General features: G+C 34.3%; 52 protein-coding genes (2 of these 52 only partly in view). 37 read left to right on the top strand and 15 right to left on the bottom strand.

What is annotated here, in order from left to right; genetic code table 11:
* From ACNRYB_RS10770 to uvrB, 9 genes are all read left to right on the top strand, one after another.
* Positions 1 to 1091: the final stretch of a TonB-dependent receptor gene (locus ACNRYB_RS10770; protein ID WP_473730047.1), read on the top strand. 1294 nt of this gene lie to the left of the window's left edge; 1091 of the gene's 2385 nt are visible here — the last part of the coding sequence; its start codon lies beyond the left edge, outside the window; the stop codon is at positions 1089 to 1091.
* Positions 1092 to 1125: 34 nt separating this feature from the next.
* Positions 1126 to 1947, top strand: a complete 822-nt coding sequence (locus ACNRYB_RS10765) for a DUF4249 domain-containing protein (RefSeq protein ID WP_129747248.1) — start codon at positions 1126 to 1128, stop codon at positions 1945 to 1947.
* 2 nt (positions 1948 to 1949) lie between these two features.
* Complete coding sequence (locus tag ACNRYB_RS10760) at positions 1950 to 2432, top strand: GyrI-like domain-containing protein (protein WP_473730046.1); 483 nt, start codon at positions 1950 to 1952, stop codon at positions 2430 to 2432.
* Positions 2433 to 2434: 2 nt separating this feature from the next.
* Entirely contained in the window at positions 2435 to 2881 is a 447-nt protein-coding gene (locus ACNRYB_RS10755) for a DinB family protein (RefSeq protein ID WP_473730045.1), read from the top strand.
* 123 nt (positions 2882 to 3004) lie between these two features.
* A complete protein-coding gene (locus tag ACNRYB_RS10750; RefSeq protein WP_129747245.1) occupies positions 3005 to 3664 on the top strand; it encodes a thiamine diphosphokinase in 660 nt (219 codons plus the stop codon).
* Positions 3665 to 3812: 148 nt separating this feature from the next.
* On the top strand, positions 3813 to 4763 hold the full coding sequence (gene rlmF, locus ACNRYB_RS10745) for a 23S rRNA (adenine(1618)-N(6))-methyltransferase RlmF (RefSeq protein ID WP_473730044.1): 951 nt from the start codon (positions 3813 to 3815) through the stop codon (positions 4761 to 4763).
* An 81-nt stretch (positions 4764 to 4844) separates the two neighbouring features.
* A complete protein-coding gene (locus ACNRYB_RS10740; protein ID WP_119789661.1) occupies positions 4845 to 5081 on the top strand; it encodes a uroporphyrinogen decarboxylase in 237 nt (78 codons plus the stop codon).
* An 85-nt stretch (positions 5082 to 5166) separates the two neighbouring features.
* Positions 5167 to 6105, top strand: coding sequence for an alpha/beta fold hydrolase (locus ACNRYB_RS10735; RefSeq protein WP_473730043.1), 939 nt, complete (start codon positions 5167 to 5169; stop codon positions 6103 to 6105).
* Between the two features lie 158 nt (positions 6106 to 6263).
* Positions 6264 to 8255 carry an excinuclease ABC subunit UvrB gene (gene uvrB / locus ACNRYB_RS10730; protein WP_473730042.1) on the top strand — a complete coding sequence of 664 codons (1992 nt, stop codon included), beginning with the start codon at positions 6264 to 6266 and terminating at the stop codon, positions 8253 to 8255.
* Here the strand turns inward: uvrB and ACNRYB_RS10725 are convergent.
* Positions 8252 to 8653 carry a TerB family tellurite resistance protein gene (locus ACNRYB_RS10725; RefSeq protein WP_343707808.1) on the bottom strand — a complete coding sequence of 134 codons (402 nt, stop codon included), beginning with the start codon at positions 8651 to 8653 and terminating at the stop codon, positions 8252 to 8254. The genes uvrB and ACNRYB_RS10725 overlap by 4 nt on opposite strands.
* A 57-nt stretch (positions 8654 to 8710) precedes the next feature.
* On the opposite strand from ACNRYB_RS10725, the gene ACNRYB_RS10720 reads away from it, so the two are divergent.
* The 4 genes from ACNRYB_RS10720 to ACNRYB_RS10705 all read left to right on the top strand — a co-directional run bounded on the left by ACNRYB_RS10720 (position 8711) and on the right by ACNRYB_RS10705 (position 12150).
* Positions 8711 to 9508, top strand: coding sequence for an alpha/beta hydrolase (locus tag ACNRYB_RS10720; RefSeq protein ID WP_473730041.1), 798 nt, complete (start codon positions 8711 to 8713; stop codon positions 9506 to 9508).
* A gap of 29 nt (positions 9509 to 9537) precedes the next feature.
* Positions 9538 to 10548 carry a dipeptide epimerase gene (locus ACNRYB_RS10715; protein WP_473730040.1) on the top strand — a complete coding sequence of 337 codons (1011 nt, stop codon included), beginning with the start codon at positions 9538 to 9540 and terminating at the stop codon, positions 10546 to 10548.
* 2 nt (positions 10549 to 10550) lie between these two features.
* Positions 10551 to 11585 carry an aminotransferase class I/II-fold pyridoxal phosphate-dependent enzyme gene (locus tag ACNRYB_RS10710; RefSeq protein WP_473730039.1) on the top strand — a complete coding sequence of 345 codons (1035 nt, stop codon included), beginning with the start codon at positions 10551 to 10553 and terminating at the stop codon, positions 11583 to 11585.
* Positions 11586 to 11682: 97 nt separating this feature from the next.
* Positions 11683 to 12150 (top strand): DUF1456 family protein, encoded by a 468-nt coding sequence (locus ACNRYB_RS10705; RefSeq protein ID WP_066032462.1) that lies wholly within the window; start codon positions 11683 to 11685, stop codon positions 12148 to 12150.
* A 317-nt stretch (positions 12151 to 12467) separates the two neighbouring features.
* Here the strand turns inward: ACNRYB_RS10705 and ACNRYB_RS10700 are convergent, their stop codons facing one another.
* Both ACNRYB_RS10700 and ACNRYB_RS10695 read right to left on the bottom strand, forming a co-directional pair.
* On the bottom strand, positions 12468 to 13175 hold the full coding sequence (locus tag ACNRYB_RS10700; protein WP_473730038.1) for a LytR/AlgR family response regulator transcription factor: 708 nt from the start codon (positions 13173 to 13175) through the stop codon (positions 12468 to 12470).
* Between the two features lie 3 nt (positions 13176 to 13178).
* Positions 13179 to 14219 carry a sensor histidine kinase gene (locus ACNRYB_RS10695; RefSeq protein WP_473730037.1) on the bottom strand — a complete coding sequence of 347 codons (1041 nt, stop codon included), beginning with the start codon at positions 14217 to 14219 and terminating at the stop codon, positions 13179 to 13181.
* A 31-nt stretch (positions 14220 to 14250) separates the two neighbouring features.
* On the opposite strand from ACNRYB_RS10695, the gene ACNRYB_RS10690 reads away from it, so the two are divergent.
* A complete protein-coding gene (locus tag ACNRYB_RS10690) occupies positions 14251 to 14385 on the top strand; it encodes a hypothetical protein (protein WP_473730036.1) in 135 nt (44 codons plus the stop codon).
* A 56-nt stretch (positions 14386 to 14441) separates the two neighbouring features.
* Complete coding sequence (locus tag ACNRYB_RS10685) at positions 14442 to 15239, top strand: DUF5694 domain-containing protein (RefSeq protein WP_473730035.1); 798 nt, start codon at positions 14442 to 14444, stop codon at positions 15237 to 15239.
* Positions 15240 to 15447: 208 nt separating this feature from the next.
* Here ACNRYB_RS10685 and sucC read toward each other — a convergent pair whose 3' ends face one another.
* Positions 15448 to 16641 carry an ADP-forming succinate--CoA ligase subunit beta gene (gene sucC / locus ACNRYB_RS10680; RefSeq protein WP_073416988.1) on the bottom strand — a complete coding sequence of 398 codons (1194 nt, stop codon included), beginning with the start codon at positions 16639 to 16641 and terminating at the stop codon, positions 15448 to 15450.
* Between the two features lie 417 nt (positions 16642 to 17058).
* Between sucC and gltB the strand changes: the two genes are divergently transcribed.
* The 17 genes from gltB (at position 17059) to ACNRYB_RS10595 (ending at position 34264) form a co-directional block, all read left to right on the top strand.
* Positions 17059 to 21576, top strand: a complete 4518-nt coding sequence (gene gltB / locus ACNRYB_RS10675) for a glutamate synthase large subunit (RefSeq protein WP_473730034.1) — start codon at positions 17059 to 17061, stop codon at positions 21574 to 21576.
* 171 nt (positions 21577 to 21747) lie between these two features.
* Positions 21748 to 23202: a glutamate synthase subunit beta gene (locus ACNRYB_RS10670; RefSeq protein WP_129747232.1), complete on the top strand. Its 1455-nt coding sequence runs from the start codon at positions 21748 to 21750 to the stop codon at positions 23200 to 23202.
* A gap of 620 nt (positions 23203 to 23822) precedes the next feature.
* Complete coding sequence (lysA, locus tag ACNRYB_RS10665; protein ID WP_008462116.1) at positions 23823 to 25046, top strand: diaminopimelate decarboxylase; 1224 nt, start codon at positions 23823 to 23825, stop codon at positions 25044 to 25046.
* Positions 25047 to 25412: 366 nt separating this feature from the next.
* Positions 25413 to 25727, top strand: coding sequence for a GIY-YIG nuclease family protein (locus ACNRYB_RS10660; RefSeq protein WP_473730243.1), 315 nt, complete (start codon positions 25413 to 25415; stop codon positions 25725 to 25727).
* Positions 25728 to 26030: 303 nt separating this feature from the next.
* Positions 26031 to 26552 carry a hypothetical protein gene (locus tag ACNRYB_RS10655; protein ID WP_129749126.1) on the top strand — a complete coding sequence of 174 codons (522 nt, stop codon included), beginning with the start codon at positions 26031 to 26033 and terminating at the stop codon, positions 26550 to 26552.
* 36 nt (positions 26553 to 26588) lie between these two features.
* Positions 26589 to 27041: a hypothetical protein gene (locus ACNRYB_RS10650; protein WP_066032471.1), complete on the top strand. Its 453-nt coding sequence runs from the start codon at positions 26589 to 26591 to the stop codon at positions 27039 to 27041.
* Between the two features lie 52 nt (positions 27042 to 27093).
* Positions 27094 to 27624, top strand: a complete 531-nt coding sequence (locus ACNRYB_RS10645; RefSeq protein ID WP_129749128.1) for a hypothetical protein — start codon at positions 27094 to 27096, stop codon at positions 27622 to 27624.
* Between the two features lie 81 nt (positions 27625 to 27705).
* Positions 27706 to 28071 (top strand): hypothetical protein, encoded by a 366-nt coding sequence (locus ACNRYB_RS10640; protein WP_473730033.1) that lies wholly within the window; start codon positions 27706 to 27708, stop codon positions 28069 to 28071.
* A gap of 236 nt (positions 28072 to 28307) precedes the next feature.
* Positions 28308 to 28865: a hypothetical protein gene (locus ACNRYB_RS10635; protein ID WP_473730032.1), complete on the top strand. Its 558-nt coding sequence runs from the start codon at positions 28308 to 28310 to the stop codon at positions 28863 to 28865.
* A gap of 31 nt (positions 28866 to 28896) precedes the next feature.
* The gene (locus ACNRYB_RS10630; RefSeq protein WP_473730031.1) at positions 28897 to 29361 is read left to right on the top strand and encodes a DUF1572 domain-containing protein; all 465 of its coding nucleotides are present in this window, start codon (positions 28897 to 28899) and stop codon (positions 29359 to 29361) included.
* A gap of 35 nt (positions 29362 to 29396) precedes the next feature.
* Positions 29397 to 30092 (top strand): M949_RS01915 family surface polysaccharide biosynthesis protein, encoded by a 696-nt coding sequence (locus ACNRYB_RS10625; protein ID WP_473730242.1) that lies wholly within the window; start codon positions 29397 to 29399, stop codon positions 30090 to 30092.
* Between the two features lie 106 nt (positions 30093 to 30198).
* A complete protein-coding gene (locus ACNRYB_RS10620; RefSeq protein WP_473730030.1) occupies positions 30199 to 31386 on the top strand; it encodes a hypothetical protein in 1188 nt (395 codons plus the stop codon).
* Between the two features lie 153 nt (positions 31387 to 31539).
* Positions 31540 to 31866, top strand: a complete 327-nt coding sequence (locus tag ACNRYB_RS10615) for an ArsR/SmtB family transcription factor (protein ID WP_008462100.1) — start codon at positions 31540 to 31542, stop codon at positions 31864 to 31866.
* Positions 31856 to 32353 (top strand): SRPBCC family protein, encoded by a 498-nt coding sequence (locus tag ACNRYB_RS10610; protein ID WP_473730029.1) that lies wholly within the window; start codon positions 31856 to 31858, stop codon positions 32351 to 32353. The genes ACNRYB_RS10615 and ACNRYB_RS10610 overlap by 11 nt, the downstream gene beginning before the upstream one ends.
* Positions 32354 to 32400: 47 nt before the next feature.
* Complete coding sequence (locus ACNRYB_RS10605) at positions 32401 to 32901, top strand: SRPBCC family protein (RefSeq protein ID WP_129749135.1); 501 nt, start codon at positions 32401 to 32403, stop codon at positions 32899 to 32901.
* 107 nt (positions 32902 to 33008) lie between these two features.
* Positions 33009 to 33395: a hypothetical protein gene (locus tag ACNRYB_RS10600; protein WP_129749136.1), complete on the top strand. Its 387-nt coding sequence runs from the start codon at positions 33009 to 33011 to the stop codon at positions 33393 to 33395.
* A complete protein-coding gene (locus tag ACNRYB_RS10595) occupies positions 33395 to 34264 on the top strand; it encodes an alpha/beta hydrolase (protein WP_473730028.1) in 870 nt (289 codons plus the stop codon). The genes ACNRYB_RS10600 and ACNRYB_RS10595 overlap by 1 nt, the downstream gene beginning before the upstream one ends.
* Before the next feature lie 49 nt (positions 34265 to 34313).
* On the opposite strand, the gene ACNRYB_RS10590 is transcribed toward ACNRYB_RS10595, so the two are convergent.
* Together ACNRYB_RS10590 and ACNRYB_RS10585 are read right to left on the bottom strand one after the other, a co-directional pair.
* Positions 34314 to 35849 (bottom strand): YifB family Mg chelatase-like AAA ATPase, encoded by a 1536-nt coding sequence (locus tag ACNRYB_RS10590; RefSeq protein WP_473730027.1) that lies wholly within the window; start codon positions 35847 to 35849, stop codon positions 34314 to 34316.
* A 79-nt stretch (positions 35850 to 35928) separates the two neighbouring features.
* The gene (locus tag ACNRYB_RS10585; RefSeq protein ID WP_473730026.1) at positions 35929 to 36903 is read right to left on the bottom strand and encodes a Gfo/Idh/MocA family protein; all 975 of its coding nucleotides are present in this window, start codon (positions 36901 to 36903) and stop codon (positions 35929 to 35931) included.
* Between the two features lie 318 nt (positions 36904 to 37221).
* Here ACNRYB_RS10585 and ACNRYB_RS10580 point away from each other — a divergent pair, with 318 nt between their 5' ends.
* The gene (locus tag ACNRYB_RS10580; RefSeq protein ID WP_119789633.1) at positions 37222 to 38538 is read left to right on the top strand and encodes an ammonium transporter; all 1317 of its coding nucleotides are present in this window, start codon (positions 37222 to 37224) and stop codon (positions 38536 to 38538) included.
* 206 nt (positions 38539 to 38744) lie between these two features.
* On the opposite strand, the gene ACNRYB_RS10575 is transcribed toward ACNRYB_RS10580, so the two are convergent.
* The 3 genes from ACNRYB_RS10575 to ACNRYB_RS10565 form a co-directional block, all read right to left on the bottom strand.
* Entirely contained in the window at positions 38745 to 40826 is a 2082-nt protein-coding gene (locus ACNRYB_RS10575; protein ID WP_473730025.1) for a protein-disulfide reductase DsbD family protein, read from the bottom strand.
* Positions 40826 to 42136: a tRNA lysidine(34) synthetase TilS gene (tilS, locus tag ACNRYB_RS10570; protein WP_473730024.1), complete on the bottom strand. Its 1311-nt coding sequence runs from the start codon at positions 42134 to 42136 to the stop codon at positions 40826 to 40828. Before tilS ends, ACNRYB_RS10575 begins: the two co-directional genes overlap by 1 nt.
* Before the next feature lie 220 nt (positions 42137 to 42356).
* Positions 42357 to 43643: an anthranilate synthase component I family protein gene (locus ACNRYB_RS10565; RefSeq protein WP_473730023.1), complete on the bottom strand. Its 1287-nt coding sequence runs from the start codon at positions 43641 to 43643 to the stop codon at positions 42357 to 42359.
* Between the two features lie 298 nt (positions 43644 to 43941).
* Between ACNRYB_RS10565 and ACNRYB_RS10560 the strand changes: the two genes are divergently transcribed.
* Positions 43942 to 44316: a DoxX family membrane protein gene (locus tag ACNRYB_RS10560; protein ID WP_129749145.1), complete on the top strand. Its 375-nt coding sequence runs from the start codon at positions 43942 to 43944 to the stop codon at positions 44314 to 44316.
* A gap of 53 nt (positions 44317 to 44369) precedes the next feature.
* Here the strand turns inward: ACNRYB_RS10560 and ACNRYB_RS10555 are convergent, their stop codons facing one another.
* From ACNRYB_RS10555 to ACNRYB_RS10545, 3 genes are all read right to left on the bottom strand, one after another.
* Entirely contained in the window at positions 44370 to 44912 is a 543-nt protein-coding gene (locus ACNRYB_RS10555; protein ID WP_473730022.1) for a lipocalin family protein, read from the bottom strand.
* A 148-nt stretch (positions 44913 to 45060) separates the two neighbouring features.
* Positions 45061 to 46464 carry a dihydrolipoyl dehydrogenase gene (gene lpdA, locus ACNRYB_RS10550; protein WP_111365430.1) on the bottom strand — a complete coding sequence of 468 codons (1404 nt, stop codon included), beginning with the start codon at positions 46462 to 46464 and terminating at the stop codon, positions 45061 to 45063.
* Positions 46465 to 46826: 362 nt separating this feature from the next.
* Positions 46827 to 47285 (bottom strand): Lrp/AsnC family transcriptional regulator, encoded by a 459-nt coding sequence (locus ACNRYB_RS10545; protein ID WP_473730021.1) that lies wholly within the window; start codon positions 47283 to 47285, stop codon positions 46827 to 46829.
* 381 nt (positions 47286 to 47666) lie between these two features.
* Between ACNRYB_RS10545 and ACNRYB_RS10540 the strand changes: the two genes are divergently transcribed.
* Entirely contained in the window at positions 47667 to 48917 is a 1251-nt protein-coding gene (locus tag ACNRYB_RS10540; RefSeq protein ID WP_473730020.1) for an aminotransferase class I/II-fold pyridoxal phosphate-dependent enzyme, read from the top strand.
* A 158-nt stretch (positions 48918 to 49075) separates the two neighbouring features.
* Here the strand turns inward: ACNRYB_RS10540 and ACNRYB_RS10535 are convergent, their stop codons facing one another.
* Positions 49076 to 50170: a DUF695 domain-containing protein gene (locus ACNRYB_RS10535; RefSeq protein WP_473730019.1), complete on the bottom strand. Its 1095-nt coding sequence runs from the start codon at positions 50168 to 50170 to the stop codon at positions 49076 to 49078.
* A 149-nt stretch (positions 50171 to 50319) separates the two neighbouring features.
* Entirely contained in the window at positions 50320 to 52254 is a 1935-nt protein-coding gene (locus ACNRYB_RS10530; protein WP_473730018.1) for an amino acid permease, read from the bottom strand.
* A gap of 293 nt (positions 52255 to 52547) precedes the next feature.
* On the opposite strand from ACNRYB_RS10530, the gene ACNRYB_RS10525 reads away from it, so the two are divergent.
* A complete protein-coding gene (locus tag ACNRYB_RS10525; protein WP_473730017.1) occupies positions 52548 to 53705 on the top strand; it encodes a Gfo/Idh/MocA family protein in 1158 nt (385 codons plus the stop codon).
* A 193-nt stretch (positions 53706 to 53898) separates the two neighbouring features.
* On the opposite strand, the gene ACNRYB_RS10520 is transcribed toward ACNRYB_RS10525, so the two are convergent.
* Positions 53899 to 56808 carry an FAD-binding and (Fe-S)-binding domain-containing protein gene (locus ACNRYB_RS10520; RefSeq protein ID WP_473730016.1) on the bottom strand — a complete coding sequence of 970 codons (2910 nt, stop codon included), beginning with the start codon at positions 56806 to 56808 and terminating at the stop codon, positions 53899 to 53901.
* Between the two features lie 199 nt (positions 56809 to 57007).
* Between ACNRYB_RS10520 and ACNRYB_RS10515 the strand changes: the two genes are divergently transcribed.
* Positions 57008 to 57671, top strand: partial view of a mechanosensitive ion channel family protein gene (locus ACNRYB_RS10515; protein WP_473730015.1) — the 5' portion only. It continues 149 nt past the right edge of the window; the window shows 664 of its 813 coding nt (coding positions 1-664); it begins with the start codon at positions 57008 to 57010; its stop codon lies off the right edge, out of view.

Below are 57671 nucleotides of genomic sequence, written 5' to 3'. Positions count from 1 at the left end.
CTGTTTATCTGGATGCCGAAAGTCAGCTTTCTAAAAAAATTACCGTTGCTTACGGATTGCGCTACAGCTTATTTTACAGATTAGGCTCTTCAACTATTAATTACTATGATAATAATGAAGCTGTAGTTTTTAATAGCGATATGGAGATTTACGAAAAAGGCACGCCAACTTCAACTCAATATTTTGGCAAAAACAAAGTCATTCAGAGTTATGACAATTTTGAACCGCGTTTTTCTCTTTCTTATCAATTAAATGAAGATCAATCCATTAAAGCAAGTTACAACAGAATGGCGCAATATCTTCAATTAATTTCTAACACCTCTTCTCCTACTCCGCTTGATGTCTGGATGCCAAGCGACAATTACATTAAACCTCAGCTTGCAGATCAAGTAGCTTTAGGCTATTTTAGAAATATCTATAATGACGCCTATTCTTTAGAAGTAGAAACCTATTACAAGAAAATACAAAACCGATTAGATTATATAGACGGAGCCGATTTAATTGCCAACAACGCTATCGAGCAAGTCATATTAAACGGCCATATGCGTTCATATGGTTTAGAATTGATGGTAAAGAAAAACAAAGGCCGATTTAATGGCTGGATTTCGTATACCATATCAAGATCTGAACAGCAGACTCCCGGAAGAACACCAGAAGAAACAGGCATCAATAATGGAAAATGGTACGCTTCGGCTTATGATAAAACACATAATCTTGCCATTACATCAGTTTACAACTTAAACGAAAAATGGTCTTTTGGCGCTAACTTTGCTTTGCAGTCAGGACAGCCAGTTACGTATCCGACTGGCCAGTATGAATATTTAGGAATTACGGTGCCAAGCTACGGTTTGCGAAATGAAAATAGACTTCCTGCTTATCATCATTTGGATATTTCTGCAACACTAACACCAAGAAAAAACAAAGATAGAAACTGGAAAAGCGAATGGGTTTTTAGCATCTATAATCTTTACAATCGTATGAATGCCGCTTCAATTAATTTTCGCCAAAATACAGATACAGGTATGAATGAAGCAATTAAAACTTCTATTTTCGGGATTGTCCCTGCGGTGAGTTATAATTTCAAATTCTAAAAAAAAATCAGTTTAAAAACTAAAAAATATATCTATGAAAAAATTAGTTTTTGTAATCATGTTTTTAACATCTCTAATCTTTGCAAGTTGCGAAGAGGTCGTTGATGTTGATTTGGATACAGCGCCTCCAAAATTGGTGATTGAAGCTGCTATTACCTGGGAGAAAGGAACAACAGGAAATGATCAAACTATAAAACTGACCACAACAACCGGTTATTTTGAAAATAAAATTCCAACTGTTTCTGGCGCGATCATCTACATAGAAAATAGCTATAAAGAAAGATTTAATTTTATCGAAATTAAAAAGACCGGCCAATATGTATGCACTAATTTTAAGCCTGTTATTGACGAACAATATACGTTAACCGTAATTAGTAGAGGAAATAGGTATATTGGAACAGAAACTCTAAAATCTGTAGCTCCCATTACACGTGTAGAACAAAATAATCAAGGTGGTTTTACTGGCCAAGACATTGAGATAAAAGCATTTTATAATGATCCTGCCGATGCCGATAATTTTTATTTATACAAATATGTATATTCCAATAAAATCAAATCAACATTTTATGTAGATGAGGATAAATTTTTTAATGGTAATGAGTTTTTTAGTCTTTCAGACGATGAAGATTTGCAAACTGGAAATGAAATTGAAATAACACACTATGGAATTTCAAAACAATATTATAATTATATGAATATTTTGGTTAGCATTGCGGGAAGCAGCGTTGGAGGACCTTTTCAGTCCCCGCCAGCAACTGTAAAAGGAAATATGATCAATGTAACTAATAAAGATAATTATCCGCTGGGTTACTTTTCACTAAGTGAAACCAGTACAAAAAAACGCAAAATCGAGTAAGTATGCAACCTATAATCAAAAACTTAACCGAGAAAAAACTCGTAGGACATTTTATAGAAATGTCATTTATTGAAAACAAAACTTTTCAATTATGGAATGGTTTTATGCCAAATCGAAAAGAAATTAGAAATGCAATTAGTTCCAATCTGTATTCTTTGGAAGTTTATGCAAAAAATCATTTTGATAATTTTGATCCTAATGACAGTTTCAGAAAATGGGCTGCCGTAGAAGTCGCAGATTATTCAAATATTCCAGAAGGAATGGAAACTCTAATCGTTCCTGACGGCCTTTACGCTGTTTTTCTTCATATAGGTCCAGCTTCAGAAGGACATAAAACGTATCATTATATTTTTACAGAATGGCTCCCAAATTCTGAATACACGGTAGACGACAGACCGCATTTTGCCGTAATGAATGAAAAATATAAAAAGGACGATCCAGCTTCTGAAGAAGAAATCTGGATTCCGATAAAAAACAGAAATTAAGTATGATACTAGAAACGCTAAAAACTCTTTTCAATCGAGATTTAAACAAACTAAAAAGCGAAATTGAATCTTATCAAAATGAAAATTCAATTTGGACAATTGATAAAAACATCTCCAATTCTGCTGGAAATCTCTGTCTTCATTTAATTGGAAATATAAATGCCTTTATTGGCGCTGAAATTGGCAAAACAGGTTACGTACGAAATCGTCCTTTGGAGTTTTCTTTAAAAGATATTCCAAAAGCAGAATTAATTCAGAAAATTGAAGATACGATTTCAGTTGTAAACAACGCTCTCGACAATTTAACAGAAGCTGATTTAGAAGCGATTTATCCCCAGATTGTTTTCGAAAAAGAAATGACAACCGGATTTTTCTTAATTCATCTTTCTACTCATCTTGCCTACCATTTAGGACAGATTAACTATCACAGAAGATTACTTGATTTTTAGTTTTTTTCTGCCACAGATTAAAGGATTTAAAATGATTAATCCCATTAATCCGTGAAATCTGTGGCAAAAAAATAGAAATCTAAAATTGTAGCTGTAACTTAGCGCCACATTAAAAAAACTCTCATGTCATCACATCATATCGTTCGCGACGATCAAGAACCAGCTTTAATCATTGCCAATGGCGCAGCCTGCGATCCTGAATTGCTAGGACAATTGCTAGAGTGGTCGCCATTAGTTATTGTTTTAGATTCGGCTATCGAAAGAGTGATTGAATTAGGCATAAAAGTCGATGTTCTTTTGGGCGATTTTGATCGCGGATTTGATCCAGAAATTTACAAATCACAATTCCCAATCGAAATCGTTTATACGCCAGATCAGGATAAAACCGATTTAGAGAAAGCTTTTGATTATCTTATAGAAAGAAAAATTCCCGCCGTAAATGTCGTTTGGGCAACTGGAAGACGCGCCGATCATACCATTACAAATTTAACACAAATTGTTCGTTACCGAGATTTGCTCAAAATTGTAATTCTTGATGACCATTCTAAAATATTCCTACTGCCAACAAAATTCGAAAAATGGTATACCGCAAATACGCCTATTTCGTTAATTCCTATTGGAATTGTAAACGGAATTTCTTCAGCCAATTTAAAGTACGAATTAAACAACGATACACTTACAATGGGTTACAGAACCGGAAGCAGTAATTCTGTCGAAAAAGATGGTATTGTAACCATAACGCATCGTGAAGGCGATTTGCTTTTAATGGAATGTTTTGATTAGGAGCTGTTTCCTGCTGTCCGCTATATCTTTTCCTGGCTAAAGAAGCCAGAAAAAGGATGCCGCTCCCATCAGGGCTAGGGCACTCATTTTCAAAACAAGCCCTTCTTCAAAAAAGGAATACCTATCTTTGCAATCGAAATCAATGAAAATGAAAGCAGAAAACAATTCACAAAAAGGCAATTTACATCCAAGAAATCTTCATAGAAACCGATATGATTTCGAAAAACTGATTTCAAATTGTCCAGAATTAAAAGCTTTTATTTCCATAAACAAACACGGAATTGAAACCATTGATTTTAGTAATCCGCTCGCGGTAAAAACTTTAAACAAGGCTTTACTCCAAACCTATTACAATATTCAAAACTGGGATATTCCTAAAAACTATCTTTGCCCGCCAATTCCAGGACGTGCCGATTATATTCATTACATAGCCGATTTATTGGCTGAAAGTAACAATAATCAAATTCCAGAAACCAGTACCGTTTTAGGATTAGATATCGGAACAGGTTCAAATTTAATCTATCCGATATTAGGGAATTCAATATACAATTGGAGTTTCGTAGGAACAGATATTGACAAAAAATCAATTGAAAATTGTACCAAAATTATTGAAGCCAATCCAGAATTAATCGATTCTATCAGCTTGCAGCAACAAACCGAACCTCGATTTATTTTTAAAAACATTATCACGCCAGAAGATCGTTTTACATTCACGATGTGTAATCCGCCTTTTCATGCATCTGTAGAAGAAGCAAATAAAAGCACTTCTAGAAAAACTTCTAATTTAAATCCGAAAGAAAAAAGAAATGCAAACCCTATCTTAAACTTTGGAGGACAAAATGCCGAATTATGGTGCAACGGCGGCGAAATCGGATTCATCACACAAATGATTTACGAAAGTGCCAAATACCCTTCTCAGGTTTTATGGTTTACCACTTTAGTTTCTAAAAAAGAAAATCTTACTTCGATTTATAAAATCCTGAAAAAAGTAAATGCTGTTTCTGTAAAAACAATCGAAATGTCGCAAGGGCAAAAAACAAGTCGTATTGTGGCTTGGAGTTTTTTTGAAAACCCAAACTCGCAGAAACATTTCTTTTAACACATTCATTTCCAATACCAAAATCTTGATTTTATAATTTACTTTAAGTACATTTATTGTAAACTATTTAAAATCAAGATCATGGCAGAATATATTGGTTATCTCGCATCCGTATTTATTGTTGGCGGTTTCTTGCTTAAAAATCTTCGAACAATACGATTCATTAATATGTTTGGCTGTATCTGCTTCGTCATTTACGGCATCTTTTTAAACGATTACAGAGATTTCAACCAATGGCTTTGGCCTGTAATTATTCCGAATGCCATTTTAGCGTTTGTACAGATTTATTATCTGGCTTCCAAAAACGATAAATCTTAAAATTATGATAGTTTAAACTAAAATTCTGATACACTTTTCGCCTACTCTACTCGTAACTTTAAGCTGAAAATTGAATTTTATTGCCATGCTAAAACTATATTCCCGATTAGCCATTGTACTTTTTTTAGTGACAAGCTGTGCTTCAAAAAAGCCAAAATTTGACGATTACGTTTTTAAAACCAAAAGTGAAGAAGTAAGTTATCAAACCGCTTATGATAAAGCTTTAAAACTTTGGAACATTCCGTACACCGAAGAAGATGTAAAAACAAGTTTTGGAACAGCGCACGTTGTAATGGCCGGACCAAAAAACGGAAAAGATCTGGTTTTGCTTCACGGAATGGATGCCAGTTCTACCATGTGGTATCCTAATATTAAGGCTTTAGCCAAAAATCACCGCATTTACGCGATTGATTTCATTATGGAACCCAACAAATCCAATTTAACTTCAAAACCGCTTTCATCAGATGAGATTGTTGCTTTTTACAACGAAGTTTTTGCTTACTATAAATTAAAGAAATTTGATATTATTGGCGCTTCACGAGGCGGTTGGATTGCGACATTATTAGCTGTTCAAAAACCAAATTCAATTGATAAAATTGTTTTATTAAGTCCTGCACAAACTTTCAAGTTCATTGATAAACCCAGAAAAACGACTTCAGCTTTAATGCTTAAACTTTTTCCGAGCGAAAAGAAATTCAGTAAAACCTTAAATACTTTTTCAACTCATCCAGAAAACATAAGTCGCATTTACAAAAGGCAATTTTATTTGGCCAATAAATATGCAAAATCCAATTCCAGCATGCTTAAAATGATGCCTTTTTCAGATAAAGAATTAGAATCAATCAATAATCCTGTTTTGGTTTTAATTGGAGATAAAGATGTCATTAATTCAGAAGAAAGTTTAGAAAGAGCTAACAAATATCTTAACAATTGCAAAACAAAAGCGGTAAAAGATGCAGGGCATTTTTTGACCATCGATCAGCCAAAAATTGTAAATGATGCTGTTATTGATTTTTTAGAATAAAAGTTTTCTTGCCACGAATTGCTCGAATTTACTTTTGCATTTTTTTTCAGAAAATATAAAATTCGTGGGAATTCGTGAAATTCGTGGCAAACATTTTAAGCCCTTCACTTAAAAGCAAACTTCGTATCTTTACAAAACCAAATTTTCAGTATACGCAAATGAAATTTCAAGTTTCCTCAGAATATAGTCCAAAAGGAGATCAGCCTCAAGCCATACAAAAACTGGCGCAAGGTGTAATCGACGGAGATAAATATCAAACTTTATTGGGAGTTACAGGCTCGGGAAAAACTTTTACCGTTGCCAATGTAATTCAAGAAGTGCAAAGACCTACTTTGGTTTTGGCGCACAATAAAACTTTGGCAGCGCAATTGTATTCAGAATTCAAACAGTTTTTTCCAAATAATGCTGTTGAATATTTCGTTTCGTACTACGACTATTATCAGCCAGAAGCTTTTATGCCTGTAACGGGAGTTTTCATTGAAAAAGATTTATCTATCAACGAAGAATTGGAGAAAATGCGTTTAAGCACTACTTCTTCTCTGCTTTCTGGCCGTCGTGACGTTTTGGTCGTGGCATCAGTTTCTTGTTTGTATGGTATTGGAAATCCAGTTGAATTTCAGAAAAACGTAATTGAAATTAAACGAGATCAGGTTATTTCGAGAACTAAACTATTACACAGTTTGGTTCAAAGTTTATACGCCAGAACTGAGGCCGATTTTAACCCTGGAACTTTCAGGATTAAAGGAGATACGGTTGAAGTTTATCCTAGTTATGCAGATGATGCGTATCGAATTCATTTCTTTGGAGATGAAATCGAAGAAATCGAATCATTTGACGCAAAAACTTCTCATGTAATAGAGAAATTTCAAAGATTAACTATTTATCCAGCCAACATGTTTGTGACTTCTCCCGAAGTTCTACAAGGTGCAATTTGGCAGATTCAGCAGGATTTGGTCAAACAAGTCGATTATTTTAAAGAAATAGGAAAACATCTGGAAGCCAAACGTCTGGAAGAAAGAACCAATTTTGATTTAGAAATGATTCGAGAATTGGGTTATTGTTCTGGAATTGAAAATTACTCTCGTTACCTTGACGGACGTGAAGCCGGAACAAGACCTTTCTGTTTGTTAGATTATTTTCCAAGCGACTATTTGATGGTTGTAGACGAAAGTCACGTAACCGTTTCTCAAGTTCACGCCATGTACGGAGGCGATCGCAGCCGTAAAGAAAACTTGGTTGAATATGGTTTTAGATTACCTGCCGCAATGGACAACCGTCCATTAAAATTTGAAGAATTTGAAGCATTGCAAAATCAGGTAATTTACGTTTCAGCAACTCCTGCTGATTATGAATTGCAGAAATCTGACGGAATTTATGTTGAACAAATTATTCGTCCAACGGGATTATTAGATCCAGAAATTGAAGTTCGTCCAAGTTTAAATCAGATTGATGATTTGATTGAGGAAATTCAGGTTCGATGTGAATTGGATGAAAGAGTTTTAGTAACTACTTTAACCAAAAGAATGGCCGAAGAATTGGCCAAATATTTAACGAAAGTAAATATTAGATGCCGTTACATCCATTCTGAAGTTGATACTTTAGAACGTATCGAAATCATGCAAGATTTACGAAAAGGTCTTTTTGATGTTTTAATTGGAGTAAACTTGCTTCGTGAAGGCTTAGATTTACCTGAAGTTTCGCTTGTGGCTATTTTAGATGCCGACAAAGAAGGTTTCTTGAGAAATCACAGATCTTTGACGCAGACAATTGGTCGTGCGGCGAGAAACTTAAATGGTAAAGCCATTATGTATGCTGATAAAATTACGGCGAGCATGCAGCGAACAATTGATGAAACCAATTACAGAAGAACGAAACAGATTAATTTCAACGTTGAAAATAATATAATTCCTCAAGCTTTAAACAAAAAAATCGAAAGCGCGTTTACCAAAAATCCGTTGGTTGAATATGAATTAGGACATCCGATTCCTGTCGCAGCTGAACCAGAAACAGCTTATTTATCTAAAACAGAGTTGGAGAAAATGATTCGCGAAAAGCGTAAAACAATGGAAAAAGCAGCTAAAGAATTAGACTTCTTGCAAGCTGCCAAACTTCGTGACGAAATTAAAAAACTACAGGAACAGCTGGCTTAGTTATGCTGTTCCTTAAAAATTTCCAGCAAAACTATTGGATTAATTACGGTATTGGGAGATTTTTTCATCATTTCCAAAACACGTTTTACAGCAGAAAGATTCAATCCCATTTGTAAAGCAATCTGCTGAATGGCTTGAAATTCTCTTTCGTGTAAAACACCATCGCAATGCATTAGCAAAGCCAATCTGTAAAACTGATTGATACGCTGCATTTCAGAAGGAATAGGAAGCGCTTTTGTTTCCTGATGAAATAAATCCTGAAATTCTTCTTCGCTAATATTCAATTCTACAGCTACAAGTCTTAAAAATTCAAGCTCACGTTTATGCAAATGTCCGTCTACAGTGGCGAGGGTAATCATTTCTAAAAGTAAACTTCTTTTTTCTGCTTCTGTATTCATCAATTTATTATTTTTAGCTAAAATATTGCTTTTAAATAAAAATACAAAACACGGATAATGAAGAGGATTTTCTTGGCAATTTTACTTCTGTTTACTCTTATCGGAAAAACACAAAGCACCGCTTCAAAAAACGTATCGACTTTTACGATTGAGGCGCCTCAGCTGGATACCTCAAAAAAAATCTGGATTTATCTTCCAGAAAATTATTCCAAAAACATTCAGAAAAAATACAGCGTTATTTACATGCACGATGCTCAAAATCTGTTTGATGCTAAAACTTCGTATTCTGGCGAATGGAATGTCGATGAAAAATTAGACAGTTTAAAAGCTCAAGTAATTGTCGTAGGAATCGAACACGGAAATGAAAAGCGCATTGATGAACTGACGCCATTTAAAAATGAAAAATACGGCGGAGGAAATGCCGATAATTATCTTGAATTTATCGTAAAAACATTAAAACCGTATATTGATAAAAATTACAGAACCAAAACAAAAGCCAAAAACACCATTCTTTTTGGAAGCTCTCTCGGCGGATTGGTTTCGTATTACGGAGCTTTAAAATATCCCGAAGTTTTTGGTAAAGCAGGAGTTTTTTCGCCTTCATTTTGGTTTTCTCCAGACATTTATACTTTCACCGAAAAACAATCCAAAATCAAAACTAAAATCTATTTTTTGTGTGGTGATAAAGAAAGTGACGATATGGTAAACGATTTAACTAAAATGAAACGTTTACTAGATACAAAACGCTGTTATTGCCTTCATCTTGACAAAACTAAAATTGTAAAAGGCGGAGAACACAATGAAAAACTTTGGCGGGATCATTTCGCAGAAGCAATACTTTGGCTGGGCTATTAATTGAAAAAAAACAAAAACATCGCATAACAATGAAACTAATTTTAAGAGAATACAATCTCAAGCTAAAACACACTTTTACCATTTCGAGAGAGTCTATTGATTTTCAGCCTTCGTTAATTGTCGAATTGCAAAGCGATGGTTTTTCGGGTTTTGGAGAAGCTACTTCAAATCCTTATTACAATATCACGGTTCCAATGATGATGCAGGATTTGGAAAAAATCAGATCTATTATTGAAAATACTGAGAATGAAACTCCAGATATATTCTGGGCAAAAATCCATCCGTATTTAAAAGACGATATGTTTGCCTTGTGCGCATTGGATTTGGCTTATAATGACTTGTATGCTCGCAAAAAAGGTAAAAAACTTTACGAATTATGGAACTATGCGACCGAAAGAAATCCGATGACGGATTATACAATCGGAATTGCTTCTATTGACAAAATGGTGGCTAAAATGCAAGAACTTACGTGGCCTATTTACAAAATTAAGTTAGGAACCAAAGAGGATATCGAAATCGTAAAAGCGTTGCGTAAACACACCAACGCCGTTTTCAGAATTGATGCCAACTGCGGATGGACGGTTGAAGAAACTATCAACAATGCAGTCGAATTAAAAAAATTGGGTGTAGAATTTCTAGAACAGCCTATGAAAGCGGATAATTGGGAAGGACATAAAGAAGTTTTCAAACATTCTGTTCTTCCTGTAATTGCAGACGAAAGCTGCATTATTGAAGAAGATGTAGCGAAATGTCATAATCATTTTCATGGCGTAAATGTAAAACTGGTAAAATGCGGTGGACTAACTCCTGGAAAACGTATGATTGAAGAAGCTAAAAAGCTAGGTTTAAGAACTATGGTTGGCTGCATGACGGAATCTACTGTTGGAATTTCTGCCATTGCGCATTTATTGCCACAATTGGATTATGTAGATATGGACGGAGCACTTCTTTTAGCAGAAGATATTGCAACGGGAGTAACTATAAAAGACGGTGTTGTAAGTTATTCTGATCTTAACGGAACTGGAGTTACACTTTTATAAAAATGATAGTCGATAAATTTCCAGATCGAGTTATTGAAATTGACCAAGAGCAGTATTTGTATTTTGGCGGAACTGCTTATTTGGGACTTCCAACAAACAAAGAGTTTCAAGAATTAGTAATTCAAAACATTTTGAATTGGGGAACTACATACGGAAGCTCCAGAACGGCCAATATTCAGTTAAAAGCGTATGACGAAGGCGAAAGTTTTTTGGCTTCTCATATTGGCTCAGAAAAGACTGTTACAGTTTCTTCAGGAATGCTGGCTGGAAAACTGGTTTTAGAAAAATTAAAAAAAGAAACTGATTGCTTTTATCATTTAAATGAAATTCATTCGGCTATTCAGATTGAAAATAGTCTTCCAATATTGTTAAACGGAAAATTAAACGATCGTCTGTTAGATTCAAAACCTGAGAAAATAACGATTTTAACTGATGGCGTTCCGTCTTTCGAAACAAAACCTGCCGATTTATCGTTTTTAGAAAAAATTTCAAAAAGCAAAGCAATTACTTTAGTAGTTGACGAATCGCATTCGCTAGGAATTACAGGCAAAAATGGCAGTGGAATTTATTCTTCAATTGAATTTCCCGTTAAAAGAAAAATCATGGTTTCGTCTCTAGGAAAAGCCTTTGGATTAACTGGCGGCGTAATTGCTTCGGATTCTGAATTTATCAATCAAATCAAAGAATTGGAAACTTTTACAAGCGCAGCAGGAATGAATCCCGCTTTTGTGCAGACACTTTCTGATGCCAAAGAAATTTATAAAATACAGCATCAAAAACTGAAAGACAATTTACGCTATATTGATTCGATTTTAATCAAAAACAACAATATCTTATTTGATAAAAACTATCCTTTAATTTATCTTTTATCGAATGAATTAGTTGAAAAATTAAAACAAGAAAAAATTGTCATTGCCAGTTTCAGATACACCAAAGAAGCTGAACCTTTAAATCGAATTGTAATTACAGCAAATCATCTTAAAGAAGATTTAGACAAACTTGTAAACGTTTTAAATGATTTTAATTCTCGTTTTTAATCATTTTAAAAAACTACCTTTGCAAAAAGTAAATAATGAGTTTTAGGATCAAGTAAAGATTTGAAAAACTTGAAACTTTAAACATGAAACAATAATTATGACAAATAACGATATACTTAAAAAACTTCGCGTGGCTTTGATGCTCCGTGATGACCAAATAGTTGAAATTTTAGAATTAGTAGATTTCAGAATTTCTAAATCAGAATTGGGCGCTTTTTTTAGAGCAGAGGATCATCCGAATTACATGGAATGTGGCGATCAGGTTTTACGCAATTTCTTAAACGGATTGGTGATTCATTTAAGAGGAACGAAAGAAAACCCTAAAAATCCAAACGAGGTTTTAGCAAAGCATAAAGCTGAAATTCCGAAAAGAGAAACCTCTAAAGAAAGACCAGAATTTAAAGCTGCTCCAAAAGATTCTGAAAAATACAGAGGCGATAAAAGTCCATCAAAGTCAGGTTCAGCAGCCGGAAAGCCTAAAAAGAAATCATTCCCAAAAGGAAATGGAAAACCGGTTGTTGTAGAAAAAGTGGTTTACAAAAACGGCAATAAGAAAAAATCATAATTGAGGATTTAACCGCAAAGAACGCAAGTTTTTTTACTTAAAAGACTAAATACAAACGCAAAGTTCGCAAAGCTTTTCCATATAGCTTTGCGAACTTTATGTTTTAAAAAGATTCTAATTACGGTGTACTTTCAAATATAGCCCGCGGTTTCAACCGCAGGGACGCATTACGTGACATACATTGTGTCCCCGTGGTTGAAACCACAGGCTATATTGGAATAAAAATCGAAAAATTTTATTGTTTTAGCTTTGCGAACTTTGCGTTTGTATTCACAATACTTGGTCAAAAATCCTTGCGCCCTTTGCGGTAAAAAAATCTATATCTTATTCTCCTCTATTTTATCAAAAAAAGCATCTTTAAAAGTCGCTCCTATCGGCAGTTCTTTTCCATTGATAAATACCGAAAAATTATCTGTCGATTCAACGTGCTTTAAAGAGACAACATACGATTTATGAATCTGTATAAACTCATTTTCCGGTAACGATTCAATTACATTTTTTAAAGAAGAATGTGTTATAATCTGTTGTTTTTCTGTGTGAATGCAAACATAATTCTGAAGACTTTCTATATATAAAATGTCTCTCAAAAACACTTTCTGAAATTTATTCTTCCCATCTGTTTTAACAAAAAGAAAATCAGGCAGATTGCTCTGATTTGAGATTTCTATTTTAGGTTCTGAATTCAGCTTTGAAACCGCTTGATAAAAACGTTCAAACGAAATCGGTTTCAATAAATAATCGACTGCATTCAATTCAAAACCTTCTAAAGCAAAATCTGGATAAGCTGTTGTAAAAATGACTTTTATATTTTTCGAAATGATTCTAGAAAGCTGCAATCCCGTTAACTGCGGCATTTGAATATCCAAGAAAATCACATCAACAGATTGTGTGTTTAAAAATTCCAATACTTTTAATGAATCATTAAAAACTCCAACTTTTTCAAGAAAATTTACTTTTCCTATATAGTTTTCCAATATTCTCGTTGCAGGCGGTTCATCATCTACAATAATGCATTTAAAAGCCATAGATTATATTTTTAGCGGTATTTTTAAGTACGTTTTAAAGGTATTATTTTCTTCTGTTTTTTCAAGAATAAATTGATCTTTGTACATATAATCAAGTCTTTTAGTAAGGTTTTCAAAACCAATTCCAGTAGAGGAATAATTTTCTCCGCTTGCATTATAATTGAAAGTTGAAATCTCTAAAAAACCGTTTGTTATTTTGATAGAAATGAGAGCTTTTTCCTTTTCATCATTCAGTTTCCCGTGTTTAAAAACATTCTCCACAAAATGTACCAAAGCCGAAGAAATGAGTTTTTCGTTTGAATAATTCCCTTCAATTGTAAAATCTAAAAACAGCTGATCTTCAAAACGTTTTTTCTGCAAATGAATATAGTTTTGAATAAACTGAATTTCTTTTGAAAGTATGGCTTCATCTTTATCTGTTTCGGTAATAACGTATCGAAGCAAGTCGGAAAGCACCAAAATATCATCAGCCATTTCGTCTTCTTTCAAAACCAACTGACTATAAAAAGAATTCAACGTATTAAACAAAAAATGTGGGCTAACCTGTGCTTTAAGCATTTGAAACTCTGCTTTTTTATTCTCCAAAAGCAATTCCTGGTTTTGATGCTGTGCGGTTTGAAACTGCCAAAACAAAAAAGTTAATGCACTTAAAATTACAGCTGGCAAGCCGAAGAAAAAATTGTCTTTTATGTAATAGGTAATTTCCCTTGCTTCTTCATAATAGTTGTGCATTCCTGTGATACTATACAAAACAACTTCTTCCAAAAAATAACGAACAGCAGTAAATAGCAATAACGAAACTGGAATTGTTAGAATATAAAAGAGTAATTTCTTTTTGTTTAAAAACCAATTACAAAAAAGATAAAAATTAAGAATGTAGATAATAAAGACAGCCAATAAATAAGCTGGAGTAATTCCTAAGTAAATAGATTGCAATACGAATTTTACTTCTCTATTATTTAGTCCAATATCCCAGAAAATATAAGTTAGAAGTAACAAAAAGAAAAGAACAATATGATAGTAAAAAGGAATTTTTGATTTCATAGTTTTTGATAATTAACTCAAAAATACGATTATGACTTTAAAAGAAAATGGTATTTATATGAAACCTTATTTTTTTGATGACAAACGGCTAAAAACTTTACACGAACATTTTGAAAGTGAAATTTGGATAGTTGGTCTAATGGAATCTGCGTTTCATCAAAAATGAAAATTAAGTTCTAAATCTGCTGATACATTTGCCATGAATTTAAAAAACAAAACGTCATGCAAAAAATCATTTTATTACTCGCAATTATCACATTAAATTTAACTTCTGCTCAAACCAAGAAAAAACAGATATTATTGGTTGGGACTTTTCATTACGCCAATCCAGGTCTTGATGTTGCTAAACTGAATAGTTTCAATATTATGTCTGAAAAGAGCCAAAAGGAACTCGAAATAATGAGTGACAAAATCAAAAAATTTGGTCCTGATAAAATATTTGTAGAATGGGAGTTTAGCAAACAAGCAGAATTAGACAAGCTTTATAATAAAAACACGGACAGTCTTATCAAAAACAATAAAAACGAAATAACACAACTGGCAATTCGCACGGCTAAAAAACTGAATCATAAAAAATTATACGGAATGAATCTTTATACTCCTTTTCGATATGATAGCGTAATGATAGCCATGGAAAAAGCAAATCAAAAAGACTTAATGGAGAAAAATAAAGTGACAACAGGAAATTTCGAAAAAAATCATAATGAAAAAATAGCAAAAAGCTCATTACAAGAAATGATGTTGTATTACAATACAAAACAAACCGAAAATGAAAATCTTCAATGGTATTTGGAAATAGCAAATAGAGCTGGAAATCCAGATGATTTTTCAGGACCTTCTTTGGTTGCAAATTGGTACAAAAGAAACTTGTACATGTATTCTTTAATCCAGAAACTAACTGACAGCACAGATAACAAAATAATGGTCTTAGTTGGTGCAGGTCATGCTGCAATTATTAGAGGCTTTATAGAACATGATCCTACATTCGAAATTGTGGACTTATCAACTGTTTTGAAATAATATTTTTTAACCGCAAAGAGCGCAAGGATTTAACCAAGTAATATGTATACAAACGCAAAGTTCGTAAAGCTATATGGATAAAGCTTTGCGAACTTTGCGTTTATGTAGATTCTTATATGTAAAAAATCCTTGCGTCTTTTGCGGTTAAAACAAAAAAATCCACTCCTTTCGGAATGGATTTTCTATATAAATTGATTTCTTATTTTAATTAAGAAAGAGCAGCTTTAACTTGGTCAGCAGCTTCTTGGAATTGAACTGCAGATAAGATTGGCATACCAGAGTTGTCAATTAATTCTTTTGCAATTTCAGCATTTGTTCCTTGCAAACGAACGATAATTGGCACTTTAATAGCATCACCCATGTTTTTGTAAGCATCAACAACACCTTGAGCAACACGGTCACAACGAACGATTCCTCCGAAGATGTTAATTAAAATAGCTTTTACGTTTGGATCTTTCAAGATAATTCTGAAAGCTGTTTCAACACGCTTAGCATCAGCAGTTCCTCCTACGTCAAGGAAGTTAGCAGGCTCAAAACCAGCATATTTAATTAAATCCATAGTTGCCATTGCAAGACCAGCTCCGTTTACCATACATCCTACAGTACCGTCAAGGTCAACATAGTTAAGACCAACTTCTTTAGCTTCAACTTCGATTGGATTCTCCTCACGGATATCTCTCATTTCAGCATATTTAGGTTGTCTGTATAAAGCGTTATCGTCAATGTTAACTTTAGCATCAACAGCTAAGATTTTGTTATCAGAAGTTTTAAGAACTGGGTTGATTTCAAACATAGAAGCATCAGAACCAATGTAAGCATTGTAAAGTGCATCGATGAATTTCACCATTTCTTTGAAAGCATTTCCAGAAAGACCTAAATTGAAAGCAATTCTTCTAGCTTGGAAACCTTGCAATCCTACAGAAGGATCAATTTCTTCAGTAAAGATTAAGTGTGGAGTGTGCTCAGCAACTTCTTCGATATCCATTCCACCTTCAGTAGAATACATGATCATGTTGCGTCCTGTACCTCTATTCAATAAAACAGAAACATAAAATTCAGAAGTTTCGCTTTCACCAGGATAGTAAACATCTTCAGCTACTAATACTTTGTTAACTTTTTTACCTTCAGCCGGTGTCTGAGGAGTAATTAACTGCATTCCGATGATTTGTTCTGCTAACTCTTCAACTTGTTGTAAGTTTTTTGCCAGCTTAACTCCACCACCTTTTCCACGACCACCTGCGTGAATTTGTGCTTTAATTACATGCCATCCTGTTCCAGTTTCGGCAGTTAATTGTTTTGCAGCAGCCACAGCTTCAACTGCATTATTAGCCACGATTCCGCGTTGCACACGTACTCCGTAACTAGCTAAAATTTCTTTTCCTTGATATTCGTGTATGTTCATAATATAGAATTTGTCTGGTTCTGAATTTATTTCAGAATAAAAGTGCGACAAAAGTAACAAAATACAACTTAATAGTAAAATCTTTTTCAATTAAATAAATGTTATATAGTAGGTATTAAACGTTGATAATTTTTCAAAGCAAACAAATCGTTAACGGAACAATTTGTTAATGTTAACACAATTCTTAGAAAACGTTTGATATTTAACAAAAAATTCATTGGTTTTATTGGCCTCCCGACGATTTTTCCTAATATATTTTAAGAGTAATTATATTTTTAGCAATTCGGGATGCCTTCTATAATAATATTAATAATTAAGAACCCTTTTTCTAATATTACAGCAAAAATGAAAGCAAAAGCACTATTTCAATACATTATGTTTAACGAAATCTTTATTTTTGTAAAAAAAATATCAAGAATGAGAGTTAAAGAACAAGGGCTTTATCTGCCTGAATTTGAACACGACAATTGTGGTGCAGGATTTATTTGTAATTTGAATGGTATTAAGTCAAATGATATTATTCACAAAGCATTAGACATCTTAATTAAATTGGAACATCGTGGTGCCGTAAGTTCTGATGGAAGAACTGGTGACGGAGCCGGAATTTTATTCGACATTCCTCATGATTTTTTTAAGAAAGTTTGTGACTTTGAAATCCCAGAAGCGCGTGAGTATGCAGTAGGAATGGTTTTTTTACCAAAAAGCAAAAACCAGGTTTCTTTTTGCATTAATGCATTTGAAGCAACTATCAAAGATCAAAACTTAAAGGTTTTAGGTTGGAGAGACGTACCCGTTGAAGTTGAAAATCTAGGTGAAATTGCCGCAGAAAAAGAACCAACAATTAAACAAGTTTTCGTTTCTAAAAACGGACAAGATTTAACTGAACAAGAATTTAATGCAAAACTTTTTGCAGCTAGAAAAATTGCTGAACATGCCGTAAGAGGATCTAAAACCTCAGAAAGCCACATGTTTTATTTTACTAGTTTATCGACAACTACTATTATATATAAAGGTCTATTGATGCCGGAAGACATCAGCCGTTATTATATAGATTTGAAAGATCCAGACTTGGTGACTCGTTTAGCGCTTGTACACCAACGTTTCTCTACCAATACATTCCCTTCTTGGGATCTTGCTCAGCCATTTAGATATATGTGTCATAATGGTGAGATCAACACACTTCGTGGAAACGTAAGCCGTATGCGTGCTCGTGAAGAGCTTATGCAAAGCAAAGTTTTTGGCGATGATATCAAAAAATTATTCCCAATTATCTTAGAAGGAAAATCAGATTCTGCTTCTATGGATATGGTGGTTGAACTTTTATTAATGACTGGACGTTCTCTTCCAGAGGCAATGATGATGGTTGTTCCTGAAGCTTGGGAAAAACACCAAACTATGTCTCCAGAGAAAAGAGCTTTCTATGAGTACAACGCTTGTATCATGGAGCCTTGGGATGGTCCAGCTTCTATTCCGTTTACAGATGGAAACGTAATTGGTGCTTTACTAGACAGAAACGGATTGCGTCCTTCTCGTTATACATTAACGAAAAGCGGATTCGTAATTATGTCATCTGAAATTGGTGTACTTGACATCGATCCAGAAGATGTAATTCAGCACGGACGTTTGGAGCCAGGAAAAATGTTCTTAGTTGATATGAATGAAGGTCGTATCATCGAAGACGAGGAAGTTAAAAAAGCGATAGTTACAAAACGTCCGTACCAACAATGGGTTGACGAAAACTTATTGCCATTAGCTAGCGTTCCTTACACTAACAACCCTACTCCTGTTGAAAAATTAGATTTCGTAACAAGACAAAAATTGTTTGGTTATACAATTGAAGATTTAAAAACAATCATCAACCCAATGGGAAGCGACGGAGCTGAAGCAATCAGTTCTATGGGTAATGATACACCTTTGGCAGTATTGTCTGATCAGCCTCAGTTGTTGTACAACTACTTCAAACAATTGTTTGCTCAGGTTACTAACCCGCCTTTGGATGGTATTCGTGAAGAAATCATTACTGACATCAGTTTAGCAATTGGTGGTGATTTCAATATTTTCGAAATTGAATCTAAACAATGTAAAAAATTGAAAATCCAAAATCCGGTTATTTCTAATGAGGATTTGGATAAAATCAGAAATATCGATCACGCAGATTTCAAATCAGCTACTATTTCTACTTTATACAAAATAGAAAAAGGAGTTAACGGTTTGGAGCGTGCTCTTGAAAAATGTGTTCAAGCTACTTTTAAAGCAGTTGAAGAAGGATGCAATATCATCATTTTATCAGATAGAGGTGTAAGTGAAGAATTAGCTCCAATCCCAATGTTATTGGCTTGTTCTTACATTCACCACTCTTTGAACATTTTACAGGTTCGTTCTAAATTCGGAATCATCATCGAATCTGCTGAACCACGCGAACCTCATCATTTTGCTTTATTGTTCGGATACGGTGCAAGTGCGATCAACCCTTATATGGTAAACGAAATCATTCACGATCAAGTTGAAAAAGGTTTCATTACAAAAGTAAAAGCAGATTATGCAGTTGTAAACTATAACAAAGCAATTGCAAAAGGAATCGTGAAAATCATGAACAAAATTGGTATCTCTACTTTACATTCGTACAGAGCTGCTCAGATTTTCGAGATTTTAGGTTTAAACAAAACATTTACATCTAAATACTTCCCTTACACTCCATCAAGAATTGAAGGAATTGGTTTAATGGAAGTTGAAAAAGAGGTTAAAAAACGTTTCCAAAAAGCTTTCCCAAATTCAAAAATTGCAAACTTGCTTTCTCTTGAAATTGGAGGTATTTACAGATGGAGACGTGGTGGTGAAAAACACATGTTTAACCCAACTACGATTTCTAAATTACAGCAGGCAGTTCGTTTAAACAGCCCTGAAAGCTATAAAGAATATGCAAATGCTGTAAACGAGCAAAGCTCAAACTTAATGACTATTAGGGGTTTATTTGAATTCAACAATTTAGATCCAATTTCTATTGACGAAGTTGAGCCTTGGACAGAAATCGTTAAGAAATTCAAAACGGGTGCAATGTCTTACGGATCTATTTCTAGAGAAGCACACGAGAATTTAGCGATTGCCATGAACAGAATTGGCGGAAAAAGTAACTCTGGAGAAGGTGGAGAAGATCCAAAACGTTTCCAGAAAGAAATTAACGGAGATTCTAGAAACTCTGCCATCAAACAAGTTGCTTCAGGACGTTTTGGTGTTTCGATCAATTATTTGACAAACGCCAGAGAAATCCAAATCAAAATGGCTCAGGGAGCAAAACCTGGAGAAGGTGGACAGTTACCTGGAGAAAAAGTAGTGCCTTGGATTGCTGAAACGAGAAACTCTACACCTTATGTAGGTTTGATTTCGCCTCCGCCTCACCACGATATTTACTCTATTGAGGATTTATCTCAGTTGATTTACGATTTGAAAAACGCAAACCGTGAAGCTCGTATCAACGTGAAATTAGTTTCTGAAGTTGGAGTTGGAACCATCGCTGCCGGTGTTGCAAAAGCAAAAGCTGATGTTATCTTAATCTCTGGTTACGATGGAGGAACAGGTGCTGCTCCATTAACCTCTTTACAACACACAGGTATTCCATGGGAACTTGGTTTAGCTGAAGCGCAACAAACACTTATCTTGAACGACTTAAGAAGCCGTGTAGTTTTAGAGTGTGACGGACAGTTAAAAACAGGTCGTGACGTTGCAATTGCAGCTTTATTAGGTGCAGAAGAATTCGGATTTGCTACTGCTCCACTTGTAGCTTCTGGATGTATCATGATGAGAGCTTGTCATTTAAATACTTGTCCAGTTGGTATTGCAACTCAGGATCCTGAATTGAGAAAAAATTTCAAAGGAACTCCAGAGCACGTAATCAACTTCATGTATTTTATTGCTGAAGAGTTAAGAGAAATCATGGCGCAGTTAGGTTTCAGAACTTTAAAAGAAATGGTAGGTCAGTCTCAGAAATTAAACGTAGACAAAGCTATCAAACATTATAAAGCTAATGGTTTAGATTTATCAACTATTCTATACAAACCGGAAAAAGCTAAAACGGTTCCAAATCATAATACAACTACTCAAGATCACGCTCTTGAAAATGTATTGGATTTTGACATCATCAAAGAAGCAATTCCATCTATCTATAGAAAAGAGAAAACGAGAGTTACATTCAAAATCAAAAATACAGACCGTTCTGTAGGTGCGATTTTGAGTAACGAAATCTCAAAAATTTATGGCGCACAAGGATTACCAGCTGACACTATTTTAGTTGATTTTGAAGGTTCTGCCGGACAAAGTTTTGGTGCATTTGCAACAAACGGATTGTCATTTAAAATTCACGGAAACTGTAATGATTATTTAGGAAAAGGTCTTTCTGGAGGAAAACTAATTGTAAAAGTACCTCCTACTGCGACTTTTAAACCTGAAGACAACATCATTATTGGAAACGTTGCCCTTTACGGAGCTATTACCGGAGAGGCTTATATTAATGGTATCGCAGGAGAGCGTTTCTGTGTGAGAAACTCTGGAGCAACAGCAGTTGTTGAAGGAATTGGAGATCACGGATGCGAGTACATGACAGGTGGTACAGTTGTAGTTTTAGGAAAAACTGGAAGAAACTTCGCTGCTGGTATGAGTGGTGGTGTAGCTTACATTTACGATCCAAACAAAAAATTCGATTCGACAGTATGTAACATGGAAATGGTTGCATTCGATCCAATGGAAGAAGAAGATCTTACGAAACTAAGAAAACTGATCAAAAACCATTCGTTGTACACAAGCAGTCCATTAGCAAAAAGAATTTTAGCAGACTGGGAAAACCAACAACAGCACTTCGTAAAAGTAATGCCAACTGATTACAAAAAAGCATTAAAACGAATTGCAGAAGAAAAACAAATAGAAGAATTAATAGCGGGATAAATGATTTTAGAATTCAGATTTTAGATTTTAGATTGAAGTTAACCTCAAAGCTTTGCGAACTTAAAACACTCCAAAAAGCAAAACAAAAACCTTGCGCTCTTTGCGGTTAAAAAAATTAGAATTTGGAATTTAATAATTGGAATTTGATCATTTACATTTAATAAAAATGTCATGGGTAAAATAGGCGGATTTAAAGAATATAACAGAGCCGACGAAAGTAATTTAGCAGTAGCAGAACGTGTTTCAAACTACAACGAATTTACTATTCCGGTTCCAAAAGATAAATTAAAAGAACAAGGATCAAGATGTATGGACTGTGGAATTCCTTTTTGCCACAGTGGATGTCCGTTAGGAAATTTAATTCCTGACTTCAACGACATGGTGCATCAGGAAGAATGGCAAAGCGCGTTAGAGATTTTACAATCTACTAACAACTTCCCTGAATTTACAGGACGCTTATGCCCTGCTCCATGTGAGAAATCATGTGTATTAGGAATCATCAAAGATCCGGTTTCTATCGAAAACATCGAGAAAAGCATCGTAGAAAGAGGTTTCGCTGAAGGGTGGATTAAACCTCAGCCACCAAAATCAAGAACTGGAAAAACGGTTGCTGTTATTGGTTCTGGACCTGCAGGTCTTGCTGCGGCTCAACAATTAAACAGAGCGGGTCATACCGTTACTGTTTTTGAAAGAGACAACGCAATTGGAGGTTTATTACGTTACGGAATTCCAAATTTCAAATTAGAAAAAGGAATCATCGACCGTCGTGTTGCTATTCTAGAAGCAGAAGGAATCACTTTCAAAACAAATGTAAATGTTGGTGTTAATTTCAGCGTTGAAGAATTAAACGCATTCGATTCTATCGTTTTATGCGGAGGAGCAACTGAAAGAAGAAGCCTGCCAACTAAAGGAATCGAAAGTAAAGGCGTTGTTCAGGCAATGGATTTCTTAACACAGCAAACTAAAGTTTTATACGGAGAATCTATTCCAGACCAAGTTAAAGCAACTGGAAAAGATGTAATCGTTATTGGTGGTGGAGATACGGGTTCTGACTGTATTGGAACTTCAAACAGACACGGAGCTAAATCGGTAACTAACTTTGAGATTTTACCAAAACCTCCAGTTGGAAGAAGCGAGTCAACTCCTTGGCCTTTCTGGCCGTTGCAGTTAAAAACATCTTCTTCTCACGAAGAAGGCTGCGACAGAAACTGGTTGATCAACACTAAAGAATTTATTTCTAACGAAAAAGGCGAATTAACTGGATTAAAAACAGTTGAAGTGCAATGGAAAATGACTCCAGGTCAGCGTCCAGAATTAATCGAAAAAGAAGGTTCTGAGAAAATCTGGCCTTGCGATTTAGCTTTATTGGCTCTTGGATTTACAGGTCCTGAAAAAACATTAAGCGAGCAGTTAGGAATCGAAATTGATGCAAGAAGCAACTATAAAGCGCATAATTATCAAACAAATGTTCCTCACATCTTCACCGCAGGTGATATGAGAAGAGGACAATCATTAATCGTGTGGGCTATTTCAGAAGGTCGTGAAGCAGCAAGAGAAGTAGATTTATTCCTTATGGGATCTACAAACTTGCCTACTAAAGGAAAAGGAGATTTACCGAGTCTATAATTTTTTTAAAGATTCTAAGATACTGAGATGCTAAGGTTCTAAGTTTTTTCTCTTAGCATTTTATTGATCTTTATTCCGATAACAACATAACTACTAACAAACCCTTGAATTTATATTCAGGGGTTTTGTTTTTTTAGCCACTCCCGATAGTTATCGGGATAAAATGATTAGCACAGATTATTTTTTTGTCTGCCACGAATGGCACAAATTTTCACGAATTTTTATTTTCTGGTCGATTTATATTTCAAATACAACCCGTGGTTTCAACCACCCGGGACGCAATATATAATTACGTCCAATCCGTACGTTTCCCATGGTTGAAACCACGGGCTATGTTTTAGCATTTTGCGAAAAATCTAAAATTAAAAAATTTGCGAAAATTTGTGTAATTTGCGGTTAAAACATTTCAACAGCATTTATAAATTAGAGAAATTCGTGAATTCGTGGCAAAAAACTTAGCCCAGATAGCTATCGGGATAGTATCTTAACAAAGGTTATAAAATTCCAAAAACAGCAACTTTTTGTTTGAAATAGAACAATTTGTTATATTTTGTTATTTTTCTGCAAATTATTTGCTGGTAATCAAAAGTGTAATAACTTTGCCCAAAATGATTTAAAAAATGCAAGCAAAAGATTTACTGCAGTTAGCAGACCAATTTGGAAGTCCATTGTATGTTTACGATGCTGAAAAAATCCAATCTCAGTACAACAGATTAACTAAAGCTTTCTCTAAGGTGGAGAACTTAAGAGTTAATTATGCCATGAAGGCATTGTCTAACATTGCGATTCTACAGTTATTAAAGAACATGGGGTCTGGTTTAGACACTGTATCGATTCAGGAAGTTCAGTTAGGGCTTCATGCTGGCTATGAACCCGAAAGAATTTTCTTTACACCAAACGGCGTTTCTCTGGAAGAGATTGAAGAAGTTGCCGCAATGGGTGTACAAATCAATATCGACAATTTATCTATTTTAGAGCAATTCGGAACAAAACATCCACATATTCCGGTATGTATCCGTATCAATCCACACGTAATGGCAGGCGGAAACGCTAACATTTCTGTTGGACATATCGATAGTAAATTCGGAATTTCTGTGCATCAGATTCCGCATATTTTGCGAATTGTAGAGAACACAAAAATGAGCATTATTGGAATTCACATGCACACAGGATCTGATATTTTAGATATCGAAGTATTCTTGTATGCTGCCGAAATCTTGTTCGATACCGCGAAACATTTCAAAGATTTACAATTCTTAGATTTCGGAAGCGGATTTAAAGTGCCTTACAAAAAAGACGATATCGAAACAGACATCGAAGAATTAGGTAAAAAATTATCTAAAAGATTCAATGCTTTCTGTGCAGAATACGGAAGAGATTTAACGCTTATTTTCGAACCAGGAAAATTCTTGGTGAGTGAAGCAGGTCATTTCTTGGTAAAAGTAAACGTAGTAAAACAGACAACATCAACAGTTTTCGCTGGAATCGACAGTGGTTTCAACCACTTAATCCGTCCGATGTTTTACGGATCTTCACACCATATCGAAAACATTTCTAATCCAAAAGGAAAAGAGCGTTTTTACTCTGTTGTAGGATACATTTGCGAGACTGATACTTTTGCCAACAACCGTAGAATTGCAGAAATCACTGAAGGTGATATTTTAGAATTCAGAAACGCTGGAGCATACTGTTTCTCAATGTCTTCGAACTACAATTCAAGATACAAACCAGCCGAAGTGCTTTGGATGAACGGACAAGGAATCTTGATTCGTCAAGCCGAAACATTTGAAGATTTACTTAAAAATCAAATTCCGTTGCCACAAGAAATTGCTGCTACGGTTTAACAATAGAAAAAAAGAGAATATCACTTTAATCCCGTTTCTTAATTGAGGCGGGATTTTTTTGTTTTTTTTTTCACGCAGATTCTTAAGATTTGAGCAGATTTTTACTATTGATACTAATTGTCAGGCTGAGCGAAGTCGAAGCACGCAAAGTAACTAACCGTCCAGTTTTGTCATTTCGACGGAGGAGAAATCTTCACAAGAAACTCCGCAAAGTATTTCGCTCAAATCATACACAAAGTAGCCACTAAGTTTGTCATTTCGACGAAGGAGAAATCTTCGCAAGTAACTCCACAAAGCATATTAAAAACCTAATACTAAAAGAAAGAAAAATCTTAAATAAATTTTATCTTTAGCATCAAAAAAAAAATACTACATCAAGAAGGCTATCATACTTACTACATATACATTCTCACGAATAAATACAAAACCGTTTTCTACACAGGAGTTACAAATAACTTAAAAATTCGTTTGAGTCAGCATAAAGAAAATAACGTAAATGGAAGCAAAAATTTTACATCAAAATACAATGCTACATTCTTACTTTATTTCGAAAAGTTTGCTTGGATTCAAGAAGCAATTGTTCGAGAAAAAGAAATTAAAGACTGGCGCAGAGAAAAGAAAATCGAATTAATAAAAACTATTAATCCTGATTTGGATTTTCTTAATTATTTATTTGCTTAATTTACACGTAATCTTTCCAATCTTTGTAGAGTTACTTGCGAAGATTTCTCCTTCGTCGAAATGACAAATATTGCGGTTACTTTTTGAGTAATTTGATTTTCTTTGTAGAGCTACTTACGAAGATTTCTCCTTCGTCGAAATGACAAGATTGTGGAAAATTGGATGCAAAAGTGAAATTTAAAACAAATCTATTTTAGCTAAGGAAAAATAATTCCTTCAAAATAAAATTTTGCAAAAGCACAAATATCTCTTTATTTAGTGCTTTTTTTATAATACGAACTTTAATTTAGTAATCATTTCTAAATGAAAAAACTTCAATTCCTTTTTATTGTTTTTCTATTGCCCTTCTTATTATTATCACAAAATAAAATCTCCAAATCTGAAGTTCAAAAAATAATTAAAGAAAGTCAAATACAAAAGAAAAATGGTCGGATTAGTTTGCCTTCAATCAAATCATGGAAATTTAATAATACTGATAGTTTATATTTTAAAAGCGATACGTTAATTGCAATTCAAAATAAGACAAATACACAAAATGATTTTTGCGAATTTATTGATTGGACTTTTTACAGAAAAAATGCATTTATTTTAGGTAATACTTCCTACTGTGAAGAACCACATTCAAGATTAGTTACAAAATATCCTGAAGATTATTTTTATATTGCAGTATATCAAATTGAAAACAGAACAATGATTGATATGCTAAGAAACGATAAAATGATTGTTGATTCATTTAATGTAATAGAAATAGAAAACAATGATGAGTTTCTAAAAATTAAATTAGTTCGAAGATTTATTCCTCTACCTTATAATAATAAAATTTAGATAAATTTACATCCCAAATCAAATCCCAAAAATCAAATGAAACCTACAATCCTACTATCAACACTATTACTATTATTTGCAACCAATTCATTCAGTCAAACCCTAGCCGATTTAAAACTAAAACCAAAAGAAATTCCGAAAGGCGGTTATATGGTAAGCGACGGGAATGTTTGCATTACGCCACAAGCCTGCAGTTTTTATAATGATATTGAAACCTACAGCAATATTGTTGGAACTGTAAAAAGTAAAGCCATTCAGAGTTTTAAAAGCAAAGCAGATCGCGGTTCTATTATGTATTTTGAATTTGATCATGTTTTTAAGGGCGATCGTTTTCTGCAAGGTTTACTTTGGGGAAAAGCAGGCGAACCAACAGATGAACATCCGGAAGAATATGTTGTAAAAGGAAAATTTCTAATCATTTGGAGTTTGAAGGCAGATAGTCCGCTAAAGGAAAAATCGGAAACCAAAATAGAAACGCTTTTGCCTTAAAATTCTAACTAAAGTTTTTTACACCTTTCAAAACATTAGAAATAAACTAAACATGAAAAAAATACTTTTTATTCTTATATCTCTTTTAGCGGTAAGTTGCAGCAATGACGATAAAACTCCTGAAACCGATAAAACTTCTATCAATTTAGTCACTGGAATTAATGTCAGAAATACTGCAGATGATACTGGACTATATTTAGGGAATCCAAATACTTTGGCTAATCAAAAGTTTGTCCTTTATCCAAATCCTGCAAACGAAACGGTTTACATCTTAGCGGAACAAAATGTTACAAATGTATGGATTGTACCTGCAACTGCAGAAAAAATTTATCAGGATTTCAACTTTAGCAGTATTTTGAACAACAATTTGTACAGCGAGCAATCTATTATTTCAAATTCAAACCTTTCGCTTAACGGATTATCCACAAATAACCCTAAACTGAATATAAGTACTCTTGCAAAAGGATATTATAAAGTTTTCATTAAAAGCGGAGGCGTAATTTACTGGGATAATTTATACAAATATGAAAGTAACGGAAATAACGAAGAGCAATTTAATACCATTAAAAATTTTTGGAAATAAATCTAAAAAAACCTTAACGGCATTTTAAGACTTTAAGCACTATCTTCGTATTTAAAAAATTATCATATTAAACAATACAAAATGAAACCGCAAATAAGAATCCTGATTTATTCTATCCTCTTCTTTTTATACCTTACTTCTACGCATCTTCTGCTTGAATTAAACGAAAAGTTTAAAGGTGATCCTTTTGTAACTTTAGGAGCTGGTTTCGGTATTTTGAATCTTATTTATGCTTTTACAGCCTTAAAATGGAAACCTTTGCTTAACGTACTTTGCGCTGTCGGAATTGCAGCTTTGGCTATGTTTCTAGCTTTACAGTTTACCAATTTGCACCTACTTGTCAATTACGATCCTTATCAGGTTAAAACTGCCATTTTTGCTAATGCTGTTTTTTCAATTATCTTTTGGGAGATTGTATATCAGGTGAAGATCAGAAAATCTAAATAAATACATTTTCAATTGCCTCCAGCTTTAGCTGGAGGTAAATAAAAAGTCATAAAAGGGCTTTAGCCAAATCAATATTTTTTGGCTAAAGCCCTTTCTTTTCAATACACTCTACCTCCAGCTAAAGCTGGAGACAATTCATAATGTCATTTATAAGTATAATATTCAACAATACATAAAATTGTATAATTTCGTACGTAATTTTTTATATTAGCATTTTAAATTTATCTAAGCCTAATATGAAAATTAGAACTCTACTCCTTTTATCATTACTAACTATTTCTTGTAAAAAGGAAACAAAAACAGAATCAGAAACTTCTAAAATTGCGTCAAAAGATTCTTTGGAAGTAAATGAAAAGAAAGAGCCAGAAACACAAAAAACAGATACGATTGTACTTTCCACAAAACATAAAACCAATAAAATCTTATGCGATCTTGACGGAGATAATCTAGAAGAAACTGTAGAAATCTTTAGAAGCACAAACAACCAAAAAAGCGGTTTCAAAATCACTTACGGAAATGGAAAAAGAATTGATTATTTAGGTTTTGGAAATGATATTTTACAAAGAGGTTTTGATGAAATTGATTGGGCGGGAATTTTTGAAAAAGCACCAAAAAATAAAGTTTACTTTGACAACGTAAATGAAGACGGCGATATTATCGGCGAAGAACAAGTTGCAGAAGAAGACAAAATAAAACTGCAAAATGACGGAATCTTTATTCATGCCGAAGAAAGCTGCGGAGGCGGTGTTATTTATCTGAAAAACGAAAAATACGAGTGGATTCAGCAGGAATAAACTTTTAATAGTAACTCTTAAATTACTAAATATGAAAAGTACAACAGAAATTGCTAATCGTTTCAGAGAAGTTATTTTAAACGGAACTTGGATTGCAAACACCAATTTTAAAGATCAGCTAGAAAATCTGGATTGGAAAATTGCAGTTAGTCCGATTCAAAATTTAAATACGATTGCAGCTCTGGCTCAGCATATTCATTATTACATTAACGGAATCAATCAGGTTTTTAAAGGCGGAACATTGGACATAAAAGATCAATTTAGTTTTGACTTTCCTCCTATTCGTTCGCAAGAACAATGGAACAATTTTCTAACTAAATTTTGGAATGATGCCGAAGCGTTTGCCTCTTTTGTAGAACAAATGCCTGACGAAAACCTAGATGCTGTTTTTGTAGATGCAAAATACGGAACTTACAAAAGAAACATCGAAGCTATGATTGAACATAGTTACTATCATTTAGGACAAATTGTGCTGATCAAAAAACAACTCACTTAAAATTACATACACGCCTTTTATGAAAAAAAAATACAATTTTATTATTGTTTATTGTTTTGTTTTCGAATTGTAAACCAGAGAAAAAAGATGACGTAAAAACTGCCGTTTCAAATGAAAAACCTTCAACGGAAGAGCCTTTTGTCTTAACAGTAGAAAAAATCGATTCAACTCAATTTCCTGCTTCAATTAAATACGAAGGTTTTGTAAAAAATGCTGTTCGATGGAAAGATAAATTGGGCGATAATATTGTAATTACTACTGAAACCGGTTATCATATCAATAAAAAATTTACGCATGAAACAGAAGGTTCTGATGCTGAATTATTTGGGTATCATTTTATAGTTTCAGGCAATGAAGTGAAGCAAACCTGGAAAGTTTACGATTACATTTCAGATTGTCCAGTTGACATTTTAGCTTCCTTTGTAAAAAACACTTTTCAAGTTACAGATTTAGACAAAAATGGAATTGCCGAAACTTGGCTCATGTATAAAACAGTTTGTCACGGCGATGTTAGTCCTTCTGACATGAAGATTATTATGTATGAAGGGAATACAAAATATGCCATGCGTGGCGAAAATAAAGTTGCTGTTGGTATAGATGATAATGGCAAAAAACAGTTTGAAGGAGGTGAATATAAACTGGATGAAAACTTTAAAAAAGGCCCAAAAATCTTTAAAGATTTTGCTCTGAAATTATGGAGTGATAATGCAATTGAAACTTGGGAAAATTAATTTTTTCTTACACATCAAAATCTCCATCCTGCTCCTCAAATAAATTAGAAAAGGCATAGTTGTTGAAAGTTAAAAAAGATATATTTACACCTTCAAAAAACACACTATGCAAAAAATTACTTTTTTATTTTCTATATTGTTTTTAGCTTTTTCATCTTGCGGGGTAAAAACAACACAATCAATGCTTAGCGATGGAAATTATGATGGCGCAATTGATCGCGCTGTTGAAGCACTTCACACCAAAAAAGATTCTAAAGGAAAACAAGATTATGTCTATTTACTAGAAGAAGCTTTCGCAAAAGCCAAAGATCGTGATCTTCGAAATTTGGAAATGCTGAACAAAGAAAACAATCCTGCCAATACAGAACGCATTTATAATACTTATTTACAGCTAAATAATCGTCAGGAAAAAATTCGTCCATTATTGCCTCTGCCTTTATTGAAGCAGGGAAAAAATGCTTATTTTCCATTTGATAATTATTCGAATGAAATTGTAAACAGTAAAAATGCACTTTCGAAATATTTATATGAAAACGCTTCAATGCTTTTGAAATCAAATAATAAATTAGATTTTAGAAAAGCTTATGATGATTTCGCATATTTGGAAAGCATTAATCCAAATTACAAAAACACCAAAAAACTGATGGATGATGCGCAGTTTAAAGGAACTGATTTTGTTGATGTTTATGCTAAAAACGAAACCGAAATGGTCATTCCGAAAATGCTTCAGGATGATTTGTTGGATTTTAAAACTTACGGATTAAACGATAAATGGACGGTTTATCATAGTGCAAGACAAAAAAATGTGAATTATGACTATAGTTTAATTTTGAGTTTTAGACAAATTGCGATTTCGCCAGAGCAGATTAAAGAGAAAGAATTTGTAAAGGAAAGACAAGTTAAAGATGGAGTAAAAACACTTTTGGATAGTCGCGGAAGACCTGTAAAAGACAGTTTAGGCAAAGAAATAAAAGTAGATAATTATAAAACGCTTCGTGCTACGGTTTACGAATTCAGACAATTTAAATCGTGTCTTGTAACAGCAAAAGTGGATTATGTAGATTTAAAAAGCAATCAGCTAGTGCAGACTTTCCCGATCAGCAGCGAATATGTTTTCGAGAATATTTATTCTACTTACAAAGGAAATAGAAATGCCTGCGATGATAATTATCTGGCGTATTTTGACAAACGGGCTGTTGCGTTCCCAAACAACGAACAAATGGTTTACGATACAGGCGAAGACTTGAAAGCCAAGTTGAAAGATATCATTGTAAAGAATAAATTTAGACGCTAATTATATAACACGATTATAAAGAAAAGACGCATTTTTGATGCGTCTTTTTTTGTTTAGAATATTCTAATTTAAAAAAAATCGCGTTTTTTTATTGCGCAACCAAAAAGTTGCGTATATTTGCAACTGATTAGTTGCGAATAAATATTCAGAAAAATGAAAAGAGATATTTTTCAAGCTATTGCCGATCCGACGAGAAGGGCAATATTAGTTTTGATTTCTTCAAGCGCATTAACCCCAAATGCTATTGCAGAGCAGTTTCAAACTACAAGACAAGCGGTTTCTAAACACATTAAAATATTAAATGAATGTGATTTATTGGAAGAAAAGAAATTGGGCAGAGAAATTTACTATCAGCTCAAAATTGAGAAAATGAAAGAAGTTGATCAATGGCTGGAGCAATTTAAAGCAATTTGGGAACAACGTTTTAGCCAATTGGATCAAGTATTACTTAACTTAAAATCTAAAGAAAATGAAGACTGATTTATTAATGAATTTTTCTGTAGACAAGGAAAATAAAAGAGTGAATGTAAAACGTGAATTCAATGCACCATTGTCAAACGTTTGGTCTGCATGGACAGAACCTGAAATTCTAGATTTATGGTGGGCACCAGCTCCGTTTAAATCTAAAACCAAAACCATGGAGTTTAAAGAAGGCGGACGAAGATTGTATGCTATGGTTGGCCCTGATGGTACAGAACGCTGGAGTTATTTTGAATATTCTTCGATTTCTCCTAAAACAAACTTTAAACATTCTGCTACTTTTTCTGATGCCGAAGGAAATGCAAATTCAGAATTTGGAAGTTCGTATTGGGACATTTCTTTTTCTGAACAAGATAGTTCAACAATTGTTGACATTTTGATTAAACGCGACAGTTTGGAAGAACTTGAAAAAATTATCGAAATGGGATTCAAAGAAGGATTCACATCTGCAATGGAAGGTTTAGACAAAATCTTAGCCGAAAAATAAAACCATTTCTAACAAATTACTATTAACGAATTTAAAATCTAAAGAAAATGAAATCAAATCTTTTAATGAATTTTACTGTTGATAAAGAAAATAAAACTGTAAACGTAAAGCGCGAATTTAATGCTTCGCTGCCTCAAGTTTGGTCTGCATGGACAGAACCTCAGATTCTAGATTTATGGTGGGCTCCTGCTCCGTGGAAATCTAAAACAAAAAGCATGGATTTTAAAGAAGGCGGACGCAGATTGTATGCCATGCTTGGACCAGAAGGAGAAGAACATTGGGCAATTGCCGATTTTACTTCAATTAGTCCGAAAACTAATTTTAAATATTTAGATGCTTTTAGCGACAGCGAAGGGAATTTAAATAAAGAATTTCCGCGCTCTGACTGGAATGTGACTTTCTCTGAAAAAGACGGATCTACTTTTGTTGATGTTGTCATCAAACACGAAAAACTATCTGATTTGGAAATGATCATTCAAATGGGATTCAAAGAAGGTTTTACCATTGCAATGGAAGGTTTAGATGCTATTTTTGCTGAAAAAAAATAAAAACCAAACAATTAATATCATTTGTTAAATCCTGCATTTTTGCAGGATTTTTTTGTATTTTCGATCAGAAAATTAAATTTCGATTCTAAAAACTAAAAAAAACACAAATGATGAAATTCTTCACTTTCCTCTTTTTGTCCATTTCAGCTGCTGTTTTTTCTCAAAACAGATACGAGCTTTCCGATGAAGGACAAGACAAACTCTATCTTTCTGATTCTATTTCAAATCTTGCCAAAGCTGGAAAAATTACAGATCGTCCAATGGTTGTTGTCGATGGAATTACTCACCGTTATGAGGATCTAGAAAAAGAAAAACTTGCTCTTTCGAAAATTGAAATTGCCAAAATTATTGCTCTTCAAAAACAAACTGGCATTAATATTTATGGAAAGTCTGGAGAACCAGGCGTTTTAATTGTTACAACAAACAGAAATAGTTACTACAAGCCAGAACAAGAAGTAAAACAAGAATCAATGCCACAAAATTTCAAAAATTAATGACCAAATTTATTGCCTTCGCCTTTTTACTTTTTTCTTCTACTTTCGCATTCAGCCAAAAGAATAAAGCCAAAAACATAGAAACTTCAAAGCCTTTTGTTTTAGGTGTAATCGAAGAAATTCAATCCAAAGAATTAAACGAAAAAAGAATTTTAAACATTTATCTTCCTGAAGGCTATAATCTAGCAGAAGACACAAAATATCCTGTCATTTATTTATTGGACGGTTCTGCCGATGAAGATTTTATTCATATTTCTGGGCTAGTTCAGTTTAATAGTTTTGAATGGATCAATCAGGTTCCAAAATCAATTGTAGTAGGAATTGCTACAGTTGACAGAAAAAGAGATTTCACTTTTCCTACTACTGTTGAAAATGATAAAACTCGCTTTCCTACAACTGGACATTCTGATCAGTTTATTGCTTTTATCGAAAAAGAATTGCAACCATTTATTGAGAAAAAATACAAAACAAATGATTCTAAAACCATCATCGGCCAATCTCTTGGCGGATTATTAGGAACTGAAATCTTGCTTAAAAAACCAACTCTTTTTAATAAATATGTTATTGTAAGTCCGAGTTTATGGTGGAACAATGGTTCTCTTCTAGATTTAGATTCTGAAATGCTAAAAGAAAATTTCAAACAGCCAACTGAAATCTATATTGCTGTTGGCAAAGAAGGATTAGCTCCAACAGCAATTCCGCATGTCATGGAAGTTGATGCTAATTTACTAGCTGAAAAACTAAAAGAATCGAAAAGTAAAAGTGTAAAAACGTATTTTGATTATTTCCCAGAAGAAAGCCACGGATCGATTCTGCACACAGCTGTTTCTAATTCTTTTAAATTCTTTTATCCGAAAAATAAAGAATAATATTTTTTTACAATTATCAATTGTTAATTGACAATTGATAATTGTAAATTTATCCCAACCATCCTTCTCTGTCCAAACTTCTGTATTGAATCGCTTCGGCAATATGTGAAGAAACAATATTTTCTGAATGATCTAAATCGGCTATAGTTCTTGAAACTTTCAGAATTCGATCGTAAGCTCTAGCCGAGAGATTAAGTCTTTCCATGGCTGTTTTTAGTAATTCTTTTGAAGGTTCGTCTAAAACGCAGTATTCTCTAATCAACTTACTGCTCATTTGTGCATTGTAGTGAACATTTTCAACAGTTTCAAATCGTTTGGTCTGAATTTCTCGCGCTGCAGTAACTCGTTTGCGAATTTCTACACTGCTTTCTGCTTTTCGCTCATCTGATAATTTATCAAACGGAACTGGAGTAACTTCTATATGTATATCAATTCTATCCAACAAAGGTCCAGAAATTTTACTCATATAGCGCTGCATTTCGTGCGGCGAAGAAGTATTTGGCATACTCGGATCATTAAAAAATCCGCTTGGACTTGGATTCATACTTGCCACTAACATAAAAGATGATGGATAAGTAATCGTAAACTTAGCACGGGAAATTGTCACTTCACGATCTTCTAACGGCTGACGCATTACTTCTAAAACATCACGTTTAAATTCTGGCAATTCATCCAAAAACAAAACACCATTATGCGCCATCGAGATTTCTCCTGGTTGAGGATAACTTCCGCCACCGACCAAAGCCACATTAGAAATAGTATGATGCGGACTCCTAAATGGTCTTTGATTCATTAACCCGACTTCTTTTAATTTTCCTGCAACACTATGAATTTTAGTAGTTTCCAAAGCTTCGCGCAAAGTCATTGGCGGTAAAATGCTCGGAACTCGTTTTGCCAGCATCGTTTTTCCTGCACCAGGCGGACCAATCAAAATAATATTATGGCCGCCCGCTGCAGCGATTTCCATACAGCGCTTAATGCTTTCTTGTCCTCGGACGTCCGAAAAATCATGTTCAGGGAAATCTAATGTTTTATAAAATTCTGCTCTTGTATCGATAACTGTTGGCTCTAGCATTCCCTTTCCATTAAAGAAATCAACTATTTCCTGAAGATTAGAAACACCGTACACATCTAAACCTGCTACAATTGCTGCTTCTTTTACATTTTGAATAGGAAGAAAAAATCCTTTATAACCTTCTTCTTTGGCTTTAATTGCAATAGGCAAAGCACCTCGAATAGGCTGTAAACTTCCATCGAGAGAAAGTTCACCCATAATAATATATCGTTCAATTTCTGGAGCTTTTATCTGATCTGAACCAACCAGAATTCCCATAGCCAATGTCAAATCGTATGAAGAACCTTCTTTTCGAAGGTCGGCAGGCGCCATATTGACTGTAATTTTCTTTCCTGGAAAATTAAATCCGTTATTTTTTAAAGCAGCGGCAATTCTAAAACTGCTTTCTTTTATCGCATTATCTGGAAGTCCAACTAAATGATAACCAATTCCTTTGTCCATATGCACCTCAACTGTAATAGTTGTGGCCTCAACTCCAAATACGGCACTTCCGTAAACTTTTACTAGCATAATTATCCTTTCATTAATAGTTTTTAAAACTAATGAAAAATAACCAATATGTAAATATTTTATTACAAATAATTAAATTCTAAAAAGGCAGTTGGATTTGATTCTTTATCTCCTCCACTATCCTACTCAAATCCAAACTATTCTGATGTGACCAAAGTTTACTTTCAATTTCATTGTTCAAAATACAATTTTGACATTCGATTATTTCATGAGAATATCCTTTTCCTAAAGCTGGTAAAGTAAATGTTGCTTCTTTTTCTTCATTTATAAAGAGAGAATAACCATCGGCAATATACCATGGAGCATTTAATTCTATTCGTCCCTTTGTTCCCGAAATAATCGCTTTCATATCAGATTCTGAAACTATAGAAGCATGCAAAACCGATTGTGCTGTTTCGTATTGCAATATCATAGAAATCTGAAGATCAATATCATTTTTATGTTTGATTGCTTTTGCTATAACCTCTTTTGGTTTTCCTAATAGTATATAAGATAGAAATAGAGGATAAACGCCAATATCAAACAATGCTCCTCCGCCTAGTTCTTTATCAAAAAGCCTTTCGTTTTCTGTTTCACTTCCGTGAAAAGCGAAATCGGCTTTTATATAATTTACGTCTCCTATTATTCCATTGCCAATTTTCTGAAGAAGATTTTGAATTGAGGGAATAAACCTTGTCCAAAAAGCTTCCATAAAAAATACATTGTTTTTTTTAGACGCTTCTATCATTCTCTGTGCATCTTTATAAGACAAAGCCATTGGTTTTTCGCAAAGTACATGTTTGCCTTTTTCTAATGCTTTTATAGATAATTCGGCATGCGAATTATGAGGAGTTGCAATGTAAACAATTTCAACTTCAGAATCTTCAAAAAGTAAATCATAAGAATTGTACATTCTTAAAGCATTAAATTTCCCACCAAATTCCTCGGCTTTAGTAAAATCTCTAGATGCAACTGCCGTCAGTTCAGCATTTTCAATCAATAAAAGATCCGATGCAAACTGGCTTGCAATATTTCCCAATCCTACTATTCCCCATTTAATACTTCTATTTCCCATCCTTATATTATAATCATCAAATTTGTTAAAAAGATTAAAAAAATATCCATCACAACATGCAACAGACGTTTTTTAAACAACAAATATCTATTATCCTACAAAAAATAGCAATCAATTACCCCAAAAATTATCAAAAATGACAGGAAGTGAAAAAAAAAATGTTGCCAAATTGTAAATTTTAAGTTTGTTTTAAGAAATTCACGCAAAATGATAGGGGTTAAATTTTAAATTTAACAAAAATTAAACATCAAACCCTATTTTTTTAGGGGGTATTAAATCATTTTATACTTTTATAAAAAATTTTAAAACTAAATAACTATGCGAAAAATTATTTTAAGTGTGATTCTTATCACGATTTTAGTCCTAAGCTTTATTTCGAACTTTATCATTGCAGACAACCCAATTCCTGCAGAAGCTGTAAAGTTTGATACGGGAGATACTGCCTGGATGATCGTTGCAACTGCTTTTGTATTGCTAATGACTCCTGGATTAGGATTCTTCTACGGAGGTATGGTAGGTAAGAAAAACGTAATTAGTACTATGCTTCAAAGTTTTATGGCTATGGTAATTGTTACTATACTTTGGACTGTTGTTGCTTTTGGATTGGCTTTTGGACCAACAATTGGAGGAATTATCGGAAACCCGTCTGAGAATTTGTTCTTTGCAGGAGTTGGAACTAATACAGCTTGGAGCCTTGCACCAACTATTCCATTTATATTATTCGCATTATTTCAGGCAAAATTCGCTATCATTACTCCTGCTTTAATTACAGGTGCTTTTGCAGAACGTATTCGTTTCTGGGCTTATTTGTTATTCATGGTTTTATTTATAATTATAATATACGCACCACTTGCTCACATGACATGGCATCCTGATGGAGTTTTCTTCAAAATGGGAGTTCTTGACTTCGCTGGAGGAACTGTAGTTCACATGAGCGCTGGATGGGCTGCATTGGCTGGAGCTATTTTCTTAGGAAAAAGAAAAGTTCAAAAAGTTAATCCTGCTAGAATTACTTATGTATTATTAGGAACTGGTTTACTTTGGTTCGGATGGTTTGGTTTCAACGCTGGATCTGCTTTAGGAGCAAATGGTCTTGCTGCTCAAGCTTTAGGAACAACTACTGTTGCTGCTGCCGCTGCTGCAATGGCTTGGGTTTTCCTTGATAAAATTTTAGGACATAAATTATCTGCTCTTGGAGCTTGTATCGGAGCGGTTGTAGGTCTTGTTGCTATTACACCAGCTGCCGGATTTGTAAGCATTCCTCACGCAATCTTTATTGGTTTATTCTCTGCAATTGTAAGTAACATTGTTGTGAGCAAATTCCCTAAAGGAAAAATCGACGATGCTCTTGACGTATTTGCTTGTCACGGTGTTGGAGGTATGGTAGGTATGCTTTTAACTGGTGTTTTCGCATCAAAAGCGATCAATCCTGCTGTTGGAGACAATCAAGGTTTAATCTTCGGAACTCCAACTTTATTCATTAACCAATTAACTGCTCTTGTTGTTGTTTCAATCTTCGCTTTTGTTGCTTCTTATGCTTTATTCTTCATCGTAAACAAAATCACTCCACTAAGAGTTACAGAAGAAAAAGAAGAACTAGGATTAGACATCTCTCAACACGGAGAATTTTTATAATAAATTAATTTTCACTTTCGTTTGATAAATAGAAAAGCACTCTAAATTTGACTTAGAGTGCTTTTTCCTTTTAAATCAACTATTTTAGACAATTCTATAATAAAAAAGCGCTCTAATAAATTAGAGCGCTTTCGTTTGAATTAATTTCAACCCCCAAGAAAATATTTATTTTTTTCGAATAAAGCTTTTAAACTATATCTAAACTTTTATTTAAAATTAGAAATTCCTTCTTTCAGCCATTGCAGATATTCTTCTGTACTTACATAACTGATTGTTGGCTTTGTGCTGTTTAAATTATTTCCTTCTAAATCGGTAATAACATACAAAGGTTGTGTATTTGTTTTATATTTAGAAATCATAAAATCGGTCCATTTATCTCCAACTGTAATGATTTTATCTCCCGCTTCAGTTGTAAATTGCTCTTCTTTTGGCAATTCACGTTTATCATCAACATAAAGCGAAATTAAAACTACATCATTTTTAAGAATTGGCAAAACTGAAGGATCTGACCAAACATTGTTTTCCATCTTTCTGCAGTTCACGCAAGCGTAACCTGTAAAATCAAGCATAATGGGCTTATTAATTTCTTTTGCATACGCTAATCCATCTTCGTAATCATGAAAAACCATAATTCCGTGAGGCCCTAATTCAGCACCTTCTGGCATACCTTTAATAGATCCTGCCGAAACCGCTCCGTTTCCTGAACCTCCAACCCCAAACGGACTTTCGCTATATTGTGGCGGCGGCGGGAATGCACTGATTAATTTTAAAGGCGCTCCCCAAAGTCCAGGAATCATATAAATTGTAAAACTTAAAACAAGTAATCCTAATGATAATCTTCCGACTGAAATATGATGAGTTGGGCTATCGTGCGGCAATGTAATTTTTCCGAATAAATATAATGCAAGAGTTCCAAAAATAGCAATCCAAATCGCTAAGAAAACTTCTCTTTCTAAGAAATGCAATTGTAAAACCAAATCGGCATTTGACAAGAATTTGAATGCTAATGCCAATTCTAAAAATCCTAAAACAACTTTTACAGTGTTTAGCCATCCGCCAGATTTTGGTAACGAATTCAACCACCCCGGAAACAATGCAAATAACATAAATGGCAAAGCTAATGCTGAAGAGAATCCTAACATTCCAACAATTGGCGCAATTCCTCCATTTGAAGCTGCTTCAACCAACAATGTCCCTACAATTGGCCCTGTGCACGAAAACGACACGATTGCCAAAGCCAAAGCCATAAATAATATCCCAACCAGACCACCTTTATCTGCTTGCTGATCAGCTTTGTTTGCCCATGAATTTGGAAGCATAATTTCGAATGCTCCTAAAAATGAAACAGCAAAAATGACTAAAATCACGAAGAAAATAAGATTGAACCAAACATCTGTCGATAACGCATTTAATGCATCTGCACCAAATATTTTGGTTACAATCAATCCTAAAATTACATAAATCGCAATGATTGATAATCCGTAAAAAATAGCATTTCTAATTCCTTTTGCTCTGCTTTTACTTTGTTTTGTAAAAAAGCTCACTGTCATTGGAATCATTGGGAAAACACATGGCGTAAATAAAGCTGCAAAACCACCTAAAAATGCAAGAAAAAAGATCGACCATAAACTTCTAGAAGGAGCTGGCGCTGGAATTTCTGCAGCAGCTGTTTCGGTTGTTTTATCTGCTTTTGGCTCTACAACTTCTTCTTTTTTTACCGTATCAACTGCTAGACCAACTACTTTTGTTTCGTCCAACTTAGCCTCTGAAACAACTGGAACTTCGTTCATTTTAAATGTTGAAGGAACAGCAATCGAGAATTTCTTGCTTGAATTGATACAAACTTCTTTACAAACCTGAAAATCAAAATCTACATCAACCGTTTTTAAATTTGGGTTTATGATTTTTATTTCTTGTTCAATATGTGCCTTGCCTTCAAAGAAAGTTTCATCTACACCAAAAACATCATTAAAAGCTGTTCTTGTTTTACCTTCTTTGGCTTTTCCAACCAACTCGTAATTTCCTTTTTGGTTTTTAAACGAAATTTCCAAAGCAAGCGGTCCGCCGTCTGGAGTAAACTGAGAATACATATGCCAGTCTTTTTCGATCGTTCCATCAAAAATTAGAATAACCTTATCTCCTTTTTTCTCCATTTTAGAAGTCCATTTTACAGGTTCTAAAATTTGAGCGTTACTTGCTAATGTAAAAAAGAAAAAGAGTAAAAAAACAGTTATTTTATTCCAGATACTTTTCGAAGTTATCGACTGATGGGCTTGTGTAAAGTTCATTATATTAATTCTATTTTTAGTATTTTATTTGTGGCTTTTTCTATTTTAAAACGTTCGTCTTGTCTCATTCCGACTACCCAGACTATTTCATTTTCTGAGCATAAAATCCAAGTTTTCTCCTTTTCGATCAAGGATAGTTTTTCATCTTTAAAAAGTTTACTTACTTTTTTTGATTTTCCATGCATTCCAAAAGGCTGAAAAACATCGCCTTCTTTCCATTTACGCAAAATCAATGGATAACGGATTTTATCAGAATCGACAAATATAACCTTATTTGAACCGAATGTTGTGTGACCTACGTTACAAAGACTCATTTTTAAGGGAAAATTAACTTCTGTATCGTTTTCACTAATTTCATATTCGTCTTTTTCTGATGTTTCAGAAAACGGACTTAAAATGAGTGTTTCTCTATTTTTTAGCAATCTAAATTCCTCAGAAAAAACTTGTTTGCCAGATTGCCCTTCGACCAAATCATAAATATCATTCCATGCCGAAAAACCAAATTCTTTCAGCCATTGGTACAAATACGATTTATAATTAGGAAGTTTTTTTAACTGATTTAAATCAAAATGAATATCATCTCCTTCTTCTTTTGCCACTTGCTGATAAACAATAATTGACGCATCTTCAACCATTTCTTTTGATTCTTGAAGAAAAGATTGCGTTTTCTGAAAAGCATCCAAAAAATTCGGATTGATTTCTTTTAAAACCGGAACCAAATTATGACGGATTTTATTTCTAAGATATTTTGTAGAAGCATTACTGCTGTCTTCTCTCCATTCTATCTTATTTTCTTCTGCATATTTCAGAATTTCTTCTCTTGAAAAAGGCAATAGTGGACGAATAATTCTATCATTTTGTTCGGGAATTCCAGTCAAACCTTCTAAACCGGTTCCGCGAGTTAAGTTGATGATAAAAGTTTCCAGATTATCGTCGGCGTGATGCGCTGTCAGAATATAATCAAAGTTTTTTTCTTCTAAAAGTTCATAAAACCAGCTGTAACGCAATTCTCTTGCTGCAACTTGCGTAGAGAGCTTATAATCTTTAGCAAAAGCTTCAGTATCAAAATGAGTAGTAAAAATTGGAATATTATTTTGATTACAGTAATTCTGAATAAATTCTTGATCTCCAAAACTTTCTAATCCGCGAAGCTGGAAATTGCAATGCAAAACAGCAATTTCATAAGGCAGTTGATGCAACAAATGCAACAAAACCATACTGTCTAACCCGCCACTTACAGCCAGAAAAAGCATTTTTTCGGCCAAAAAGGGAAATCTGGATACGATATGATTTTGAAATTTTGAAAACATCTGATAAAAGTAAAAAATTAAATTCGATCTATTTTTAAACGAAATGTTAAGCGTTGTTTTTTTGCCACGAATTGCGCGAATTTGCACGAATTATTTTTTTGCCACAGATTAAAAGAATTTACACAGATTTTTTTAATCATTTTAATCTGTGGCAATATTTTTTCACCTTGAATTGAAGAAAAAAAATTAGTGCAAATTCGCGCAATTCGTGGCAACTTTTTTATCGCAAAACTTCGTGCATTGCTTTTGCCTTCAACAAACATTCTTCGTATTCTTTTTCTGGAATTGAAAGCGAGGTTATGGCGCTACCAACCGAAAAAGAAACATACTTATTTTCCTGATTGTATAAAATACTTCTGATTACGACATTAAAATCAAAATCGCCTTCTGGGGTAAAATAACCAACTGCACCGCTATATAATCCTCTTTTGGTTTCTTCTAGATTTTCAACAATTTCCATTACCGAAATCTTTGGCGCACCAGTCATGCTTCCCATTGGAAAAGTTGTTTTCAAGACATCAACTGCAGAAAATTTAGAATCTAATTTTGAAGTCACCGTAGAAATCATTTGATGTACTTGCAAAAACGAATAAATTCCGCAAAGCTCTTCAACCTCGACAGAACCCTTTTGCGCAGTATGCGATAAATCATTTCGAACCAAATCGGTTATCATGATATTTTCAGCTCGTTCTTTGGCATCAGAAGCTAAAATATTTTTTGATTTTTCGTCTTCAGCTAGATCAGCAAAACGTTTTGAAGTTCCTTTAATGGGCTGCGAAATTATCTTTTCTCCCTCTTTTTTCAAATAACGTTCTGGTGAAGCTGAAAGCAAATAATTTTTGTAATTTTTAAAGAAAACCGAAAATGGCGCTTGTGAAATCTCATTCAGTTTCTGAAACTTTTCTAACGGATTTATAACTGCATTTTCAGCATAAAACTCCATACAGAAATTGGCTTCGTACATATCACCAATATGAATATGATGAAGCATTTGATTTACTTTTTCAACATACAATTCTTTCGAAATGCGTTGCTTCACTTCGACTCCGCTCAGTGTGACAAATGTTTCGGTCTCAATTTTTAAAATTTCTTCAAAATCTTCTTCAAGTTCATCATCGCAAAGCAATAAATACTGGATTTCGAGTTCATTCCCTTTTAGCATAAAAACTTTTTTAGGCTGAAAGAAAAACAAATCAGGAAAGTTCAAGCCATCAAAATTATGCGACTGAAGGTTTTCTATATCGTTCTTTAAATCATAAGAAAGATATCCAAAAAGCCAGTCTTTTGTGTTTTGCTGATATTGTTTTAAATCTTCAAAAGCGTTGTAATAATCTGTTTTTAAAGAAGTAAAGGCATCAACTGCCAAAATACAATCAAAACTTGAATACTGCTGCGGATAAGAATTACTGTCTAAAAAAACGACTTCACGAAATTGCTGCGCCCAACTTAAAAGCTGCTCTTTAAACAGTTTTGGATTGGCAATATTTTTACGGATAGAAACTCTCAAAAATGGTAATTTTAAAGGTCAAAATTACGACAAAAATCTTTCATTAACAGAAAACAAAAAAATATTCAAATGATTCGAATTACATTGCAAAACTGTTAAAAAGACATTCATTTTATAAGAAAAAATTCGTTATATTTGATATACAATTAGATTAATCCCAAAAGAGCATTAATTTAATTATAAGATCCTTAAAAAAGAACCTCAAAAAAAATAATTTGCGATTCTAATTTAAGCCTATAGATTGTTTCTTTTCCAATAACTTAATTATGTTTTTTAACCTTAAAAAATCCTAAGTATTATGAAAATTGCCACAATTATTGTCCGCGTTTTAATTGGCCTTTTGCTACTGTTTGCCTCTATCAGTTATTTTTTCCATCTCATGCCCGAACCAGAAACTACGGGAAACTTTAAGGCTTTTAACGTAGGTTTAATGGCTTCCACGTATTTAATGCCACTGGCAAAATCTATCGAGTTATTGTGTGGAATTGCATTTGTGACTGGGCGTTACGTAACTCTAGCAAACATCTTGATCTTACCCATTACGGTAAATATTTTGTTCATCAATTATTTCCTTACTCCAGATGGTCTGCCAATTGCAGCTCTTCTTTTCTTAGGAAACCTTTTCTTGATTTACAGATACTGGGATAATTACAAAAGTGTTTTTACAGCATAAATCATTTGCAAATTAAACAAAAAGCCCGTCAGAAAATCTGACGGGCTTTTTGTTTAATTTGTTCTCTCATGCTTAACCCAGACTAAATCGGTAACATTATATCCAATTTCCTGAGCTTTGATAAGAAAATCTGCTTTTATACTTTCTGGAATTGTTTTTTCTCGAGAAAGTACCCACATATATTTTAAACTCTCTCCAGCTACAAGTGCATATTTGTAATCAGAATCGATTGCTACGACATTGTAACCAGAATAAAAAGGACCAAAAAATGAGACTTTCAGCATACCAATGTTGTCCTTTTTGACAAATCTAGCTTTCCCGACACTTTGTTCCCACTTGTCTTTTTTGACATTATAGCCCTTATTATCGACTTTTATTGTTTTATCTTCGTTTAAAGAATATTCGGCAGTTACATTGTCTAGATCTCTTTCCCACTTATAATCCATTCTGGCAATTTCGTACCACTTTCCGAGATATTTTGCGCTGTCAAAGTTTGTTACAGCTTTTGCATTTTTTGGAATTCCGCCTCCGCAAGAATACAATGCGAATCCAATTCCCGCTCCAATCAAAATCGGAACTACATATTTAGTTTTCATGACACTATCTTTTTAATTATCATAAAGATAGCGACTAAAACATACATCTAATTTACAAAATTATTTTTGATTATTATATTATAGGGAGCATAAAAAAACCGTCTCGTTTTTTAACGAGACGGTTTGTAAATATGATTTAACGTAAAAATTATACGTGTAAAGCTCTATTTTCAGTTGCTGCCAATGCTGCTTCTTTTACCGCTTCCGCGAAAGTTGGATGCGCATGGCTCATTCTTGAAATATCTTCAGCAGAAGCTTTAAATTCCATTGCAGTAACCGCCTCAGCAATTAAATCTGCTGTACGAGCACCGATCATGTGAACTCCTAAAACCTCATCTGTTTTCTCATCAGCTAAGATTTTTACAAATCCATCTAAGTCAGCACTTGCTCTTGCACGTCCTAAAGCTTTGAATGGAAAACTTCCTGATTTATATTTTACTCCTGCAGCTTTCAATTGCTCTTCTGTTTGTCCAACTGCAGCAACTTCTGGCCAAGTGTAAACTACTCCAGGAATTAAGTTATAATCGATATGCGGTTTTTGGCCTGCTAAGATTTCAGCAACCATTACTCCTTCTTCCTCTGCTTTGTGTGCTAACATTGCTCCACGAACAACATCTCCAATAGCATAGATATTTGGAACATTAGTTTGCAAATGATCATTTACTTCAACTTGCCCTCTATCTGAGATTTTAACTCCAGCCTTGTCAGCGTTTAATCCGTCTGTGTAAGGACGACGACCAACAGAAACTAATGAATAATCGCCTTCAAGAGTGATAGTTTCTCCTTTTGCATTTTCGGCCTGAACTACAACAGCATCACCGTTTCTTTCAACTGATTTTACTTTATGAGAAACGTAGAATTTCATTCCTTGTTTTTTCAACACTTTAGTTAATTCTTTAGAAAGAGCTCCATCCATTCCAGGAATGATTCTGTCCATGAATTCAACTACAGAAACCTGAGCTCCTAAACGAAGGTAAACTTGTCCAAGCTCGATTCCGATAACTCCTCCACCAATAATTACTAAGTGTTTTGGAACTTCTTTTAAAGCCAAAGCTTCAGTAGAAGTGATGATTCTTTCTTTATCAATTTTAATGAATGGCAGAGAAGATGGTTTTGATCCTGTAGCGATTACAGTATATTTTGCTTCGATAGTTTCAGATGTTCCGTCAGCTTTTGCAATAGCAATGTGAGTTGCATCTACGAAAGAACCTAAACCATTGAAAACAGTAATTTTATTTTTATCCATTAGGTAGTTGATTCCACCTACAGTTTGATCTACAACAGCTTGTTTGCGCGCGATCATTTTCTCTAAATTGATTTTTACATCACCAGAAACTTCGATTCCGTGATCTGCAAAATGAGCGATTTCTGAATAATGGTGAGAAGAAGATAATAATGCTTTTGAAGGAATACAACCTACGTTAAGGCAAGTTCCGCCTAATGAATTATATTTTTCTACAATTGCAGTTTTAAAACCTAATTGTGCGCAACGAATTGCTGATACATATCCTCCAGGACCTGAACCTATAATGACTACGTCAAATGAACTCATAGTATTTTGTTTTTATTTTAGCGGTTACAAAATTAAGCAATAAAGTTCTGTTTGAGGTTTAATTTTCAATGTTTTTTGTGTGAAATTTTGGAGGAAGGTTTTCTGCCACAAAGGCTAGAAGACGCAAAGTTTTTTTGTTTTTCAATTAAACTATCGGAAGCAAAGTCGCAAAATTTATACGCAAACTTGTCATCCTGAGGAACAAAGGATCACACTAGAAGCTCCGCATGCAAAATCGCTAATCTTTGTAGAGTTTCGGGTGTGATCCTTTGTTCCTCAGGATGTCAAACTGTACGTTAGACGCACTGCAGTGCGTCTCTACAAAAAAACTTAGAACCTCAGCAACTCAGAACCTTAGCATCTTAGAAAGAAATCACCGTCGAGTTCTTCACTTCACTAATCATAAACATGCTTTGCGTACTACCTATATGCTGTAACGACGTTAGTTTTGTTACTAAAAATTCTCTGTACGCTTCCATATCTTTTACGAGAACTTTTAGAATATAATCGTAATCGCCGCTTACGTGATGACATTCTAAAACTTCGTTTAGTTTGATTACTTCGCTTTCAAATTTGGTTAGAAATTCTTTTGTGTGTTGAATGAGTTTTAAATGGCAAAAAACCACAAATCCTTTTTCAATTTTGGATTTATCGACTAAAGCGACGTAGTTTTTTATAATGCCTTCCCGTTCTAGTTTTTTGATTCGTTCGTAAACTGCGGTTACAGATAAATTCAGTTTTAAAGACAATTCTTTATTGGTCTTTTTACTATCGGTTTGAAGTAAAACCAGAAGTTTCTTATCTATAGCGTCTAAAGTCATTTTTGCTTGTTTTTGCAGGTGAAAGAAAATCTATTGATTGGATTTTCTCAATTCAAATTTAGATTAAAAATCATTACAAACACATTTATATAGTTTTAAAATCTAAATATTCAATTCTTAGTTGATTAATTTTCTTATTAAACATTATTTTGACTAGAATTTCTTTTGAAAACGAGTGCCTAGCCCAGATTGAAGTGGAAAGCCCGGAGTAAAAAAGGCATTAGTTTCTTGTTTTAAAAAAGCGACCAACGGAAGCTCTTTTTAGAACATTAGAAACTTTGCATTTTTTATGAGGACTTGAAACGGAAAGCTGGAATTGCTTCTAAACAATAATATTAACCATGAGAATGAGATTGCTTCGTTCCTCGCAATGACATAAAAATGAAAAACTTCAACCCAGCAGATAAAATTCAGGATTTGCAATATTTTGGCGAATTTGGCGGTGTGAATCCGTCGATTTCTGATTCATCGACTTATACTTTTCTTTCGGCTAAAACCATGTTTGATACTTTTGAAGGCAACATGGAAGGCTGTTATTTATATTCGCGTCATTCATCTCCTAGTAATTTATACTTAGATCAGGCCTTAGCAGCAATGGAAGGAACGGAAACAGCAAATGTGTCTGCTTCAGGAATGGGAGCTATTACTCCTACTCTATTGCAATTGTGCGGTGCAGGCGACCACATTGTTTCAAGCCGAACGATTTATGGCGGAACTTACGCTTTCTTGAAAAACTTTACGCCAAGATTCGGCATTGAAACTAGCTTTGTTGACATCACAAAACTGAATGCTGTAGAAGCTGCAATCACACCTAAAACTAAAGTTTTGTATTGCGAAACGGTTAGTAATCCGCTTTTGGAAGTAGCCGATATTTCTGGTTTGGCTAAAATTGCTAAAAGACATAATTTGAAATTGGTTGTTGACAATACGTTTTCACCATTATCGGTTTCTCCTGCAAAATTAGGTGCTGATATTGTAATTCATAGTTTGACAAAATACATTAACGGAAGCAGCGATACGGTTGGCGGTGTGACTTGCGCTTCTAAAGAATTTATCAATTCGCTGAAAAACGTCAATTCGGGTGCGAGTATGCTTTTAGGACCAACGATGGATAGTTTGCGTTCTGCAAGTGTGATGAAAAACCTTAGAACACTTCATATCCGAATTAAACAACACAGCCACAATGCGCATTTTCTGGCTGATATGTTTGAAAAAGATGGTTTAAAAACGGTTTATCCAGGATTGAAAAGTCATCCGAGTCATGAATTATACAAAACGATGATTAATCATGAATATGGTTTTGGTGGAATGCTGACGATTGACGTAGGTTCTTTAGAAAAAGCTAACGAATTAATGGAATTAATGCAGGAACGAAACTTAGGCTATCTAGCGGTAAGTTTAGGTTTTTATAAAACGTTATTTAGCGCGCCTGGAACTTCAACTTCTAGCGAAATTCCGTTAGAAGAACAGAAAGAAATGGGATTAACCGATGGATTGATTCGTTTTTCTATTGGTTTGGACAACGATATTCAGCGCACTTACGAAATGATGAAAGCTTGTATGGTTGAACTTGGAGTTTTAAAAAAAGATTCTAAGGTTCTGAGTTGCTATCCCGATAGCTATCGGGACTAAGTTTTTTTTACTTCCCTATAAATAAGAAACATCACTCTATAAATAAATTTGCACATTTTTTTTAGATTGTTTTGAATCCGCTGGAGAGCTTTTCTCTAAGCGGATTTTTTTTGGAAATTAAAAAGCCGTTCTAAAATCTTAGAACGGCTTTTTGCACTTTATCTTGGCTCAAAATGTCTAAACGATTGCCAATATTTGTCTTTGTAGATTTCGTAACTTATTTCAAAAACTCCACTATATTTTTTAATTAATTCATCGGCAATTTTTGATGGTTTTCTAAAGTCTTTGCAAGTAAAAAAGATTTCTCTTTTATTGTTTGCGGTTTCTCTTCCCACATTTAAATAGCCTTCGGAATCTGGTAAACTGTATACAATCTCTTCTTCGATTTCATCCAATAGTTTGTATGTCTTTTCATCTGGTAATCCGCCATTATCGCAATCATCAAAAGGAACAGCCACTATAAAAACCCATGGATGTGATGCTTTTTTGTCCCACTCAATAATTGTGGTATTGATCAAAGCCAAAACGATTGAACCATCTTGCTTTTTACCTTCAAAATTAGCATAACTGTCATTCTCCGTATTATGTCTAGTTCCTTCGTATTTCTCAACAAATTCTTTTTCTCTCCAAATTAAATAATCTTTTAATTTTTCAATCGGTATTAACTCTTCCGAAGTTTGTTCTGGTCCTGCAACTACAAGATTATCAATTAAGGTAACAGAATGCAGTTCGCCCAAATAATTATCCAGAAAAATATAAACTCCGTTAGCTATATTAGATTTTTTCTCTTCAATAAAATGATCATAAACAATTACTAAATCTATTTCGTCTGGATAATCTTCGTGAACACGAGGATAAAATTTCAGGTTTTCTTTACTGAATTCAAAATCCTGATAAGTAATGCCTATATTATTGACATCCGAAGCCGGTTTTAGAGCTGTAAATTTCCAACCGTCAATTTTAGGAGCGTTCGCAACCAATTCTTCTATAGCGTAAATGTTTCTAATTGCTCCATCTGGCGTCAAAACCAATTCAGCGGTCTGATCATCAAACATTCCGGTAAGGAAATAAATTCCTTCGTGTATTTCATCCAGCTTTGGAGCTAGTTTATCAAAAAAACCTTGATGTATATTTTCTCCGCTTTGAACCGTTTTAAAAAATGCTTTTTCATTTGCTGAAAACCAATTCCAGAAATCATTATAAGATTGTATTGGAGCTTCTTTTTTGCCCAATATTTTATCGAGAAAACTCATGTATTGCTTATTAAAATTTAAAATTTCACTAGAAACAAACTTAAGGAAAAGCGTTTTTAAAACATAGGAATATTTCTATAAAATATCAAGAATGCAAAAAGCCGTTCTGAGTACTTCAGAACGGCTTTTTATAGTATTTAATTTTATTTTTATCTAATATTTTCGGTATTCAGCTTACTATTTTTTCTACTGTAAGTAAAGTAAATTAGTAATCCGATGATTAACCAGATTGTAAAATAAATCCAGTTCCAAACGCTTAACTCTGCCATCATATACAAACAGCAGATTAATCCTAAAAGCGGAATTAAAGAAAGGTTTTTTCTGAAAGCCCAAACCGCTAATCCAACCAAAACGAATAAGAATATCCACATTGGAATTTTGTGTTTAAACAAACCAAAACCAGACTCATATTTTGCAGAATCAGCAATTGGAAGACCTTTTACAACCTCAGCATATTTGGCTTCATCATCCTGATATTGTCCTAGTAAATGTTCTAAATCTGAAGTTTCGGCAGTTTTATTGTTGACTTCGATACTTTCTAGATATTTGAAAACCTTATCAGATTCTGATTTATCTAAAGAAGTTACAATCGAAGTAGCATCGTAAATCTGTGGATCGTTATTGATAAACGCCATAGTAGCTTTATTGTTGAATGCAAAAGCATAATACAATCCAGCAATCATTAAAACAGGCAAAATGAATTTTGAATTGATATAAGGCGTTTTAAATTTTCCTCTAGGAATTTCAGGTTTGTTCTGCAATACTAGAACTCCTGCACAAACCAATACAAAGGCAAATAAAGTCCCGATACTGCATAAATCGGTTACCATTGTAAGATTTAAAAATAATGCTGGAATTGCTACCACAAAACCTGTAACTATAGTTGCAAACGAAGGCGTTTTGAATTTTGGATGAACCGTAGAAAATTTCTTTGGCAATAAACCATCACGGCTCATACTCATCCAGATACGAGGCTGTCCCATTTGGAAAACCAATAAAACGCTCGCCATTGCTACTACTGCACTAACAGCGATAATTCCAGACATCCACTTTAAGTCTAATTTATCGAATACAAATGCCAAAGGATCTCCAACGTTTAATTCGTGGTATTTTACCATTCCGGTTAAAACCAAAGCAATGGCAATATATAAAAGTGTACAAATAATAATGGCCCACATCATACCGCGCGGTAAATCTCTTTGCGGATTTTTACATTCTTCTGCTGTTGTCGAAATCGCATCAAAACCAATGTAAGCGAAGAATACTGCTGAAACTCCTTTTAAAACCCCGCTAACTCCATTTGGCGCAAACGGACTCCAGTTTGCAGTATCTACATAAAATATTCCAACTGCAATTACTAAAAGCACTACGCAAAGTTTTACGACAACCATTAAGTTGCTTGCGTTACGAGATTCTTTCATCCCTCTATAAACCAAAGCTGTAATCAAAATAATGATGAATAAAGCTGGTATATCGGTTACAAAATGGAAAGATCCTATTGTTGGTGCTGTGGTCCAAGCTGTGTGTGCCTGTTGTAACGCAACACTTAAATTTTCGAATGATTTTCCGCCTCGCATTAAAGCTTCGGCATCCTTAAAACCGTTTGATGCAGTTAAGTAATCCATTTGGATCCATTGCGGTAAATGAATCCCGCCACTCTGGAGAAGTCCCGTAAAATAATCACTCCACGATATGGCTACGGTTATATTTCCAACGGCATATTCCATGATTAAAGCCCAACCGATAATCCAAGCAATTAATTCTCCAAAAGCTACATACGAATAAGTGTATGCGCTTCCAGAAACTGGGACCATCGAAGCAAATTCTGCATAAGCAAAAGCGGCAAAACTACAGGCTAAAGCAGTAAATAAGAATAAGAAAATAACCGCTGGTCCACCGTCTGCACTGGCTTTTCCAATGGTGCTAAAAATTCCTGCTCCAACGATAGCTGCTATTCCAAAAGCCGTTAAGTCCTTAGTTGTCAAATGTTTTCCTAAGGCATTATGACCGTCTGTTTCGTTCTGTGCAACCTGCTTCAGAATATCCTGTACTGTTTTCTTTCGGAATAAACTTGAAAATGCCATATAATGTTTTGCTGTTATAAATTAATTTAATTCAGTGCTTTTTGTTTTATTTTGCAAATAATGCAAAAATTATCCTGATTTCAAATATATAAAACGATTTTGTTTTTACAGGTGTTTTTTCTGCCACGAATTCACGAATTATTTTTTCAAATCTTTGTCTATAAATTTTCTCACGCTCCCGATAGCTATCGGGATTGCGCTCTTTGCGGTTAAATCTATTTCAATCACAAATGTAACATTTCCTCAAATCGGCTTACTAATTAAATAGTATTTAATTTTTAAAGAATCATTTTATGGAAAAAATAACAAGACGTTCTTTTGTAAATAAATTAGGACTTGGTGTTGGAGCTTCGGCTGTAATGATTACGCTTCCTTCTTTTCTAACCGAAACAGAAAAAACACATCAGCCTTATACTGGAAAAAAATTAAATATTGCTTTGTGCGGTTTAGGAAACTATGCTTCATTGCTATCTGAAGGACTTCAGGTCTCTGAATATTGCCAGCTTGCCGGAATAGTTACCGGAACACCATCAAAAGCTGAAACATGGAAAAAGAAGTATAACATTCCTGAAAAGAATATTTACAACTATGAAAATTTCGATTCAATCGTAAAAAATAAAGACATTGATTTAGTATACGTCGTTACTCCAAATGCACTGCATAAAGAATTTACTGTCCGCGCTGCAAAAGCTGGAAAACATGTTATTGTCGAAAAACCAATGGCCATTACCGCCGAAGAGTGTGAGGAAATGATAAAAGCTTGCAACGATAATAACGTACAATTGGCAATGGGTTATCGCTTGCATTACGAACCTAATCATCTAGAAATAAAACGATTGGGACAAGAAAAAGTTTTGGGACAGGTTCGCTATATTGAAACTGGTCTTGGCTATAGCACTTATGATGTTCGTGACATAAATAAACCTGTTGATTTAAACGCCCGCAATCAATGGAGACTGACTAAAAAATGGGCCGGCGGCGGTTGTTTAATCAATCTAGGAATTTATTGCATTCAGGTTTCGCGTTATGTTTTAGGCGAAGAACCAATTGCCGTTACTGCACAATTTGGACATGTCAATAACAAAAATATGTTTTCTCAAGTTGAGGAAAATATCACTTGGCAAATGGAATTTCCGAGCGGTGCTGTTGCTAATTGCAGCAGTTCATGTGGTTTTGGTATTGACCGTTTTTATGCCGCTGCCGATGAAGGTTTCTTTGAGATGAGTCCTGCAGTAAGTTATGGGCCTTTTGTAGGCAAAAGATCGGATGGAAAACCGTTTAATTTTCCGGTTATCAACCAACAACAAACCCAAATGGATGAGATTTCTAAAGTTATTTTAGCCAATAAAAAACTCCCAAATCATATTACAGGCGAAGAAGGAATTAAAGATGTTAGAATCATTAACGCCATTTATAAAGCTGCTGAAAGTGGAAAGAAGATTAAACTTTAATAATTTTCTGCCACAGTTTAAGGGAATTTTTTCTCTCATTTTATGTCATTTCGACGAAGGAGAAATCTCCGCAAGTAACTCCGCAACGAGAATCCAATCTTTGTAGAGCTTCTCGCGGAGATTTCTCCTTCGTCGAAATGACAAACTTTGTGAGTTTTACTAAATCTAAAATCTACAGTCTACAATCTAAAATTTAAAATTTAAGACAACTTCTCAAAATACTAACCGGATGCTGTGCTTCACGCTTCGTCCCATCATAAATTTGATGACGACAACTTGTTCCTGCTGCTGCGATTTTTACATTTTCCGCAGTATTACGCACTTTTGGAAAAAGCGTATCCTCGCCCATTTGCATACTCACTTGATAATGTTCTTTTTCATAACCAAAAGAACCCGCCATTCCGCAGCATCCCGAATTGTAAATCGTAACTGTATTATTTTTAGGCAGATTCAGCATTGCAAAAGTCGCTTCAACCGAACCCAAAGATTTCTGGTGGCAATGTCCGTGAATTTTAATTTCTTTGGTTTCTTCCGAAAATGAATCAGATGTTATTTTTCCGTCAATGATTTCTTTTTTGAAGAATTCTTCAATTGTAAATGCATTTCTAGATAACTTTTCTGCCGCCTCTTTATCATCTGCTAAACGAAGATATTCATCTCTAAAAGTCAAAATCGCAGAAGGTTCAATTCCAACCAAAGGCGCATTGGCTAAAACCAAATCTTTAAAAACATTTACGTTGTGATTAGCGATTTTCTTTGCTTCTTCCAGAAATCCTTTTGAAAGATACGTTCTTCCGCTTTCTTCATGATCTACAACCAAAACCTGATAACCCAATTTAGTCAACAATTCGAAAGCATCAATTCCGATATTTACGTCGTAATAATTCGTGAATTCATCCACAAACAAATACAATCTTCCATTCGGAAAATCAGTTGTTGCAGGTTTATTGTTTTGATACCATTTTCTAAAAGTCTTTTTAGCCAATAACGGAACTTGTCTTTCTGGCGCAATTCCCATTGTTTTTTTAACAAAAGATTGATTCGATATAAAATTCGTAATCGACGGGAATTTACTTCCCATTTTATTCAATTTGGCGTTGTTGGCAAAAATTTTATTTCTAGTCGAGAATCCGTTTGCTTTTTGATATTGATATAAAAATTCCGCTTTCAAAGTCGCAACGTCAACATTACTTGGGCACTCGCTAGCGCAGGCTTTACAACTTACACACAACTCAAAAACTTCGTATAATTCTTTCTGGTCAAATTTATTTTCTTTTTCAGAATACGTCAAATATTCTCTTAAAGCATTTGCTCTCGCACGAGTTGTTTCTTTCTCATTTCGAGTCGCACGATAACTCGGACACATCGCTCCTCCTGCCGATGGCATTTTTCTACAATCTCCAGAACCGTTACATTTTTCTGCTGCACGCAAAATTCCTAAACTGTCTGAAAAATCCTGAAACGTTTTAATGTCCGGTTCTACTCTGCCCGAAATTACACGATGATTTTCGTCCATTTTCAAGGCATTGACAATCTTTCCTATATTCAAAACCGAATTCGGATCAAATGCCAATTTTAACCTTTTTAGCAATTCATAATTTTTATCACCAATCATAAACGGAATAAATTCTCCGCGCACAATTCCGTCGCCGTGTTCACCGCTCAACGAACCTCTATATTTTTTCACCAAATGCGCTACTTCTGTCGCAATGGTTCTGAATAATTTTAAGTCAGATGTTTTCTTCAAATTCAAAACAGGACGCAAGTGCAATTCTCCCGCACCCGCATGTGCGTAATAAATCGCTTCTTGTCCGTGACGCAACATCATCGCCGAAAATTCTGCAATATATGCTGGCAAATCGCTTAATTCTACTGCGGTATCTTCAATAGAATCGGCTGCTTTGTCATCGCCCACAATACTTCCTAAAAGTCCAAGTCCGGCTTTTCTCAGTTCGTTGGCTTTGTCAATATCAGAACCAAATAATTTAACGCTGGCATATCCAAAATTATGTTTTTCTAAATCGGCAATTAAAGCGTTTGCTTGATTTTCGGCATCTTCTAAAGTGTGAGACGCTACTTCAAACAGCATAATCGCTTTTGGTTCTCCAACCAAAAAGAAACGGTTTTTAATATGTTCGCGATTTGTTTTGGTACAATCCAATATTGTGTCATCAATCATTTCGCAAGTGTACAAATGGTGTTTCATCGCCACGACAACAGATTCTAAAGATTCCTGAATGGTGTGATAATGCGCCACAACCATAATGCTGTGAGGTGGCGGCAAATCGTCCACTTTTAAAGTCACTTCAGTTGTGAAGGCTAAAGTTCCTTCGCTTCCGCAAAGCAGTTTTCCTAAATTGATTGTAGGTTCAGTTCCGCCAAATAATTCTGATTTTAGCAGAATATCAACAGCATAACCTGTATTTCGTCTGTGAATTTCTGGTTTCGGAAACTCTTTTATAATTTCTTCCTGATTTTCTTTTACCGAAAGTTCGTCGTAAACACTTTTGTAGATTTTATTTTCTAAAGAATCACCTTTGGTTTTCTCAATAAATTCTGCCGAAGTCAATTCACCAAAAGTCACTTCAGTTCCATCGCTCAAAATCGCTTTAACTTCCGCAATTTTATCACGCGTAACGCCGTAACGAATTGAAGTTGTTCCAGACGAATTATTTCCCACCATTCCGCCAATCATGGCACGATTTGAAGTTGATGTAATTGGTGCAAAGAAAACGCCGTGTGGTTTTAAATACAAATTCAGTTCATCGCGAATAACTCCAGGCTGAACCGTAACCGTTTTTTTCTCGGCATTATAACCTAATATCTTGGTAAAATGTTTCGAAACATCAACCACAAGTCCATCGCCAACGGCTTGTCCTGCGAGTGAAGTTCCTGCAGTTCTTGGCGTAATCGAAATATTATGTTCTGCCGCAAAACGAATTAACCTGCTAATGTCAGCCGTAGATTTAGGCAAAGCCACCGCATTTGGACGAATCCGATACACTGATGCATCTGTCGAATAAAGTGTTTTATGAAGATCATCGTATAAAAGTGTGCCTTCGAGTTCGCTGGCTAATTGCTCTAAATGAGATTGGGTCAACATGTTAAATGGTGCTTTTTCTTTAAAATAATTCCTCAAAAATTGAGACAACAAATATAAAGATATAGCAGTTTAAAATGTACAAAATGGCAATTTATCTAAACCTCAGCCTCGCATTTTTATAAAATTAAAGTCGAATTCTATAAACGCTCCCAATATCGAAATCGTAATTTTAAGAATTTACATTTTACGCCTTATTATCATGGAAAATTTCGTTCAGGACGTCTTTAAACATTTAGAAAACTATTATTACAGTATTGTCGATCTTACGCCAAAATTTATTCTGGCCGTTGTCGTAATTCTCGTTTCGTGGTTTATAGCAACGCGAATTGGCCTTTTCGCAGGAAACCGACTCAAAGCCAGAATGCACGACCGACTTCTAGCGACTTTTATTGCCCGTTTAATCAAATCGGTTCTGATTATTATTGGAGTTCTCTTCATGTTCAAAATTATTGGTCTTGACGGCGTTGCGCAAAGTATGCTTGCCGGTGCCGGAATCTCGGCTTTCGTTATTGGTTTTGCGCTTAAAGATATTGGCGAAAATTTCCTTGCCGGAATTCTGCTCGCTTTCAAACGTCCGTTTTCTATTGGCGATATTATCGAAAGTAATGGTGTAAAAGGCGAAGTCATCAACCTCAACCTGCGTGATACCGAAGTAAAAAGCGATTCTAAGATCATTTATATTCCGAACGCGCTTCTCATAAAAAACACTTTAATTAATTATAATAGCGAAGGTTTTCTACTCCAGACTTTCACAGTTGGACTAGAATATGGCTCTGATTATACACGCGCCATCGAACTCGTAAAAGAAGTTCTAGGCAACAGCGAAGAGGTAACCGAAAAAGACCACGAAAATGCCGCCGTAA

The sequence above is a fragment of the Flavobacterium sp. CR10 genome, assembly GCF_055814415.1.
Note: the sequence above shows the minus strand (reverse complement) of the source record. Positions and strands in the feature narration are given on the sequence as shown.

What these genes read in the sequence shown, in the direction of transcription:
- ACNRYB_RS10630 (WP_473730031.1), top strand. Translation starts at nt 28,897, where the DNA reads ATGAAAAGTACAACAGAAATTGCTAATCGTTTCAGAGAAGTTATTTTA.
- sucC (WP_073416988.1), bottom strand. Translation starts at nt 16,641, where the DNA reads ATGAACATACACGAATATCAAGGAAAAGAAATTTTAGCTAGTTACGGA.
- ACNRYB_RS10640 (WP_473730033.1), top strand. Translation starts at nt 27,706, where the DNA reads ATGAAACCGCAAATAAGAATCCTGATTTATTCTATCCTCTTCTTTTTA.
- lysA (WP_008462116.1), top strand. Translation starts at nt 23,823, where the DNA reads ATGCAAGCAAAAGATTTACTGCAGTTAGCAGACCAATTTGGAAGTCCA.
- ACNRYB_RS10605 (WP_129749135.1), top strand. Translation starts at nt 32,401, where the DNA reads ATGAAATCAAATCTTTTAATGAATTTTACTGTTGATAAAGAAAATAAA.
- ACNRYB_RS10615 (WP_008462100.1), top strand. Translation starts at nt 31,540, where the DNA reads ATGAAAAGAGATATTTTTCAAGCTATTGCCGATCCGACGAGAAGGGCA.
- ACNRYB_RS10760 (WP_473730046.1), top strand. Translation starts at nt 1,950, where the DNA reads ATGCAACCTATAATCAAAAACTTAACCGAGAAAAAACTCGTAGGACAT.
- ACNRYB_RS10585 (WP_473730026.1), bottom strand. Translation starts at nt 36,903, where the DNA reads ATGGGAAATAGAAGTATTAAATGGGGAATAGTAGGATTGGGAAATATT.
- ACNRYB_RS10600 (WP_129749136.1), top strand. Translation starts at nt 33,009, where the DNA reads ATGATGAAATTCTTCACTTTCCTCTTTTTGTCCATTTCAGCTGCTGTT.
- gltB (WP_473730034.1), top strand. Translation starts at nt 17,059, where the DNA reads ATGAGAGTTAAAGAACAAGGGCTTTATCTGCCTGAATTTGAACACGAC.
- ACNRYB_RS10575 (WP_473730025.1), bottom strand. Translation starts at nt 40,826, where the DNA reads ATGAACTTTACACAAGCCCATCAGTCGATAACTTCGAAAAGTATCTGG.
- ACNRYB_RS10685 (WP_473730035.1), top strand. Translation starts at nt 14,442, where the DNA reads ATGCAAAAAATCATTTTATTACTCGCAATTATCACATTAAATTTAACT.
- lpdA (WP_111365430.1), bottom strand. Translation starts at nt 46,464, where the DNA reads ATGAGTTCATTTGACGTAGTCATTATAGGTTCAGGTCCTGGAGGATAT.
- ACNRYB_RS10590 (WP_473730027.1), bottom strand. Translation starts at nt 35,849, where the DNA reads ATGCTAGTAAAAGTTTACGGAAGTGCCGTATTTGGAGTTGAGGCCACA.
- ACNRYB_RS10715 (WP_473730040.1), top strand. Translation starts at nt 9,538, where the DNA reads ATGAAACTAATTTTAAGAGAATACAATCTCAAGCTAAAACACACTTTT.
- ACNRYB_RS10535 (WP_473730019.1), bottom strand. Translation starts at nt 50,170, where the DNA reads ATGAGTTTTCTCGATAAAATATTGGGCAAAAAAGAAGCTCCAATACAA.
- ACNRYB_RS10705 (WP_066032462.1), top strand. Translation starts at nt 11,683, where the DNA reads ATGACAAATAACGATATACTTAAAAAACTTCGCGTGGCTTTGATGCTC.
- rlmF (WP_473730044.1), top strand. Translation starts at nt 3,813, where the DNA reads ATGAAAGCAGAAAACAATTCACAAAAAGGCAATTTACATCCAAGAAAT.
- ACNRYB_RS10595 (WP_473730028.1), top strand. Translation starts at nt 33,395, where the DNA reads ATGACCAAATTTATTGCCTTCGCCTTTTTACTTTTTTCTTCTACTTTC.
- ACNRYB_RS10750 (WP_129747245.1), top strand. Translation starts at nt 3,005, where the DNA reads ATGTCATCACATCATATCGTTCGCGACGATCAAGAACCAGCTTTAATC.
- ACNRYB_RS10670 (WP_129747232.1), top strand. Translation starts at nt 21,748, where the DNA reads ATGGGTAAAATAGGCGGATTTAAAGAATATAACAGAGCCGACGAAAGT.
- ACNRYB_RS10690 (WP_473730036.1), top strand. Translation starts at nt 14,251, where the DNA reads ATGACTTTAAAAGAAAATGGTATTTATATGAAACCTTATTTTTTTGAT.
- ACNRYB_RS10765 (WP_129747248.1), top strand. Translation starts at nt 1,126, where the DNA reads ATGAAAAAATTAGTTTTTGTAATCATGTTTTTAACATCTCTAATCTTT.
- ACNRYB_RS10725 (WP_343707808.1), bottom strand. Translation starts at nt 8,653, where the DNA reads ATGAATACAGAAGCAGAAAAAAGAAGTTTACTTTTAGAAATGATTACC.
- ACNRYB_RS10530 (WP_473730018.1), bottom strand. Translation starts at nt 52,254, where the DNA reads ATGGCATTTTCAAGTTTATTCCGAAAGAAAACAGTACAGGATATTCTG.
- ACNRYB_RS10645 (WP_129749128.1), top strand. Translation starts at nt 27,094, where the DNA reads ATGAAAAAAATACTTTTTATTCTTATATCTCTTTTAGCGGTAAGTTGC.
- ACNRYB_RS10700 (WP_473730038.1), bottom strand. Translation starts at nt 13,175, where the DNA reads ATGGCTTTTAAATGCATTATTGTAGATGATGAACCGCCTGCAACGAGA.
- ACNRYB_RS10635 (WP_473730032.1), top strand. Translation starts at nt 28,308, where the DNA reads ATGAAAATTAGAACTCTACTCCTTTTATCATTACTAACTATTTCTTGT.
- ACNRYB_RS10545 (WP_473730021.1), bottom strand. Translation starts at nt 47,285, where the DNA reads ATGACTTTAGACGCTATAGATAAGAAACTTCTGGTTTTACTTCAAACC.
- ACNRYB_RS10525 (WP_473730017.1), top strand. Translation starts at nt 52,548, where the DNA reads ATGGAAAAAATAACAAGACGTTCTTTTGTAAATAAATTAGGACTTGGT.
- ACNRYB_RS10650 (WP_066032471.1), top strand. Translation starts at nt 26,589, where the DNA reads ATGAAACCTACAATCCTACTATCAACACTATTACTATTATTTGCAACC.
- ACNRYB_RS10520 (WP_473730016.1), bottom strand. Translation starts at nt 56,808, where the DNA reads ATGTTGACCCAATCTCATTTAGAGCAATTAGCCAGCGAACTCGAAGGC.
- ACNRYB_RS10720 (WP_473730041.1), top strand. Translation starts at nt 8,711, where the DNA reads ATGAAGAGGATTTTCTTGGCAATTTTACTTCTGTTTACTCTTATCGGA.
- ACNRYB_RS10610 (WP_473730029.1), top strand. Translation starts at nt 31,856, where the DNA reads ATGAAGACTGATTTATTAATGAATTTTTCTGTAGACAAGGAAAATAAA.
- ACNRYB_RS10735 (WP_473730043.1), top strand. Translation starts at nt 5,167, where the DNA reads ATGCTAAAACTATATTCCCGATTAGCCATTGTACTTTTTTTAGTGACA.
- ACNRYB_RS10695 (WP_473730037.1), bottom strand. Translation starts at nt 14,219, where the DNA reads ATGAAATCAAAAATTCCTTTTTACTATCATATTGTTCTTTTCTTTTTG.
- ACNRYB_RS10540 (WP_473730020.1), top strand. Translation starts at nt 47,667, where the DNA reads ATGAAAAACTTCAACCCAGCAGATAAAATTCAGGATTTGCAATATTTT.
- ACNRYB_RS10560 (WP_129749145.1), top strand. Translation starts at nt 43,942, where the DNA reads ATGAAAATTGCCACAATTATTGTCCGCGTTTTAATTGGCCTTTTGCTA.
- ACNRYB_RS10655 (WP_129749126.1), top strand. Translation starts at nt 26,031, where the DNA reads ATGAAAAAACTTCAATTCCTTTTTATTGTTTTTCTATTGCCCTTCTTA.
- ACNRYB_RS10740 (WP_119789661.1), top strand. Translation starts at nt 4,845, where the DNA reads ATGGCAGAATATATTGGTTATCTCGCATCCGTATTTATTGTTGGCGGT.
- ACNRYB_RS10620 (WP_473730030.1), top strand. Translation starts at nt 30,199, where the DNA reads ATGCAAAAAATTACTTTTTTATTTTCTATATTGTTTTTAGCTTTTTCA.
- ACNRYB_RS10755 (WP_473730045.1), top strand. Translation starts at nt 2,435, where the DNA reads ATGATACTAGAAACGCTAAAAACTCTTTTCAATCGAGATTTAAACAAA.
- ACNRYB_RS10555 (WP_473730022.1), bottom strand. Translation starts at nt 44,912, where the DNA reads ATGAAAACTAAATATGTAGTTCCGATTTTGATTGGAGCGGGAATTGGA.
- ACNRYB_RS10710 (WP_473730039.1), top strand. Translation starts at nt 10,551, where the DNA reads ATGATAGTCGATAAATTTCCAGATCGAGTTATTGAAATTGACCAAGAG.
- uvrB (WP_473730042.1), top strand. Translation starts at nt 6,264, where the DNA reads ATGAAATTTCAAGTTTCCTCAGAATATAGTCCAAAAGGAGATCAGCCT.
- tilS (WP_473730024.1), bottom strand. Translation starts at nt 42,136, where the DNA reads ATGTTTTCAAAATTTCAAAATCATATCGTATCCAGATTTCCCTTTTTG.
- ACNRYB_RS10580 (WP_119789633.1), top strand. Translation starts at nt 37,222, where the DNA reads ATGCGAAAAATTATTTTAAGTGTGATTCTTATCACGATTTTAGTCCTA.